This window comes from Acinetobacter sp. MD2(2019), assembly GCF_035615615.1.
GTDB lineage: Bacteria > Pseudomonadota > Gammaproteobacteria > Pseudomonadales > Moraxellaceae > Acinetobacter.
On the sequence record NZ_VTDU01000018.1, the window covers coordinates 1 to 49,852 of the forward strand.

Genomic DNA, 49,852 nt, shown 5'->3' on the forward strand with positions numbered 1-49,852 from the left:
TCAAGTGCAGCCTTCAGATTCATTGCACCCTTCATCTTTCAGGGTTCATGTGATCGCAGCACTTTTGCTGGATGGCTTGAATATTTACTCAAAGGTTTACCTAAAGATAAAAGTGGTCAGCACCCAAAATACCTATTAATTTTAGACAACGCTTCGATTCACAAAGGGAAAGAAATTGATGAATTGGCTACTCAATACAGTGCCAGACTCATGTATTTACCAACGTATAGCCCTGATTTTAATCCGATTGAAAAAGCATGGTCAGTTTTAAAAAGAAAAGTACGAAATATTGTCAGTCAAAAACAGAAAAATGTTATCGAAGCTTTAGATATAGCATTTAATGAAATGTAGTAAACTTTTTTAATCCAGCTATATTTACCCATTACATAATCTAACAATATTTTCTTTATCATTTCTTACATCCGATTTATTTAAAATTTGATCAACCTATTTATACTGTAGAGCATTTTTTACGCAATTTGATGTAGATTGAATTAATAGAACGGACTGAAATATTGGTGAGTTTAGCTGTATCGGATGCAGTAAAATCCATGGCAAAAAAGCGAATAATTTGCCTGATTTTTGCTTCTGCAATTCTTGAACAATAGTAGTATCTATTTTTTACTTTCATATAAGGAGGTTACCCTACTTTTTAATATGCTTAACGCTCTATACGCAAACCAAATATATTCTTTTGTATTTCTTGTGTTTTTTTTACTGTAATTCTGCATTCGTACCGCTTAAAACCACACAGATATTACCGTATACTCAGCAGATTAAAGTCTGCAACCTTTTCATGTCTATGATTTTTTAAATCATAAGGATCGCGTATTGTGCCCATCGATGATTTGACGTCTGAGAGTAATCTTCCCAACATCCAATGGTGGGGCGAATTTCATTTTGAACCAAATCAAACCCGTGCTTGGCGGTTTGGCTCATTGTTGTTTCGCTTAACGCGCGGATTACAAGAATGGCGCATGGAATATCATCGTCCTGACGTTCAATTTGATGGTGAACAAAGTTGGGAGGAAATTTTAGAACCTGATTTTGTATTTCCGCATCCAATTCATGTTGAACGGTATATGTTCCGTAAAATGGGCAATACCTTTCATTTAATGCCGCGTTTAGCCGATCGTTCGGTTGTAATTCGCCCTGTCGATCCGATGTATATTCCCGCAGGTCAACGTGGTCTGCTCTACATTAGCACGCCATTGTGGATTTCTGGTTTTGCCGAAGGTCAAAAAGACGCTTTATTCGATTTGCCCATTATTCGCCCAAAAGACACATGGTTTGGCCCAGATAAACGAACAGGCGAGCTATGTTATGCCACCGCTGTCGATGGTCGTACCGAACTTGAGCAATTACAACCTCGCGCATTTCGCGCAGTTACCCCAATTATTTTTCATAATAGCAGTAATGAACTATTACGCTTTGACCGCATGAATGTTCCGGTCACCGCACTGCCGCTATTTTATAGTGAAAGCACCAATCGTTTATGGACCTCGCACATTAAAGTCATTCATGAATCGTCGGATCGCACACCACGTATTCGTATTGAAAACCGAACGCCGCCTCGAGCAGGTGAGGTTGCATACATGCATGCACCTCGTTATCCTGAAAGCGCCTTATTCCACATGTTTGATTCTTTTTTCTAGGAATAGATATGGATAAATCACAAATTCCACAAGACATTATTTCTAGTCTAAAAAGTATTTTTACCAATTTTAACTTAGAACGAATTAGCGAAATATTGGTTGCCGCCTGTATTTGTTTTTTGGGTTTTGTGATTGCAAGACTTGTATCCAATACCTTTATTCGTACGCTTGGCATTCGCTTTAATGCACATCAACGCATGGTGTGGCGGCGTGGTATTTTTTATACTATCTTCATATTTTTTATTATTGCAGGCTTAAAAGAAGCTGGCTTTAAAGTCAGTGTCTTTTTAGGTGCAGCAGGTATTTTAACGGTTGCACTGGGTTTTGCCTCACAAACCTCTGCAACCAACTTAATTAGTGGTTTATTCCTGATTGGCGAAGGCTCGTTTGAAGTGGGCGATACTATTCAACTGACCCTCATTCGCGGACAAGTGATTGAAGGTGAAGTTACCTCTATCGACCTACTTTCGGTCAAATTATTAACTTTAGATAATCTATACGTTCGCTTACCAAATGAATTACTCATTAAAACTCCAGTGATGAATTTATCTAAATATCCAATACGACGCATTCCTATTGTTTTGGCGATTAGTTTTAATGAAAATCTATCCAAAGTGCGCAATGTACTGCTCGAAACAGCGCATACTCACCCATTGGTATTAGAAACGCCCAAACCTGAAATGTCTGTAACTGCATTTGGAGAATCCTCCATCGAGCTTTTATTTTCGGTGTGGTGTGAACAAGAGAATCATGGCGCGGTGAAAGACTCATTACAAGAACGTATTCGCAATGCCTTTGTGAATAATAGTATTGAAATTCCTGTACCTAAAATTGGTTTTATGAGCGTTCCACCGCAAGCTGAATAATGCGTTAAGCTTATTATTTTTATAAAAAACGATCGCTTTATAGGTCGTTTTTTATGCTATTGATTTAAATCTTGCTCAAACTTTTTTAACAAGCATCTTGCTGCATTTGTACTTCAAAAACTTCTTTTGGCATAGGCTTCCCCAATAAAAAACCTTGAAACTGTTTGCAACCTAAGTTTTTTAAAATTTCGAATTGCATTTCTGTTTCCACACCTTCAATGGTCACCATCAATCCCAGACTTTTCGCTAACTGAATTAAGCTTGCCAACACCAATTCATCTTTTGAGCCAACGGTTAAGGTCTGAATAAAGGCACGATCAATCTTCAGTTCATTCACCGGTAAATCTTTTAAATACACAAAACTTGAGTGTCCTGTGCCAAAATCATCAATTGATAATCGCACCCCAAGCCGTCTAATTTTCCTAAAAATTTCGATGCTAAATTCAATATTGTGCATCGCAGTACTTTCGGTAATTTCAATAATCAAGTGATTCGGATTAACCTGATATTGCTGTAATAAACTTTCTAAACGGGCAATTAAGCCTTTATGTTCAATTTGTACCGCAGATAAATTAATAGAAATGGGTGCATAATGATATTGTTTTAACTCCCACTCCTGAATTTGTTTACATGCTTGCTCCATCACCCAATAACCCAACGGAATAATTGAACCAGTCGCTTCGGCCAGTGGAATAAACATATTTGGAGAAAGCAATCCGAGCTTTGGATGTTGCCAGCGAATCAATGCTTCGACACCACAAATTACCGTTTGATCGGTAAACTTCGGCTGATAAAACAAAACAAATTGATTTTCTTCAATCGCCTTAAACAAATCATTAATTAATTTGGACTGGTGTCGTTGTTGATATTGGCCCAAATTAAAATTAAATACGTGGAAGGTATTTCGCCCTTCAGATTTTGCTTCCAACATAGCAATATCGGTATGCATCAGCAATTCTTGTAAGCTTTTTCCATGTTCGGGGTACATGGAAATACCTAAACTTGCAGTAATATTAATCTGGTTTTGATCAATACTAAAAACAGCATTAATACATTCTAAGATTGTTTCTGCCAAGGCTTCAGCTTGCTCAATGCTACAGTGCTCTGCAACACATAAAAATTCATCGCCACCGATTTTAAATAAGGTTTGATCTGCATTAAGCACTTGACTTAAACGACGGGAAAACTCTTGTAACAGCTCATCGCCAACATGATGTCCAAACGCATCGTTAATGGCTTTAAAACGATCTAAATCGATACCAATAAAGGCAATCCCCTGTTGATGCAGTCGATACTGAGAAAATATTTTTTTGATATGTTGATTTAACGAATTTCTATTTGGTAATTGGGTTAAAGAATCATGTTGGATTAAATTAGACAGTTCATCATTGGCATAAGAAATTTTCTGATCCCGATCATTTAAACACCATTCTAACCAATGCAAAAACACAATAATTAATGTGCTAAATACAGTAACTATCAGCATCTCAGAAATAAGCAGTCGCTCTTGAATAAAATTCAATAGCTCAGGCTCAGAGATATTTCTTACATACGGGATATAAATTGACTGTAACGCAATTAAACTGCCACCGAGCAGAAATGAAATAATAATGCGAAAAGGTGTGACTTTGGCAAGTGATGACGCTTTACGGGCAAGCCAAAAAATCAACAGCAACGCGACACTCATCAGAGCAACGATTGCAATTCGTGAAGATAACGAAGGCACTTGAAGAATATAGGCTGGTAAAAAGGCTCGCGCAGCCAGCTCGTAACTGAACCAACTTGCAATGGCCAATCCAATGGCTGCTAAAAATAAGGTAAGCTTGGTTAAATACTTTTTTTTGATCACGCTAATTGCAATAATTGGAATGCAAAGCGCAATTACATAAGAAGCTAAACTGAAGACAAAATTAAAAGAATGCAGCACTGCCATATTAATCAGCAGCATCACTCGAATGAGAATGATCCACATGACGGTGCCTAAAAGCACAGCGACACCAAACATACGTGTTAGTTTGTATTGGGGTTTTAATGTTCTAAATAACAGTTGTTGAGCTGCTATTACCGCATAACACATCCATGTTGCAGTAATAAATGAACCAACGACAAAGCTCATGTCATATTCCAATACAGGCATTTTGTCTTTCCAAAACTGATGCTACTTATTCTATTCACCAGACTCGAGCAATGCTGGTACGACCCATTATTTCAGAACAAATCTAGGCTAACATTATCATTATATGACATAAGATCAAGTGCTATTTTTGATGAATAATAAGAATTGATCTTGCTTTATGCTGAAACCAAAACCCAAACAATTTAAACTATCATAAACTGAATAAAAAGAAACCAAGATTTTGATTTTATTGTACAATTTTAATACTTTTACGCTTTTCAAAACGATTCTCCTCTTTAGGAAAAAACATTTTATGCCAACCAATGAGTCATTCTTTGGTGACTGACATTGCAAAGCGACTACAGAAATTGCTGAACCAAAGAAACAGCCAAAAGCCTCGCAACACAAACTAGACTATAAATCATTTTATTAAATTTATGTGATTTATTTCGCAAAATTTTCAATTTATTATATAAGTGTATGAAAATAAATTTCCAAAAATTAAATTTATATATATTTATCATAATGTTAAGTAAATTTAATTCAGAAAAATAAATGCTTTTATTTAACCGATTCGGATTGGTTTTTTTAAATGGGTTAAGTACTATAATGCTTCACAACGTGACTCGAATTGAGATCAATAAAAAAATCTGCTCATTGCTGAACAGATTTTTTAAATCAAAACACAATCAACAGGTTAATGCTGTGATTGTAAATGTGCATAATCTAACAGCACATTCCCCGCTTCTTGTACAAAGGCTTCATCTTCAGGTAAGGCTGGGCGTTGAGTGGCTTTCATTTTGGCACGAGACTCACTCAAACCATCCAAATAGGCTTGATAACTCTCCCAATTCTGAAAGGCTTTTAAGCCCGTTGCAGCACGGCGTTGATTTTCTGCATCTAAGGTTTGCTGTTCTAAACGCAAAATTTCCGCTTTACGCTGATCGATATCTAACACCACACGTTTTTCGTCATCGGCTTTTTTCGCCAATTGACTGCGCTTTTGCAAATACACAAACTGTGGATCTTTGGCGACACGTTGCTCAGAAAGTTGATCTAAAGCAGTTACATATGGCGCAACTGAACCTTCGCGTTTGAATGGTGCAGTTGGAATGGTATCCCATTTCAAGGCATTTTTAGCCTTACGCTCACCAAACTGATCATTCCAAATATCAACCAGCTTAACATCTGGAATAACACCTTTGTTTTGAGTGCTGCCGCCAGTAATCCGATAGAATTTCCGCTGTGTTAAGGTCGCCTGACCATACGCTAAAGTATCGAGCTGAATTTGCGCGGTTCCTTTACCAGTTGTGGTGCTTCCAATAACAATACCGCGATTATAATCTTGAATCGCTGCAGAATAAATTTCGCTGGCCGATGCAGATGCCAAGTTGACCAACACCGCCAATGGTCCAGTATACGTTTGATGACCGCCATCGGTATCTTCAAACACACTGACATTGCCGTTGCCATCACGAATTTGTACCACAGGACCCGATTTAATCACCTGCCCAATCATCTTCGAGACTTCTTCTAAGGAGCCACCAGGATTGTTGCGCAAATCAATCACAATGCCTTCAACATGTTTTGCAGATAATTCTTTTAACGCATTGTTGGTGTCATCTGCCACAGAGCGGTATTCCGCGCCTTCACGGCGTGCACGATAATTTAAGTAAAATGATGGAATTTCAATCACACCAAAAGTGTGTTGTTTGCCATCGCGTGTGATGTTTACTGTACGCGATCTGACACCTTGGTCATCTTCTTTAATCACATCGCGAACTAAGGTCACAATACGCGCTTGACTCATTGGTGCACCGGCGCCCAAGAGTTTAAGCGTAATTTTGGTGCCGCGTTTACCACGAATTAAACCCACAATTTCTTGGCTTGACCAACCAATTACATCCACCATTTTTTCGCCATTTTGGGCAACGCCAATAATGCGATCTCCGGCTTTGACTTGACCTGACTTACTTGCAGGCCCGCCCTCTACAATGGTTTCAATTTTAGTATAGTCTTCATTGCGGCGTTCAGGACGAATGGAAACCCCAATGCCTTCAAGCTGCAAGGTGGTTTGACGATTCAATTCCATCGCATCGACTGGTGGGAAATAGTTACTGTGCGGATCATAACTGAGCGTCATCGCATTTAAAATTTTGTCGAGCACGTCATCGCTTTTAATGCGTTTAATCCGCTCGAGCTGACGTGTATAACGCTTGGTTAAGGTTTGTTCAGGCGTTAAATCTTCCGGACTGGTTAGATCTTGCCCATCCGCCAACGATGGATCTTTTTTCAAGGCAGCTTGTTTGGCTAAATCTTCTTGCTTGGTAATGGTTAAATTAATCAGTTGTGAAACCAACATTTTGCGCCAGTACGCTTGCTGCTCGGCAGGCGTATCGAAATAGGCGGCTTTTTCACGGTCGGTTTCGATATAAACATCTTTTTGATGCAGATTTTGTGGCTTTTTCAGCTCGGCCAACATAAAACGATAAAATTCGCTTAAATGCTCACGATATTGTGCATGAATGGTATACGCAGGAGTTAAGTCGCCCATCTTTAAGGCAGCGCCTAAATTTGCCCCATATTTATTTTTATAGCTATTAATCTCGGATGCCAAGAACATGGTATGGTCTGGGTCTAAGCTGTCTAAATACATGCCTAAAATGCGGTTTGAGGTTTGTGCATCCAAGCGCATATTTAAATAATGTTGACGATCAATTAAGGTGGCCAATTGGCGTGTCACCAATTGCTGCGCCTGTGTTGGCTGAATATTGTTTAAAACAGCGCCTGATTCTGTAGTTGGTGCAGCAATGGCCTCGTTGACCGCATGGGTGAAAAACAAACCACCAGTTGCTAAGGCAACGGCACATGCAATTGTTTGAAGTTTCATATATTAGTCACACTTCCTTTGAGTTCACCAAAATTTAGTTCTCTGCTGTTTTTACAGCAGACAAACATCTTCATCGTCTTTTTTCATGTATAAAATTTCACGAACAGATTTGATAAGTTTCAATATCTTAATCAAACTATTGATGTTCTGTCGTGTAGTTTTATCATATTCTGTGCTGACAAAATGTAGCAATTCATTGCAAAATCTAAATTATTTTTTCAAATTCACCCAATGGAACCTCTTATGATTGGCGCTTTAATGTTAGACATTGCAGGGACAACGCTGACCCAACAAGACATTGAATTGTTACAAGCCCCTCAAGTCGGTGGTCTGATTTTATTCGCTCGCAATATTGAATCACCACAACAGGTTCGTGCACTGACGGATCATATTCGTCAAATTCGCCCAGAACTTTTAATCGCAGTCGATCAAGAAGGTGGTCGTGTTCAACGTCTAAAAAATGGCTTCACGCTGCTACCCGCCATGGGCCGCTTTGGTGAATACTATCAACAACATCCAGAAAAAGCGCTCGTACTGGCCGAACAATGTGGCTGGTTAATGGCAACGGAAGTATTAGCGGTCGGTATCGATTTTAGCTTTGCACCCGTTTTAGATCTTGACGATGTTAGCGATGTAATTGGCGACCGTGGTTTTGCTAAAAATATAGAAGATATTCCGAACTTAGCCCACGCATTTATGCAAGGCATGCACCGTGCCGGCATGGCAACCACAGGCAAACATTTTCCGGGACACGGTTCAGTTAAAGCCGACTCACATGTCGCCGCTGCAGTCGATGTTCGTAGTTATCAAGACATTTACGACAAAGACATGCAAAGCTTTATCCAGCTTATGCCAGAGCTCGATGCTGTGATGCCAGCGCATGTCATTTACCCGCAAGTGGACCCAAATCCTGCCGGTTTTTCAAGCTACTGGATTCAAGAAATTCTACGCAAGCAACTCAACTTTGACGGGGTGTTATTTTCAGATGATTTAACCATGCAAGCTGCGTGCGTTGCCGGTGATGCAGATGCGCGTATTCTTGCCGCGTTAGAAGCCGGTTGCGATATGGGCTTAGTGTGTAATAATCGTGCTGCGGCCTGTCTTGCACTCGATGCAATTCAACATTTACCACAACCGAATCAACAGCGGTTAGAGCGAATGCGCGGTCGAATTCCAAATATTCAAATAGGTGAACAGCTTGGATTAGGCGAAGAATGGCAAACCGCAAAACGCACCATTGAAGACTTTAAACAAAGTTTTGTTTAACAAGCAATGCAAAGATCAGCGCCCGCTTGCGCTGATCTTTATTTTAAACACAGCAGAGCAAAATGGTTCAATTTCCAAGATGAGACTGTTACTATCAACAGGGATCCCATAAGTAATTGAATCAAGATGCAACAGTCGATCGAACAATACATGCAGACCGTTGGACAACAGGCACGCGAAGCATCGCAAGTGCTGTCTAGTGCGTCCACCAAAGTCAAAAACGATGCGCTTCAAGCCATTTATAATAGCTTAGAGGCTGAACAAGCGGCTATTTTAGCGGCCAACCAAATTGACATGCAAAAAGGCCGCGACAATCAACTCGACAGCGCCCTTCTCGATCGACTTGAGCTGAACCCCACACGCTTTGCTGGAATGCTGCAAGGCTTAAAAGATGTGATTGGCTTGATTGACCCGATTGGTGAAATTACAGATTTGGCTTACCGCCCTTCGGGCATTCAATTGGGTAAAATGCGCGTGCCTTTAGGCGTTGTCGGCATGATTTATGAATCGCGCCCAAATGTGACCTTAGAAGCGGCATCTTTGGCGCTTAAATCAGGCAATGCCATTATTTTACGGGGTGGTTCAGAAGCACTTGAATCGAACAAAGCCATTTCAGCAGCCATTCAACGCGGTTTACAGCAATCGAGTTTACCTGAAGCATCGGTACAAGTGGTCGCCACCGCAGACCGTGCGGCTGTCGGGCAATTAATTACCCTGACTGAATTTGTCGATGTAATTGTACCTCGTGGCGGCAAAGGTTTAATTGAACGCATTAGCCAAGAAGCGCGCATTCCAGTCATTAAGCATTTAGATGGTAATTGCCATGTTTATGTCGACTCACAAGCCGACTTAACAAAAGCGCTGAACATTGCCTTTAATGCCAAAACACATCGTTATGGCGTCTGCAATGCCATGGAAAGTTTATTGGTCCATCAAGATGTTGCTGCCACGTTTTTACCTGAAATTGCCAAACGCTATGCCGAAAAACAGGTTGAGCTGCGTGGCTGTGAAAAAGTACAACATATTTTAGGCCAGCACGTGATCGCCGCCACAGAAGACGACTGGTATACCGAATATTTAGGGCCTATTCTTGCGGTGAAAATTGTTGCAGATATGGATGAAGCGATTCGTCATATCAACAAATATGGTTCACACCACACCGATGCCATTGTGACTGAAAACTACACTTTAGCGCGCCAATTTTTAGCCCGCGTAGACTCAAGCTCGGTCATGATTAACGCATCGACCCGTTTTGCCGATGGCTTTGAATATGGCTTAGGTGCTGAAATTGGCATTTCAACCGATAAAATCCATGCACGAGGACCTGTTGGCTTAGAAGGTCTAACCTCGCAAAAATGGATTGTGTTTGGTGATGGTCAAATTCGCCAATAAAAACAACCATCTAATGCTTTAAGTTTTTTCTGTCTGCGTGGCATTTTTTGCACCAGACAGAAGAATGCTTAAATTTTGTTCTAAAATTGTGATTATTTATTTTCAAAATAAAACCGACATCTAAGTATAAAATTATTTTTTAACAATAACTTGCACATATTCCCCCAAAGTCGTATCTGCTAAAGTATAGCTTGGTCAAAAAAATAACCCATGTTAATAATAAGGGAATAAAATGACTTAAGCTGTTTAGGTATCACTCAAAACAGCACGACAAATAGGAAATAATAACGTGTCAAAAACGATTTTAGTGATTAATTGTGGCTCATCTTCGATTAAATATGCCTTAGTGTCAGAACGCCGTGAAGATCGTATTTATGGCCTTGCCGAAAATTTAGGCTCAGAACATGCACGGATTAAAGGAATTACCGTTGGTGGTGAAGCCTTGGAATTGAATATTCCACATGCCGACCATCAACAAGCCTTAGAGGTGTTACTGGGACGCTTAGCCAATTATCATCCCGAAGCGATTGGACATCGAGTGGTTCATGGCGGCACGCTCACCAAAGCCGAATTACTTACACCAGAGATTATTCAACAAATCAAAGCCGCAACACCGCTTGCGCCACTGCATAATCCTGCACATTTGGTCGGCATTGAAGCCACCATGCGTTTGTTTCCAGACTTGCCTCAAGTTGCGGTGTTTGATACCGCGTTTCATCAAACCATGCCGGCACATGCTTACCGCTATGCTGTACCAAAATTTTTATATACTGAACACAATGTGCGCCGCTATGGTTTTCATGGCACAAGCCACGCCTATGTGTCGGAACGCGGCTCTGAGCTTGCGGGCAGCTTTAAACAAGGCGGCTGGCTCACCGCGCATTTAGGCAACGGCAGTTCGACCTGTGCCATTTGGAATGGCCACAGTGTCGATACGTCTATGGGCATGACGCCGCTTGAAGGCGTGGTGATGGGCACGCGCAGTGGCGATGTCGACCCAAGCTTACATAGTTTTATTGCCAATAATTTAGGTTGGGATATTTATAAAATTGACCGCATGCTAAATAGCCAAAGTGGTCTACTGGGTTTATCCGAACTTTCCAATGATATGCGCACGCTAATTGAAGCATCAGAAGCTGGTAACGAAGATGCAACTTTAGCCATTGAAGTGTTCTGTTATCGTTTAGCTAAATCACTGGCAGGATTAAGCTGTGGCTTAGCCAGTATTAACGGATTAATTTTTACCGGTGGAATTGGTGAAAATTCGGCATATATCCGAGAAAAAACGGTTTCTTATTTACCACACTTTGGCTTTAATTTAGACAAAAATGGCAATAACACATTAAAACGAGGCACAGAAGGTCGAATTGATGCGAGCACAGGCCCACAAATTTGGGTCATTCCAACCGATGAAGAAGGTCGTATTGCCCAAGAAACTGCCTCTGTCGTTGAACAAGCACAACAAGTACAGCACACAAAAATGGCTTAAATCGCCCAACAATTTCGTATTAGGTGGCTTTATGAATACCCTACTTTTAATTCCAACAGCAGAAAGTGTCGGTTTAACCTCTGCATGTTTAGGAATGATTTACGCACTCGACAGCCACGGCATTCAAGCCGGTTTTATTAAACCTTTTAGCCAAAGTCAAGATGATACCGACCACGGCACAGCATCGTTATATCACGAGCTATTTAAACACCCAACTGCAGATGCAATTACACATGCCGATGTATTACGTGCCATCGCCACCGATGAAATTGATGAATTGCTCGAAGATGCCGTGCGTTTGCACCGAGAAACAGCCAAGCAACACCAAATCGTGATTGTAGAAGGGTTAGTCGCCACCGCAGAAGATTATTTTGCCAACGAATTAAATGCACAATTGGCCAAAGCACTCGATGCAAAAGTGATTTTAGTAAGCAAAGCCGATTTAGGCTTGCCGCAGCAAAGTGCAAAAAAAATTGAAGCCAGCTTACGTTATTTTGGCGGGACAGAAAGCCGGCGCGTTGCGGGTATTTTATTTATGCGCACTAAAGGGCTATCGGTTGCATCGGCGCAAATTCCGGTTGAAATCGACCCAAGCTTACGTTTAAGCAATGATCTTCAAGTCTTTACCGCCACATTGCAGCAGTACAATCGTCATATTGGAAGCGATGCACTACCAATTATTGGTGTGGTTCCTTTTAGCGATACTTTAAGTGTGCCACGTACGCTCGATATCGCCAAAACCATTCAAGCCGAATGGGTGCACCAAGGTGAAGCCGAACAGCGCCGAATTCAGCACAGTAGTTTAATTGCGTCAAGCATAGAACACGAACTGAGTAAATTTGTGGCAGGTGAACTGATTATTAGTGCATCAGAACGAGTCGATGTCATCTTAGCCAGTAGTTTGGCCACTCAAAAAGGCATCCCTCTGGCCGGTTTGGTCCTTACAGAACGTAATGTCCCGAATGCAGAAATTTTCGATTTTTGTCAGCAAGCCATCGAGCTTGGCTTACCGATTTTACATACGCCACTCGACAGCTTAGAAACCGCACAGCGACTCGCACATTTAAATAATGAAGTGCCTGCAACCGACTTAGAACGTGCCAAACAAGTGTGCCGTTTTGTGGCAAGTCATATCGATCCTGCATGGCTAAGCCAGCAAAATGTAAATATTAAAAAACCGCGCTTATCACCTGCGGCATTTCGTTATGAATTGGTGCAAAAATCAATTGCAGTGAAAAAACGAATTGTGCTTCCCGAAGGCGATGAACCACGTACCGTTGAAGCAGCCGTGATTTGTCAATTACGTGGTTTAGCCGATTGTATTTTATTGGCCAAACCTGAATCTGTGCAGGCTGTAGCGCAAGCACGCGGCATTCAATTACCCGACAACTTAGAAATTATTGATCCAGATCGCATTCGAGCTCAGTACATCGCACCCATGCTTGAATTACGGAAGGGAAAATTAAACGAAGCACAAGCCGAACAACAATTGCAAGACACCGTGGTGTTAGGCACAATGATGCTTGCGTTAAACCAAGTCGATGGATTAGTTTCAGGTGCGGTGCATACCACGGCCAATACCGTCCGTCCGGCATTTCAACTGATTAAAACAGCGCCAGATTATTCTTTGGTGTCTTCGATTTTCTTTATGTTGCTGCCGGATGAAGTCTATGTTTATGGCGATTGCGCGATTAATCCAGACCCAAATGCAGAACAACTGGCTGAAATTGCCATTCAATCTGCCGATTCAGCCATTGCCTTTGGTATAGAACCACGTATTGCCATGATTAGTTACTCGACCGGTACATCGGGTGCGGGTGCTGACGTAGAAAAAGTGGCTCAAGCCACCGAAATTGCCAAACAACGCCGCCCCGATTTACTCATTGATGGGCCGTTGCAATATGATGCAGCCTCGGTTGAAAGTGTCGGTTTATCTAAAGCACCAAATTCGGCTGTAGCCGGTCATGCCAATGTGTTTATTTTCCCCGACTTAAACACGGGCAATACCACCTATAAAGCAGTGCAGCGCTCTGCCAATGTGATTAGTGTTGGGCCAATGTTGCAAGGTTTGAATAAGCCAGTTAACGACTTGTCACGCGGGGCATTGGTCGATGATATTGTGTTTACCATTGCCTTAACTGCCATTCAGGCACAGCAACAACAGGACAATTTGTCAAAATAAAGCATTCAACTCTAAAAAAGACCAAACCCATGTTTGGTCTTTTTAAAATTAGCCGTTTAAATACAGATGATAATTGTCGTGATCAATTTCAAAGCCCAATTGTTGATACAGCCGCTGCGCCACAAAATTTTCTTTGCCTGTTTCTAAGCCGACATAAACCGCAGCGTGCTGTTTGGCAAAAGCAATCGCTTGATTCATCAACGCCTTACCTACACCAAATTGACGAAAATCTTGCTGTACAAATAAATCATTCACAATCCAAATTTTCCCCATAGACAAAGACGACCACGAAGGATACAACTGCACAAAACCAGCCAATTGGTTTTCTATTTCTGCCACATAAATTTGTGACGTGGCATTGTTTAAATGTGCCTGTAAAAATTGCGGTGCCGCAGTATGATCTTCAGATTTTCCATAAAATGCCCGATATTGATTAAACAAATCTGCCAAAACTTCAAGATCACTTAACTGTGCAGCTCGAATCGTCAAATTAAAATTGCTCATTGAAACCTCTAGTGAATCACGCCTATTGCGCTCTGCAGCAAAGTATGGCCAAATCAGCTTATATCTAAAAATACTTATTTTTAGTCACTTCATTCATTTTTGATATGGTTTGCTATGTTCGATTATCGTCAGATTGAGATTTTTCAAGCGGTGATGAAAACGGGCAGCATTACCGCAGCAGCACAGTTATTATTTACCTCTCAACCAACCATTAGCCGTGAAATTGCACGGCTTGAACATGTATGCGGTTTTCAATTATTTGAACGCAAACATGCTAAAATTTATCCGACCGAAGCGGCATTCATTTTATATGAAGAAGTCTTGCAAGCGCATATTGGCTTAGAACGGATGATTCATACCGCACAACAGATCCAGCAACATCAATTCAGTACATTAAAACTCTGTTGCCTGCCCTTTTTAGCGACCACATTGCTACCCAAAACCATTGCTAACTTTAAGGCTCAGGCCGCACAAACCGCCCTTTCAATAACCCCGCTTGAGTCGCCTTTTATTGAAAGTCAGCTTTCTTCACAGCAGTTTCATTTGGGTTTAATCGAGAACCAAACTATTCCTACCGGAACTTCGCTACAAGTTACATTTACCAGCCAAGAAGTGTGTATTTTGCCCGAAGGTCATGCTTTGCTTGCCAAAGCATGTTTAAGCCTTGAAGATTTTAATGATGTCGAATTTATTTCTTTTAGCGCGCAGGATCCCTATCGTCAGCAAATCGATGCCATTTTTGCGCAAGCCAATATTCAGCGTAAAATTTCCATTGAAACCCAAAGTGCCCATGCAATTTGTAAGTTAGTTCAACAAGGGCTTGGCGTATCGATTGTGAATCCATTGGTGATGCTCGATTATGTCAATCAAGGTTTAGCATGGCGACCTTTAAGCGTTTCTATTCCCTTTACCTTAAACCTTGTCCGCGCCAATCATCGCCCCAAATCCGCTTTGGTTGAAATTTTTAACCACGCGCTAATGGGGCAACTGCAAAACATACAACACACACTGCAACAGCATCACCTTCCCACACAGCTAGAGCGTTTTGACCTTGTCAATTAATGCAAAATTTACAGCAGCTTGAGCATGTATTGTCGTGGTATCAAAGGTTGGCACTGAAAAATTGACATCTCCAATCAGCATACAAATTTCGGTACAACCTAAAATGATACCTTGAGCGCCTTTGCTAATTAAGTCTTCAACAATTTCAATATATTGCTGTTTCGATGCCGCATTGACCTGCCCTAAACAGAGTTCGTTATAAATCACATCATGTACCACTTTTCGTTGCACCGCATTGGGAATCAAAACTTGAATGCCTTGCTCCTCTAAACGTGCACGATAAAAATCCTGCTCCATGGTAAATGCTGTACCCAACAAACCCACGGTGTTGCACCCAGTGTGTAGAATATTCAGCGCTGTCGCATCGGCAATATGTAAAAAAGGAATTGAAATAGCGGCTTCAATGGTTGCTGCAACTTTGTGCATGGTATTGGTACATAGCACAATACAATCGGCCCCAGCCAGCACTAACTTTTGCGCTTGTTCCGCCAAATAATGCCCTGCTTGTTCCCACAAGGCTTGTTTTTGTAATTCCTCGATATAAGCAAAGTCGACACTGAGTAAAATAAGCTTTGCAGAATGCAACCCACCCAATTGAGCATGGATGTGCTGATTAATTTTTTGATAATACAACGCAGAAGATTCCCAACTCATGCCACCCAGCAGACCAATCGTTTTCATCGCACATTCCTTCAATTACACTGTTTAAGTTTATTTAACCATTTCATTATTTCATTCATTTCAGCGCCCAAGCTTCACTGCTGAAAATCTCTGCAAAAGCACCCACAGCAATGCCATTTTGTCATATAATTTATCCCGCTAGCTAACAGCCCGCTCAAGAGAAATTTGTTATGACAACAATCATCAAACAAGACGACTTGATCACATCAGTCAAGGATGCACTTCAATTCATTTCATACTATCATCCGCAAGATTTTATTCAGGCGATGAGCCGTGCGTATGACCGTGAAGAAAATAAAGCAGCAAAAGATGCGATTGCCCAAATTCTGATTAACTCACGCATGTGTGCAGAAGGACATCGCCCGATTTGCCAAGATACAGGAATCGTGAACGTTTTCCTTGAAGTGGGTTTAGATGTTAAATTTGACCTCACCATGAGCTTAGATGATGCCATTAACGAAGGTGTACGCCAAGGTTACTTAGAAAACAGTAACGTACTTCGTGCATCGGTTTTGGCAGATCCCGCGTTTGGTCGTAAAAATACCAAAGACAACACCCCTGCGGTGATTCACTACAAGCTCGTTCCGGGCAATAAAGTGGATATTACTGTAGCTGCCAAAGGCGGCGGTTCAGAAAATAAATCTAAACTTGCGATGCTAAATCCATCTGACTCGATTGTCGATTGGGTACTTAAAACAGTACCAACCATGGGTGCAGGTTGGTGTCCTCCAGGAATGCTTGGAATTGGCATTGGCGGCACTGCCGAAAAAGCCATGATGCTTGCCAAAGAAGCACTCATGGAAGAAATTAACATGGACGAATTACTCCGTCGTGGCCCACAAAGCAAAATGGAAGAACTTCGGATTGAAATCTTCGAAAAAGTCAATGCGTTAGGCATTGGCGCTCAAGGCTTGGGCGGCTTAACCACTGTTTTAGATATTAAAATCAAAGATTATCCATGTCACGCCGCAGGTAAACCTGTTGGCATGATTCCAAACTGTGCAGCAACACGTCACGCTCATTTCCAACTTGATGGTTCAGGCGTTGCACACATTCAAGCCCCTAAATTGGAAGATTATCCTTCGGTGACTTGGGATTCTTCACAATCTAAACGCGTGAATTTAGACACCATTACCCAAGAAGAAATGAATTCTTGGAAACCGGGCGATACTTTATTGTTAAACGGTACGATTTATACAGGTCGTGACGCTGCGCATAAACGTATGGTGGATATGCTCAATAATGGAGAAGAACTCCCTGTCGATTTAAAAGGTAAATTCATTTACTACGTTGGCCCTGTCGACCCAGTAGGTGACGAAGTGGTTGGCCCTGCTGGCCCAACTACTGCAACACGTATGGACAAATTTACTCGCCAAGTATTAGAAGCAACTGGCTTGTTTGGCATGATTGGTAAAGCCGACCGCGGTCCTGCTGCGGTAGAAGCGATTAAAGACAATCAAGCAACTTACCTTATGGCGGTGGGCGGTGCAGCCTATCTTGTTTCTAAAGCGGTCCGTGAAGCCGAAGTGGTGGCTTTTGCCGACTTAGGTATGGAAGCAATCTACAAATTTGTGGTTGAAGATATGCCTGTTTCGGTTGCAGTCGATGTTAACGGCACCTCTATTCATGCCATTGCACCAAAAATTTGGCAAGAAAAAATTGGCAAAATTCCGGTAATTGACGCAACTGCATAAATACAGTAACTCAAATACAGCAAAAAACACGCCACTTGGCGTGTTTTTTTATTTACATTAATGACCATCTTCTTTTTGGAACATGAGCATGCAATTAAAAAGTATAAGCCAAATTATTGCATTATTGGGTGGTTTGTTCTGGTTTAACTTCAGTCATGCCACTCCCGCCTCCCCAACTTCAATTGATAAACTGTTCGATGTTTTACAAATTAAGCAAAATACTCAGTCGATGGTTAAACCACAGCAACTCAAAATGCTCGGGCTAGACAAAGAACAATTTTGGACATCGGTTGAACCACAGCTGAAACAGCTTTATCAACAAAATTTAACCGAAGAAGAAATCCAAGCATTGAATCGTTTTTATGCCACACCAGAAGGTCAGACACTGTCGCAAAAAATGCCCTATTTAAGCCAACAAACCTACGAAGTGGTGATTAAAAATATGATGAGCAATAGCACCATCAGCAATGGCTTATTTAAAATGCTAGGGGTTGATGGCAACTAGCCTGCGAAAAAATAAGCGCACTGTAAAATTGGCTCAAGTGCGCTTTTGGCGGTTCTTTAAAATACTTCATAAAGCATGATTGTTCGATAAAGTCATTCCATTCAGCTTAAAATCTATCTATTATTTTATTTAAATAAAAACAGCAATATTTTGTAAGGAAAATCCCCATGTTAAAATTAAAACATCTATCTCTTGGCTTAGTTCTTGCATTCAGTGCTTATAGCAGTACCAGTTTTGCAAGCCCTGCAAAGCCCGCATCCGTTGAACAACTGATGCAATTGGTACAAGTTCAAAAACTACTCAAAGAAACTTCGCAATCTATGAGCCCTGTGTTTGAGCAGCAAGCGCGCACTAGCATTCAAAATTATACAGGACATCAAACATTAACCGCGCAAGATTTGGAGGCGGTTAAAAAGCTGACCAATTTGTATTTGGACACCATGAGCGATATTTTTAAAAATTTAAATACTGAACAAATGATTCGCAATATTTATCAACAAAGCTTCACGGAAGAAGAAGTTCAAGCGTATATTCGCTTTTTAAAAACCCCTGAAGGCCAGTCAATTACGGCTAAAACACCTGTAATTATGCAACAGACCATGCAGGAAATGACTCAAGCAATGCAAAAAAACATCCTTACAGACGCACAAAAAGCACAATTACAACAACAAATTGAAGCGATTTTTAAAACCTTACCCAAGCAAGCTAAAACCAGTACGACCGCCAAATAATGGCAGAATAACAAGCCATAAAAAAAACGCGCATCGAAATGCGCGTTTTTTTATTTTCAGACTAGGTTTAAGCAGATTTAGAATCGACCACTTTTAAGTCTTTTTTCTCATCTAGATCAACCACTTTACTACGCTCAGCTTTAAATTCTGGCATGGCTTTATCGTTAATCACCGCAGAGGTCACCACTACTGTGCCCACATCGGTACGACTTGGTAAGTCATACATGGTTTCAAGCAGCGCATTTTCTAAAATTGAACGCAAACCACGCGCACCCGTATTACGCTCTAGGGCTTTTTTCGCCACTGCACGTAATGCATCATCTTCAAACACTAAATCGACATTTTCCATATCAAACAAGTGTTCATATTGACGGGTTAACGCATTTTTTGGTTCAGTCAAAATTTGCATGAGTGCCGCTTCATCCAACTCTTCTAACGTTGCAATCACGGGTAAACGGCCAATAAATTCAGGAATTAAGCCGAATTTCACCAAATCGGTTGCTTCAACTTGGCTAAAGAGTTCCGACAGTTTTTTGCTGTCATCTTTCTTTTTCACCTCAGCATTAAAGCCCATTCCACCCTTTTCTTGACGTTGTTGGACAATTTTTTCTAAGCCTGAGAATGCACCGCCACAAATAAATAAAATATTTGAGGTGTCAATTTGAATGAATTCTTGCTGTGGATGCTTACGTCCGCCTTGTGGTGGAATAGATGCAACCGTGCCTTCAATCATTTTTAACAAGGCTTGCTGTACGCCTTCGCCTGAAACATCACGAGTAATCGATGGATTTTCAGATTTACGAGTAATCTTATCAATCTCATCAATATAGATAATGCCTTTTTGGGCTTTTTCTACATCGTAATCGGCTTTTTGCAATAGTTTTTGCACGATGTTTTCAACATCTTCACCCACGTAACCGGCTTCGGTTAAGGTGGTGGCATCGGCCATTGCAAAAGGCACATCCAGTAAACGTGCAAGTGTTTGCGCCAATAATGTTTTACCTGAACCCGTTGGGCCGACAAGTAAAATATTACTTTTAGCAATTTCTACATCATTATGCTTACGCTCAGTCTGACTGGTTTTCAAACGCTTATAGTGGTTATACACCGCAACTGAGAGCGTTTTCTTTGCCGTATCCTGACCAATCACATATTGATCTAGCGCAGCACGAATTTCATGAGGTTTTGGCAAAGGACGGTTCGCCCAATCGCCAGCATTTACTTCTTGACTGGTTTGAACCAAGTCTAAGCATACATCCACACATTCATTACAAATGTAGGCGTCCTCACCTGCAATCAGTTTCCCGACTTCAGACTGCGTTTTACCGCAAAATGAACAATGTTTTTGTCCTTGAGGATGTTCGGACATATTGTCTCCAATTTAATCTTTTGAATTTATGGACGTTTCGTTAATACAGCATCAACCAAACCATATTCTTTTGCAGCATCGGCTGTCATAAAGTTGTCACGGTCGGTGTCGCGCGCCAGTGTTTCATAATCACGGCCACTATGCTCTGCCATTAAACGGTTTAAACGTTCTTTAATGAATAAAATTTCACGGGCATGAATTTCAATGTCAGAGGCTTGTCCACGGAAGCCACCTAAAGGTTGGTGAATCATTACACGTGCATTTTCCAAGCAATAACGCTTGCCCTTTGCGCCCGCATTCAATAAGAATGCGCCCATAGAAGCCGCTTGCCCCATACAAATGGTCGATACATCGGGTTTAATAAACTGCATCGTATCGTAAATGGCCATACCTGCTGTTACTGAACCACCCGGTGAATTAATATATAAGTGAATATCTTTATCAGGATTTTCAGCTTCTAAAAATAACATTTGCGCGACAATTAAGTTCGCCATGTTATCTTCAACTTCACCAGTTAAGAAAATGACGCGCTCTCTGAGTAGACGCGAAAAAATATCAAATGAACGTTCACCACGAGACGATTGCTCAACAACCATAGGAACTAAAGCATTTTCAATATTTGGAACATACATACGTTTATTTATTCCTAAATTTTTATGACCTAAACCATGACAACAATATGAGGGATAAACGTCAAAATTGCAAAAATATTCCGAATTAAATTCCGTAATCGAAAGGAAAAACTCAAATATTTATTTTTCATCATGACGCAATTCTTAAAACTAATCCGTTCTATCTAGTGCATCGAACTTTTAAGCCGACTTTGCATAGAATACATGCAGCATCGGCTACACTAATTCACCCTTCTGACCACCGAGTTTTATTAGCTTTAACTACAATTTATCGCTTTTTAGTTGTCAAAATTGACAGCGTATTGTAAAAAATATTGATGACACAACAACGTATCTATACAAAAAGTATCATTTTTTTCTAAAAAACAGATGCTATCTTTAAAAACATAAGCTGTTATTAAAATGAATGCATAACTAAAAGGATGCCCTATGAGCCTAGAATTTACCCATAAACCGAATTACTTCATGTTTGCACAATTGCTTATGCGCTATGTACAACAACAAACATCCAGCGCAGCCAGCACCTTAGAAGTTTCAATGCACGATCTGTCCGAACTGTTTCATCACGACACAGCATCTATTACCACCAATTTAGACAGTATTTTAAATATTGCAGATGAATATAAAGTCGAAACCGTGCAAGGCGATCAAAAAATCATTGAAAGTTACAGCAAAGACAGCACCCAACAAGTCCTTATTTTAAAACTGAATGCCGAAGCCATGAAGTCATTAAGCGATGGAAAGCGTTTAATCGAACCCAATGCGACAGATTATAATTAAAAAACTCAGATATAAAAAAGGCGCATTAAATGCGCCTTTTTTATTACAGCATCGAATTAACCTTGTTGTTGACGAGCTTGTTGCTCTTTTAACAAGTCTTCATAAGATACCGCTGTTTCTGTTACTTTTGCAGAAGCCAAGATGTGATCAACCACTTGATCTTCTAACACAACTGCTTCAATTTGAGCGCGTTGTTGTTTGTCATTTTTGAAGTATTCAACCACTTCAGTTGGATCTTCGTAAGAAGATGCCATGTCATCAATATAAGCTTCAACGCGTGCTTGATCAACTTCAAGTTTCGCATCAGCCAATACTTTGCTTACCAACACGCCAAGTTTAACTGATTTTTCAGCTTGTTCTTTGAACAAATCATCTGGCAACATGCTTGAGTCAAATGCTTTCGCGCCTTGAGCACCAAACTGTTGTGTAAATTGTTGGATCATTTGTTGACGTTGACGGTCAATTTCTTGAGCAACCATTGCGCTTGGAACTTCAATTTCGTTAGCAGCAACAAGTGCATCGAAAGCCGCCGATTTAACTTGGTTACGAAGACCGTTTTTCACTTCACGTTCCATATTTTTACGAACGTCAGCTTTTAACTTCTCAACACCGTCTTCTTCTGTTAAACCGAAGATTGCAAGGAATTCAGCATCAATTTCTGGTAATTTCGCTTTTTCAACTTGTTTTACAACAATTTTGAATTGTGCTTGTTTGCCAGCAAGATTTTCTGCTTGGTAATCTTCAGGGAAAGTAACATCAATCACTTTTTCTTCGCCTGCTTTCATACCCACGATTCCATCTTCAAAACCAGGAATCATACGGCCAGCGCCTAAAACTAATTTAAAGTCTTCTGCAGAACCGCCTTCGAATTTTTCGCCATCAATAGAACCTTCGAAATCGAAAGTCACTTGCATGTCTTTTTTCGCCATACCTTTGGTCACAGCCCAAGTTTGACGTTGTTTTTGCAAGTTCTCAATCATCACATCAACATCAGCATCGTTGATTTGAGTTGATTTACGTTCAACTTCTAAAGCATCAAATGCATTGACTTGAACTTCTGGATAAACTTCTACAGTCGCTTCAAAAACCAATGCATCTTCTTTGTTTTCAACTTTTTCAATGTTTGGCATGCCTACAGCATTGATTTTTTCTTGTTGAATCGCTTCAAATACGCTGTCACGAATAATGTCGTTAACAACTTCTTGGTAAATGCCCGCACCATATTCACGGCGTACAACATTTACAGGTACTTTACCCGCACGGAAGCCGTTGATTTTCACAGTTTTGGCAGTGCGCTTTAAGCGAGCTTCAAATTGCTCGTTAACACGGCTCGTCGGTACAGATACGTTTAAACGACGGGCAACGCCCGAAACCGCTTCAGTCGTTACTTGCATGGCTTCCTCAATCTAGTTAATAGTAGCAAATTTTTAAAGTCGTCTATTATAAGCGATCATTACAAGATATACAAAATTTTGCGTCGAGATATTTAAATTACGCGAAGAACTAAACCTTTTCGTAATCTCACGCCAAGACCAAATTAAAATTCACCAATTAGAAATAAATACCGCAACAGCAGCTTGCCTTTATGCAATGGTGTCAGTTGAGTCAAAGATTAAAGAGAAGTAATGTATACATTTGTTGTTTACTTGCACTATTTTGATTGAAAATTAATCTAAAATTTAACACAAACAAAAATCATTATTATTTACACTAAAATAGATAATTTTAATCTATTTTACCAATCGCTATATATTTCAAATTGTTAAAAAGAATTGTTAACGCTATTTTTATAAAAAATTACAATTTATCCATTATTGATCGTTTTTTCCTATCAGCAAAAGGTTTTATTAATAACAATTATCACTAATATTTAACAAATTCTTAACACCCCATGTGCTAGAGCCACAACTATGTCACTGATTAAAACTCGAAAGAAGATCGTTTCTTCTGCAATTGCTTCATCTTTATCTATCTTTGCAACCACAACGTTTGCAGATGAAGTTGCACAATTACCAACTATTCATGCACAAGCAACGAAAGATAATAGCTATAAAGCGGATCAAGTTTCTAATACTAAATTTACTCAGCCACTGGTTAATACAACACAAACCATTTCTGTGGTAAAAAAAGAAGTCTTGGCAGATCAAAATGCCACTACGCTTACCGAAGCGCTTAAGAATATTCCAGGTGTTGGTGCATTTGCAATTGGTGAAAATGGTGCAATGAACACTGGCGATGCGGTGAGCATCCGTGGTTTAGACGTTCAAAATAGTATTTTTGTTGATGGTCTGCGTGATATTAATACCGCAACACGCGATGTATTTAACACCGAACAAGTTGAAGTCTACAAAGGAGCATCAGGTACAGACAATGGCCGTACTGCTGCAACAGGCTCAATCAACATGGTCTCTAAAAAAGCAAATCTAAATAATGCTACAAGTGGGACTTTAGGTTTCGGTTCAGATAGCTTTTACCGTGCAACGGCTGATGTAAACCAAAAAATTAATGACACTACTGCAATTCGCTTAAACGCTATGGGTGAAAACTCTGATGGTATTGGCCGTGATGTGGTTGAAAATAAAAAATGGGGCGTTGCAGGCTCTTTAGGTCTAGGCTTAGGTACAGATACTCGTGCTTATATTAACTATATGCATGTTGAGCAAAACAATATTCCAGATGGTGGCGTTTCAACAGTTGGTCTACCAGGGTTCAATGCGTCTAACTCTGCAAACTATGCTGCTGCTCAAAGTGCTTATTTAAACAACAACAAAGTTAATCCTTCGAATTTTTATGGTTCTTCAAGTGACTTTGATGATGCACAATCAGATTTAGCCACAATTATGATTGAACATGATTTAAGTGATAAAACCACACTATCAAGCAGTACACGTTGGGGAAGAAACTCGCATAAATATTTAGCGACAATTCCTTTTTCGATTGTACCAAATACTGCAATGACATCAGACAATGCGCAAATGAATCGTCTTGCGAACTCTGGAGATAGCAGTAATACACTTTTATCAAACCAAACCAATTTACAAACTAAATTTAATACCGGCTCAATTGAACACGATTTAAGTACTGGTTTTGAAGTTACTCAAGAAAAATCAAATGTAAATGGTCTAACAGCAGGGACTATACCAACAGTATCACTTTACCAACCTAACCATTCAGACCCTGTTTCACTCACTAGAAATCCAGACTCATGGTCTGTTGGACAAGTAGATACTTATTCAGCTTATATTTTTGATACAGTAAAACTACTGCCAAACTTACACATTAATGGCGGGATTCGTGCAGATAACTATCATTTAAAATCTGATGGTTCTGCAAATATTGCAGGTCGTGGTCAACCTGCTACATATCAAGCATTCCACTATAAAGATTCTGGCACGCTGTTAAACTGGAAAGCTGGTATTTTATTTAAGCCAACTGAACAAGGTAGCTTATACGCCAACTACTCAATTCAGCAACAAGCACCAGGTACTCTTGCCGGTGGTGATGGACTTGAATCAGGCAACCCTTTTGCCCCTTCGACTCAAGGCAATAATGCGAATAACTTAGATCTAAAGCCTCAAAAAGCCAAAAATGCTGAAGTCGGTGTGAAATGGGAATTCTTTGATGAGCGCTTATTATTAACAGGTGCTTACTTCTATACAGAACTCACCAACCAACTTGAAAATATTGGCTCTACAAGCACGCCACTCTATGTACAAAGTGGTAAAAAAACCATTCAAGGTGTTGAATTGGGTGCAGTGGGTAACTTAACTGAACACTGGCAAATTACCACTGGCTATACACATCAAGACACGAAGCTTAAAAATGTAACACAAGCGACAGGTACTGCAAGTACATCTGCAGATGGTTCTGACGTTATGCCATTTACACCGGGCGATGCATTCACTTTCTGGTCAACGTACAAAACTGACAAATGGAGCATTGGTGCAGGCACGCGTTATACTGGCGAAATGAAAAAAGCTACTGATGGTAACAAAGTTGGCCCTGCTGTAATTGATGATTACTGGGTTGCTGACGCAATGGCAAGCTACCAATTAACCAAAAACATTGGCTTACAGTTCAACATTAACAACATTTTTGACAAAGATTATGTTGCAAGCATGAACCGTGGCGGATGGCGCTACTTCCCTGGCGCAGAGCGTAACTACCGCGCAACGATTAACTTTAAATTCTAATGGTTAGATGATTAGAGTCGCATAGAAGCACAAAAAGCCTTAATTCGTTAAGGCTTTTTTTAATTATACTATTTAGCTAAAAATTTGATTCCTTTTACTTGAGGTGGACTTATGCTCCTTCATGTCCCAAATGTCCTGAACAAAGACCAAGTCCAAATCATCCGACAAAAGTTACAACAAGAGCAACTCTGGATTTCTGGAAAAAAAACCGCCGGCACACAAGCACAAAACGTTAAAGATAATTTACAACTGAATGCAAATTCAGAGGTTTTTAAAGAACTGAGTCCATTTATCGCCGACACTTTACGTAAAAATCCCTTTATTCATTCCTTTGCACTTCCCAATGAAGTTTTGCTGCCGCTGTTTAATCTTTATCAAAATGGTGGGCACTATGGCAATCATGTCGACAGCGCCATTCATTATTCAGCTGAAAAAAATAAACAAATCCGTACCGATGTGTCGATCACCTTGTTTTTAAGCGAACCCAATGAATACGAAGGCGGTGAACTGATTATTGAAGATACCTACGGCGAACATGAAGTCAAACTTGATGCGGGTGATGCCGTCATCTACCCTGCAACCAGTTTGCATCGGGTTGAACCAGTAACGCAAGGTATGCGTATCTGTGCCTGCACATGGATACAAAGCATGATTAAAGATGACTGGCAGCGCAGCATGCTGTTTAATTTAGACAAAACCATTATGAGTTTACGTCAACAATTTGGCGACACGGCTGAAACAGCGCAACTGACCCATCATTACCACAACTTACTGCGCCAGTGGGGAGATGTATAATGGCAATCTCCCACTCACCTTTAGCTGCACTCACTCAAATTCCTGCACATCTACAAACCGTTTTCGATTATGAACAGCAAGCACAACAGCATTTAACTGCAGAGGTTTGGGGATATTTGTCTGGCGGTGCAATGCAAGAGATAAGCGTTGAAAATAATCCGCGACAATTTGAACAACTACAACTCATTCCCCGCCCTTTAAATAATTTAACGCAAGGACATACTGCCGTTGAATTGTTTGGACAGCGCTATCCACACCCGATTTTTTTAGCGCCGATTGGTCATCAACAATTGTTTCATCCACAAGGCGAAGCAGCTACGGCTCTTGCGGCCGAAGTCATGCAAAGTAACTATATTTTAAGTAACTTTACCAATACCGCGATGGAGCAATTGAATACCGATAATCCCTACAAATGGTTTCAATTGTATTGGCAAGGTTCTCGTGACAAATCGTATCCGCTGATTCAACAAGCAGAACAACACGGCTTTAAAGCAATTGTGGTGACGGTTGACGCACCGCATGTTGGCATTCGCGACCGCGAGCGAAAGCTCGGTTTTCAACTACCTAAAGAGATGCTGCATCCGTATACGCCAACGCATATCGATTTTCCTCAAGTTTCTCCGACTGAACATCCGTTATTTAATGGGCTAATGAAAATTGCGCCGCAGTGGGACGATATTGCATGGCTGGTCAAAAATACCCAATTGCCCGTTATCTTAAAAGGTATTTTGCATCCGGCAGATGCCAAACGTGCCATTGAACTTGGCGTGCAAGGCATTATTGTGTCGAATCATGGCGGGCGGATATTAGACACCACCATTGCACCACTCACCGCATTAGAAATGATTAAAAGTCACATTCCAAGCCATATTCCGGTACTTTACGATGGCGGCATTCGCCGTGGCAGCGATGTGTTTAAAGCGATTGCCTTAGGTGCTTCGGCGGTATTAATCGGTCGCCCTTATATTTATGGATTGGCAACCGCTGGTGCTTTAGGGGTAGCACACGTCATTCGCTGCATATTGGAAGAATTTGAGGTAACCATGGCTTTAATGGGAACATCAACCTTAAAAGAGATCAATAGCGAGTATATTTATCGAAAATAAATCAATTTATGCAAAATATTTTCTAAAGCTTTGCCTTTAAGATTAAATTCGGTAAATATTTCCCAAGCCACTGCTTTATTATAATAAAAGCAAATGTACTGCGATGTATTGCACTTAACTTGTTGTGATGGCATTGCTCGTACTTAAACGTGTTGTGCATAATTGCTTATGATTCAAGTTCGTAAAGCTTGCTAGATTGACCCGATCTCTTTGTTTCATCTCTAATACCCTTAGAGCGCTGATAACAATGGCTTTAGTGTCTTATTTTGACTCAGCAATCCGTTAAGCAATTGAAATCTAGATTTAACACACCATATTTAAAAGTAGCTATTGCCATTACCCCAGCGCAAAACTACAAGCAAGGAGCAATCCCATGATGTTGGCAGACCCAAGCAAAAAATACCGCCGTATGTACCAACGTGTTGATTTACCCGATCGCCAATGGCCAAATAAAGAAATTAACCAAGCACCGATTTGGATGAGTACCGACTTACGTGACGGCAACCAAGCCATTTTTGAACCTATGGATCTTGAACAAAAATTCAAAATGTTCCAAATGCTGGTTAAAATTGGGTTTAAACATATCGAGATTGGCTTCCCTTCTGCCTCACAAATTGACTTCGATTTCACACGTAAGTTAATTGAAGAAAATCACATCCCTGACGATGTTTACATTGAAGTTTTAGTCCAAGCACGTGACCATTTAATTGCCCGCACCTTTGAAGCACTTGAAGGGGCAAAACGTGCGATCGTGCATATTTACAATTCAAATTCGCCAACATTCCGCCAAAAAGTATTAAATGTGGATGTGGCAGGCGCGAAAGCATTAGCCACCAATGCCGCGCAAAAAGTCAAAGAATATGCAGCCAAACAACCTGCAACCGAATGGATTTTTCAATACAGTCCAGAATGCTTTACTGCAACTGAACTTGAAGTCGCTAAAGATGTTTGCGATGCCGTGACTGAAATTTGGGAAGCATCACCAGAAAATAAAGTAATTTTAAACTTACCTGCAACCGTTGAAGTGTCGACACCAAATGTTTATGCCGACCAAATTGAATGGATGCACCGCAACCTTGCCCGCCGTGACGGCGTGATTATTTCGGTACATTGCCATAACGACCGCGGCTGTGGTATTGCAGCGTCTGAACTTGCCATTATGGCAGGTGCTGACCGCGTTGAAGGCTGTGTGTTTGGGAATGGCGAACGTACAGGTAATGTCGATGTCGCAGCGATTGCTTTAAATATGTATAGCCAAGGCGTTGCGCCAAACTTAGATTTCTCGAACATTAACGAAATTATTGCAACTGTTGAAGAATGTACCGGTTTGCCTGTGCATCCACGTCATCCGTACGCGGGCGATTTGGTCTTTACTGCATTCTCAGGTTCGCACCAAGATGCCATTAAAAAAGGCTTTGAATTCCAAAAAAATCAAGACATTTGGGATATGCCGTATTTACCGATCGACCCGAAAGATTTGGGCCGTGACTACGATGCAGTCATTCGAGTGAATAGCCAATCGGGCAAAGGTGGTATCGCGTACTTACTTGAGTCGAACTATAACGTGGTGTTGCCACGCCGTTTGCAAATCGAATTTAGCCAAGTGGTCCAAGAGCATACCGACACCACCGCCAAAGAAATTTCAGCAACCGAAATTTGGGGCTTGTTCCAAAGCACATATGTGTCGATTAAAGATAAAAATTATGTTGCGCGCAACTATAAATTATCGGACGAAAATGGCAGCCAAATTATTGATGTCGAGATTGAAATTGATGGTGAAATTCAGCACTTACGTGGTGAAGGCAACGGCCCAATTTCAGCCATTGTCAACGCGCTTCAATTGCCGATTGATGTATTAAATTATGAAGAACGTAGTATTAGTTCGGGTGCGCATGCCAAAGCCTTAACCTTAGTTGAACTACAAGTCAAAGGTTCAGGTAAAAGTGCCTTCGGTGCCGGCATTCATGACAACACCGTCACCTCATCGATTGAAGCGATTTTTGCCTGCGCCAATCGTTTAATCGAACAAGGTTTACTTCGCACAGAAGACATGGTTTCTGAAACCGTCTAATCTTTAAAAATGATTTAAAAAGGATACCTAAACTGGTATCCTTTTTCTGCTTAGCTGCTTGTTAAAACTTAAAACTAAATTAAGGCGACAGATACTCGTGTCTTTTTCTTCCGCTGACTCGGTGGGTTTAGTCACCCCGCAAAAATACGCTTTTGAAGAACCGCTTGAACTTGAATGTGGCCGTGTTTTACCACGTTTTGAGCTAATGGTTGAAACCTATGGTCAGCTTAATGCAGATAAATCCAATGCTATTTTAATTTGTCATGCCCTTTCTGGACATCACCATGCCGCAGGTTATCATCATGAAGATGATAAAAAAGCCGGTTGGTGGGATGCCTGTATCGGCCCTAATAAAGCCATCGACACCAATCGGTTTTTTGTGGTTGCACTCAATAATATTGGTGGATGTAGTGGTTCAACTGGCCCTGTATCGCCAAATCCAGAAAATGACAATTTGCCTTATGGCCCCGATTTTCCTTTAGTAACGGTACGTGACTGGGTCAAAACCCAAGCCATGTTGTCAGACCGTTTAGGGATTGATGTCTGGTATGCGGTGATTGGTGGTTCGCTCGGTGGCATGCAAGCACTGCAATGGTCGGTGGATTATCCAAATCGTTTGCAAAAGTGCGTCATTATTGCCAGCGCACCGAAATTATCTGCACAAAATATTGCCTTTAATGAAGTGGCACGGCAATCTATTTTGTCCGACCCAGATTTTCATCATGGGCGTTATTTAGAACACGATAGCTACCCTAAACGCGGTTTAATTTTAGCGCGCATGGTTGGACACATCACCTATTTATCTGAAGAAGCCATGAAACAAAAATTTGGCCGTGACTTAAAGTCGGGCAAATTTATGTATGGTTTCGATGTCGAGTTTCAGGTCGAAAGTTATTTGCGTTATCAAGGTGAGCAATTTAGCCGAAATTTCGATGCCAATACCTATTTAATTATGACCAAAGCTTTGGACTATTTCGATCCTTCGCGTGAATACGAGCAGTCATTACAAAAAGCCATGGCCAATACCCAATGCCGTTTCTTGGTGGTTTCATTTACCACCGACTGGCGCTTTACCCCACAACGTTCACAAGAAATTGTCGATGCTTTAATTAGTAATCATAAACCCGTCAGTTATGTCGATATTGAAGCGGAACAAGGCCACGACTCGTTCTTATTCCCAATTCCGCTGTATGTTAAATCATTACGTGCATTTTTAGGTGGCGAACAACATCTTGCTGCAACTGCGAAGGAGATCGTGTAATGCGTTTAGATCAGCAATTGGCAGAAAAATGGATTCGTCCGGGCGCAAGTATTCTCGATTTAGGCTGTGGCGATGGCGAATTACTGGCCCATTTAAGCAAAAAACACGATATTCGTGCCTATGGACTAGAAATTGATCAAGAAAAGATTGCAATTGCCGTCAGTCGAGGGTTAAATATTATTCAACAGGATCTTAACTTAGGCTTACACCGCTTTGCTGACCAGTCTTTCGACTACGTGGTCATGGCACAGGCGTTGCAGGCAGTTGAGGCACCTGATGTTTTATTACGCGATATGGTCCGTGTAGGTAAACAAGCCATTATTACTTTTCCTAATTTTGCGCATTGGAAGACCCGTTCTTTTCTTGCCTTAAAAGGTATGATGCCTGTTTCTGAAACGCTGCCCTATATGTGGTATAACACCCCAAATATTCATTTATGTACTTTTCGTGATTTTGAAGCACTTTGTGCCGAAAATCAGATTAAAATTATTAATCGACTCGCCGTGAATGGGAATCAGAAAGATAGTTTACTCAGTAAACATATCCCAAATTTATTTGGTGAAGTCGCTATTTATCGAGTAAGCGCCCTATGAAAAAAATTGTTCTGAGTACATTCCTTTTCGGTTTGATCAGTATGCAATCTCATGCAGACTACCTTCCAACACAGCAGTCGACTGCGGCTTTAGCTGCACGCTATTCAACCATGAGTTTTAATCAACTATTAGAAGAAGCCAAAGCAGGACAAGCCGCAGCGCAATTTTATGTGGCGACGCGCTACCAATTTGGTAAAGAAGTTTCAAAAGATTTAAACCAAGCGTTTGTTTGGTATAAAAAAGCTGCCGATCAAGGCGTGGCTGCTGCGCAGTTAAACGTTGGACGTATGCTTGCCGATGGTATTGGTACCTCGAAAAGCGAATCCCAAGCACGTACTTACCTTGAAAAAGCAGCCAGCCACGGCGACAACCGCGCCAGTTTTAATTTGGCTTTAATGGACGAGCACAAAAAGAACTACATGGGTGCTTACCAATGGTATGAGCTCTCAACCCGTGATGGCATGCTCGACAACAAAGTTATTGATATGTCGCAAACGAAAAAAACCGCTTTAGCGGCGAACTTAACCCCTGAACAAATTCGTCAGGCAGTTGACCGTGCCGATAAATGGATTCAAGCGCAGTAAGCGTTTAAAATCTTAAAGCACCTTCAGGTGCTTTTTTTAAATAAAAAACTGTCATAGAGATAAATCGTGCTCAAATTTGATAAACAACTTCTAGTAAGAACTGCTATTTTCATTTGTATAATTTCGTTTTGTTTTCAAATTTATCATCTTTATATCAAACCTAAATATGAGTCTAATTTCGAATATATTCAGAACATCGCAAAACGCATTAATCAAGATACCCCGCTTCAAGTCAAACCAGGAGTTATTTTAGATTCTGCTTCTGTGAGTATGAATGTCGACCCTGTAAAACTCGTTTTAACATTGTCATATACGTTACAAAATCAGGCCTCTACTGAAATTGATCGGCAAAAATTCAATAAACTGCTTACGACGCAACTAATGAAACCCGCCTGTGAAAAGTTTAAGCAAGACCCGCGACTTCAGGATGCAATGATTGCATTGGCATACCATGGGAATGATCACCAACCTATTGCTAGCGTTAAAATTCAATATTCTCAATGCTTAGAGCGTTAAATCAGCTAAAATAAGTGAGATGTATTCAACAGAGAAACTTGATGTCTGCAAAAAATTGGTTATCCCGAGGAACTCTAGTTCTTGCAAGTAACAACAAAGGTAAAATTACCGAGTTTGAAAACTTGTTTTCTGAGTTACAACTGCCTGTCAATGTCATTCCGCAAGGACAACTTAATATTGAAGATGCAATTGAAGATGGTTTGAGTTTCGTTGAAAATGCCATTATTAAAGCGCGCCATGCGGCCAAAATTTCAGGCCAACCAGCAATTGCTGATGACTCGGGTATTTGTGTGCCAATTTTAGGTGGTGCGCCCGGCATCTATTCAGCACGTTATGCTGGCGAACATGGCAACGATGCCGCCAATAACCAAAAATTACTGGCCGATTTATTACCGTTTCGCCAACAAAACACGCCCATTCAAGCGATGTTTGTTTGTGTTTTAGCTTTGGTTGAGCATGCAGAAGACCCTTTACCTAAAATTTTCCAAGGTTTTTGGCACGGCGAAATTTTAGAGCATGTTCGTGGTGAACAAGGTTTTGGTTATGATCCGTTATTTTGGTTACCAGAACTTGGCATCAGTAGTGCAGAAATGAGCAAAGCCGAAAAAAATAAAATCAGCCATCGCGGTCAAGCGATGCAACACTTCCGCCAAAGCTTAGGCTAAATTTTGCGTTAAGCACCAATGACAGCGCTTAACTAATGATGAAATGCCAAACCACGGCAAAAATTGCGATCATAAAAATACTCACCACCGTACCTGCTGCAATATAACGTGCAGATGTTCCAGTGCCCTGATAATGGGTTTCTAGCGCCACAATATTTGCAGCGGGTGGCAAAATGAATAAAAAGAACATTAAACCGATATAATGATTCATCGCAGCATTGTTAATGCCATAATAGGTCACGCTGCAAATGACCGCGCCTAACAAGACTTTAGGAATCATGACTTTTACACTGTGAATTAAATCTTGCTGAGAAACGTGGGTGTGTTTTAGCCACATTCCAAGCACGCTCATGCCAGTAAAAATCATCCCCATTTTAGTGACTTGATACACCTGTATCAGCCATTGCGGTTGTTCAAAACTCTGTAAATTCAATAACCGCACAAATGCTGCCAAAATTAAGGCAAGAATTGGTGGCGACTTCAGTACTTTCTTTAAAATAAATAACTTAGATTGTTTTTCTGTACTGACTGCCGTTACCGCCCACACATTACCAAAGACCGAACCGCCAACATACAATGCAATCATAGCGGCACTAATTTCGTGGCCAAAAACAGCCAATGCAAACGGAAAACCTAGCCATGCTAAATTGACGTAACTTGCACACAGCGCCAGTAACCGATCTTTAAACACCCGCACAAAATAGCCATAAACCAAAAGTGCCGAACAAAAACTAAAGGCCATTAAGGCAAGGCTTCCGGCTTGGTAGTAGACCATATTATAAATAATGACAAAGGGAATAAAAAAACGCGCTAAAACACTGGAAAACAAAAGGCGTAAACGGTCAAGATATTGAGTTGATGCCAATAGCCAGCCTGAAATAAATGCCATAAATGGCAACAATAGCGTCACAACCACATTCCCTATATGCTGTTTGAGCTTATGCTAACACGAAGTATTTATTGAAAAATTAAATTGCTGCATTTAATTGAATCTGTAATCTCGTCCGTGAACTTCGATTGGCATGCTGTTTTTCAATCCAGTCTGCGCGCTCACGATAGAGCCGTAAAAAGTTCGAACAGCGCGTGCCATATTCCGCACTTTGGATAAATGTCGATGACAATAATTGTTCTAATTCCTTCGCAATACCCGTATTTGGCAACTGATCAGGGCTGAGCTGTCGTGCATCTTGTAAAATATCCCAAACCACTTGTTCTAATTGCATATCACTGACGTGCGGCTGACCCAACAAAGGCAATAATTCTTGCGTGAATCGCATTCGAAATTTCTGGTTTTTATGCCAAAATTGTCCCATGGTGGTGTTGGAAAGCACATAAACCCCATACGCTAAAACTTGCGGCGCATCGCCCAAATTACTCATATATACCGCTTGCTCGCGCGTGCCAAAAATGACATTAAAGCCTGCATAATGTTGCTGCTTCGCTTCAAGCTGCCGCGCAAAACGAATTGGAGCTAAATCGCTATTTAAAAAATCAGTAATTATTTTACCGCGAGATGTCGTCAAACTTTGCATGGCCTGTCCATCGCGATAATTTGTAATCACCGCCCAACGACCCGTTTTCGTCATGCCAAGCCATGTCCCCCCCGACACCAAATCTTGTCCTGCAATAATTGGAGAATCTGTCCAATAATTCAACGCGGTGCTTGGTCGTGCATAAAATTCATCGCGGTTAGAAATGAGGCACAATGGCATATCTTCAACGACTTGCCATGCAATAGCGACAATACACATGCAACCTCCTATCTTTACACATTGAATGTACAACATTTTTCTACAGATTCGGATAAAATCATGCCAAATCTGATTAGAAGGAAGCGTCATGCTGACCTATCCCAATATCAATCCGATTGCCATAAGCCTTGGACCACTCAAGGTACATTGGTATGGATTAATGTATCTCCTTGCTTTTTTATGTGCGTGGGGACTTGCAAATTATAGAGCAAAACAGCGTACAGACTGGACATCAGACATGGTGTCTGACCTGATTTTTTACGGTGCATTAGGTGTCGTCATTGGCGGGCGTGTCGGCTATGTTTTATTTTACGAATTCGATCAATTCTTAGCCCATCCGATTTGGCTATTCCAAGTCTGGACAGGCGGAATGAGTTTCCATGGCGGTTTCCTTGGCGTGATGACCGCAATGATTTTATGGTGCAAGAAATATCAAAAAACTTGGTTCCAAACCATGGATTTTATTGCGCCGTGTGTTCCCACCGGTTTGATGTTTGGACGCATTGGTAACTTCATTGGTGGTGAGTTGTACGGCCGCCCTGTGACCGACCCGAACTATCCCTTTGGCATGATTTTCCCAACCGATCCGCTGCATTTGGTTCGCCATCCTTCACAAATTTATCAGGCACTGTGCGAAGGTTTATTGCTTTTTATTGTGCTGTGGTGGTTTAGTAGCAAACCTCGCCCACGCATGGCAGTTTCCGCATTATTTTTAATTGGTTACGGCATGGCGCGCTTCTTTATGGAGTTCTTCCGCGAACCCGACGCAGACCAAGGCTTTATTTTATTGGGCTGGGTCACCAAAGGACAAATGCTGTCTTTCCCAATGATTTTAATTGGTTTTTTACTGTTGATTATTGCCTACCAACGTAAAGTGTACGATTGGGTCTTAAGCAAAAACGCTTAACGATTAATCAAAAAATATCAGCATAAATAAAAAAGCCTCGCTTTCAACAGTAAAGTGAGGCTTTTTTATTGAAACAAGATTTGAAAAACTGATCTTAGATTTTACAGCGGATTTTTAACACGAAAAACCTGCGCATCTTCTAAGCGATACGCCACCAATTCACCGCCCCAAACACAGCCACCATCCACATTTCGGATTTGGTCTTTAACGCTCTGCCCTTTTAAGGCCGCCCAATGACCAAATAAAATTTGGTGTGTTGTAGATGTTGGACTTTCAAATTCAAACCACGGCTGAAAACCCGCAGGCATTGGCGCTTCGAGTTCGTCTTTAAAACTAAACTCTAATCGGCCTGTGGCATCGGTTAAGCGCATCCGCGTTAAGTAGTTCACAATGCAGCGCAGTCGAGCATGGCCAGTTAAATCATCTTGCCAAAGGTCAGGCTGCGAGCCGTACATTTCAGCCAAGAAGGCATCGAGTACTGAAAAATCGTCATGCGCTAAGATCGCTTCTACTTCAGCAGCCAATTGTTGAGTCTTTTCTGCCGACCACACACAAGGCACGCCAGCATGCGTCAAAATAGTTTGGTCATTCGGAAACAAACATAACGGCTGACGGCGCAACCAATCAATCAGCTCATCACTGTCGATTGCATCAATCACGTCTTGAGTATTGTCTTTAGGTTTAATCGCTTTTAAGTTACGCGCGCAAGCAAGCAAGGTTAAATCGTGATTTCCCAAAACCGTTGCCGCAGCACCACGCTCCACCAATTTTTTGACAAAACGTAATGCGCCTAAGGAATTTTCACCCCGTGCAACCAAGTCGCCTGCAAACCAAATAAAGTCTTGCTCTGGGTCAAATTGAATGTGCTTAAGTAATTGTTTTAAAGCTTCAAAACAGCCTTGTATATCGCCAATTACATAGTTGTAACGTTTGCTCATACCCCAACCATTTGGTTTGAAAGTGCCACAAATTCTGCCAAGGTTAAGGTTTCAGGGCGCGCCATCGGGTCAATACCAGCTTTCTCAAAACCATCTTCCACCAACATGCCTTTTAAGCTATTACGCAATGTTTTACGGCGTTGGGTAAACACATGTCCCACCAAACGCGCCAAAGCTTTTTCATTTTTAGCCACAATTGGTTTTTCAGCATACGGTACCAAACGAAATACCGCACTGGTCACTTTAGGTGGTGGATTAAATGAACCCGGTGGCACTTCAAATAAAAAGGTCGGTTTGCAGTAATATTGAATCATGACCGACAAACGACCATATTCTTTGGTGTTTGGCTCAGCTGTAATACGATCCACCACTTCTTTTTGCAGCATAAAGTGCATATCTTTGACTTTAGCGCCAAATTCTAAGAGATGAAATAACAGTGGAGTTGAAATATTGTAGGGTAAGTTACCCACCACACGCAGCGGACGATCTTGCTCAAACAATTGATTAAAATCAAATTTTAACGCATCTGCTTCGACAATTTTTAAACGCTCAGGATGTGGCACACGATTCGGCAAACCCGCAGCCAAGTCACGATCTAGCTCGACCACGGTTAAGGCATCACACTCACCAATTAACGGCGAAGTTAAAGCAGCCAAACCCGGCCCAATTTCAACAATGTTTTCGCCCGCACGCGGATTCACTGCACGTACAATTTTGGCAATTACGCGCTGGTCGTGTAAAAAGTTTTGCCCAAAGCGTTTACGTGCCTGATGCCCTTCATCTTTTGGGTTTAGGGCATTAATTTGATACATAGAATCTTCCAATAATTTAGGTTGAACGGGCAAGGCTTAAGGCAAGATCGACTGCAACATGCAGACTCGAACTTTTTGCCTGCCCTGTTCCTGCCAAAGACAATGCAGTGCCATGGTCAACCGAAGTACGAATAAAAGGCAAGCCTAAAGTAATATTGATTGCTTCGCCGAATCCTTGTGATTTTAACACAGGTAAACCCTGATCATGGTACATTGCCAAAACTGCATCGGCATTTTGTAGATGTTCGGGGGTAAATAAGGTATCGGCAGGTAAACTCAAACTCATGTTCACCCCATTTTGACGATAGCTTTCTAGGACAGGATTAATCACCTCAATTTCTTCACGGCCCAAATAACCATCTTCCCCCGCATGGGGATTCAACCCACAGACTAAAATACGCGGTTCGCTAATTTTAAATTTGGTTTTTAAGTCGTGAATTAAAATATCAATCACTTGATGTAAGCGTTCAGATGTAATCGCATCAGCAACAGCCCGTAACGGCAAATGTGTGGTTGCCAATGCCACACGTAAGGTTTTGGTGGCAAGCATCATCACCACACGTTTAACCCCGGCACATTCTTGATAAAATTCAGTATGCCCGCTAAAGGCAATGCCTGCATCGTTAATTATCGACTTTTGCACAGGTGCAGTGGCAACGCCTACACTTTTTCCAGACATGGCATAGTTGGCAGATCGGCGCAGTTGCTCAATCACATAAGCAGCATTGTTGGGATTTAAAACGCCATCGGTTACAGCGGCATTTAAGGCAATATGCTCGACATAAAGCTGCCCTGTAAGTGACGGTTCTGATTGTCCAACATATTCAATCAAACTTAGGTTCAAGCCGAGTTGCTGCGCACGTTTTGCAAGTAAAGTTTTATCTGCAAGCACCACCACTGGGCGCTCGTCTGTACGTGTCGCAAGGCTTAAACAAATATCCGGACCAATGCCTGCGGGTTCGCCAGAGGTGACATATAAAGGCTGCACATTGACCTCATCTGAATACAAACCCCATCAACAATAATGAAGTTTAAAGGTGAAACTAAAAGAATGTTCGCTGTAACCGATTATACGGCAAAATCCCTGCGGCAAAACTCCAAATGCTCAACAAGTACAACACAACTAAACCGATATACAGCCATGAAGTAAGTCGACCTTTCATTTTTAGGTCAAGCTTGGTCAGCCCGATACTTAGCAAAAACAACCCTAAAAAACTCAGCAAAGCACATATTGCCAGTGTGACATCGAATACGCATGCCACGACAATCATCACCAAAACAGTGATTGCACCAAAAAAACCATGCAAGGTGATTAAATCAAGCATACTAAAAAAAATCAGATAAAGTAAAAGTGCAAAAAATAGTTTCCAGTTGATGTGCATACTTAATTTTCACATATAAAAACACAATTCAGAGCAAATTATAGCTTTAAAGATTGAATCGTAAAAAATCTAATGTAAAGACGATGATTTGGGCAGTAATAACTGCAAAATTTGTTGTGATTCGCTCGCGTTTCAACTATAATTCGCTCTCCTTTTGTTTGGACAGATTCCATAGTCCAAACCAACTATAATAGGTAGTGGTAATGAAAACTCTCAGCGCTAAGCCTGCTGAAGTACAACACGACTGGTACGTTGTTGATGCTTCTGGCAAAACTTTAGGTCGCCTTGCGACTGAAATCGCTCGTCGTTTACGCGGTAAGCACAAAACTTCTTATACTCCTCACGTTGACACTGGCGATTATATCGTTGTAATCAATGCTGAAAACGTTCAAGTGACTGGTAAAAAAGCGCTTGATAAGAAATACTATCGCCACACTGAATTCCCAGGCGGTTTGAAAGAGACTAACTTTGAAAAGTTAATCGCGCACAAACCTACTGCAGTTCTTGAAAAAGCAGTGAAAGGCATGTTGCCAAAAGGTCCTCTTGGTTATGCAATGATCAAGAAGATGAAAGTGTACGCTGGTAGCGAGCATCCACATGCTGCTCAACAGCCACAAGTTTTGGACATCTAAGGGATAAAGCACATGGCTACTAATTATGGTACAGGTCGCCGTAAGACCGCAACTGCACGTGTTTTCTTGTCAGCTGGTACTGGTAAACTCGTTATCAACAACCGTACTTTAGAACAGTACTTCGGTCGTGAAACTGCTCGTATGGTTGTTCGTCAACCTTTAGAGCTTTTAGACGTAACTGAAAAATTCGATTTATACATCACTGTTGCTGGTGGTGGTATCGGTGGTCAAGCTGGTGCGATCCGTCACGGTATCACACGCGCTTTAATCGCTGCTGATGAAACTTTAAAACCTGCTCTTCGTCAAGCTGGTTTCGTTACTCGTGATGCTCGTGAAGTTGAACGTAAGAAACTTGGTTTACGTAAAGCTCGTAAACGTCCTCAATTCTCTAAACGTTAATTCGTTTACCGAATCGGACAAAAAACCTCGGCATTTGCCGAGGTTTTTTTATCTCTCAATCTTGCTTATTTTCTTTTACTTTTTTTTCGAGCAATCTTTAACTGCATCATTTTCATATTCAGTTACGCGACATCCATTTTCCATATAGGTTTTAGTCACCTTTGAAAAGACATGATTTTTAGGCAATGGCGCATTACACGGCCGATCCGTTTTAACATTCACCATTTTTACTGGCCCATCTTTATACACTGTCACCTGACAGCCCTTTACCACATATTGTTGGGCAATTCCACCATACAGTTCATCCTCAGAAACAGCAGTGGCAACATCACAAGCCTCATCTGCCTGACACACATCTCCTGCTTCAGAGACTTCTGCTCCAGCAACATCAATTGCTTCATTAGCAGCCTCTTGCACTTGAGCATCCATCGCTGGCTGCGCTGCATAGCTATTTGAAATACACAGCATCAAAACAACTGAACCGAATACGCGCATACAACCCATTAATTTTTTCATCCAATATTCATACCTTTTTTGTTTTTAAAGCCCACCCATCAAATAACAAGCTGATGGCTTTGAATTGAATTTGCATTGTTTTTTTAACATTCTCTCACGATACAAGCAATGACATTCAAAGGCGAAAAAAGGTATAGTGTAATAATTGTAAAAATGAACGAGTTAGATCCATGTCTGAACAAGAAATTGCCCTAAGCCCCACCCGCCCTTATTTAGCGCGCGCAATTTATGAATGGATTTGTGACAATCAACTCACCCCTTATTTATTGGTCGATGCAACGCAAGCCAATACACATGTGCCAGTACAATATGTCAAAGATGGACAAATTGTATTAAACATTGCGCCACATGCGGTGCATCAATTCCAAATGAGCAACGATGCGATTACCTTTTCGGCACGTTTTGGCGGAGTATCACAAAATATATACGTTCCTTTGGCTGCGGCAATGGGTGTATATGCCAAAGAAAATGGCGAAGGTTTATTCTTCGATCCAACTGAATATGATGGTATTGACACTGCAACCCACGAAACCATAGCTACGCCTGAGGCCAAAGCAGAACCAGAAAAAAAACGCCCAAGCTTAAGAATATTAGATTAAATAAAAAAGGAAGATGTTGATGGTTTTTGATTTATTCCAATATTTTAACGATCAGGTAAAGCTTAAGAAGAATCAACTTCTTCCCCACCACAATACCCAACAAGCAGAACAATTGATTAGCGATACCAACGCGCTCGTGCTGGGTAAACTAATCTATGACTGGCAAACAAATGCGACACAAACCCAGCACAACATTGAGCAACAGAATCCATCTTATATTGAGTCTATTCACCAGCAATTAAGTCCATCTATACACCATCAACCCGCGCTTAATCCAACTGAATTTAATACGCTATTGCAACACACCATTCAGTTGCAGCTTGAAGAGATTAAACAGTTAGGTGATATTGGGCATTTTGGCAAATATGGTTTAAGCCATGTACTCACCAGCCAAATTGATTATTTATTTGGGCAAGCCGATGATTGGGTTTGGCAAAGCAACCAACTAAGCACTTTAATTGGCTCAAAAAAAGCCATTGAAGAACAAGAAAATACCCTTAACGAAACCGATCAGGACACGGAAACTATGTCACACGCTCATCACGATCAAGACCAACACCTTGCAGAACCCACACTAGCTAAAACCCCAACATGGGCAAAAATTGTTGAGCCTGTGGTTGCCCTCGCGGTGCTTGCATATTTATATTGCGTTTATACGCAACTCACCGCACTACACTAAGATGTAATTTATTTTTAGTTTAGCCAATGCTTGCGTGGAATTCTATATACACGCAGGCTGCGTTTGAAAGACCGTAAAAACAACAATGAAAAACGATTTAAAAGACAATAAAAAAAGCCCTTAAGTCTGATAATGCTTAAGGGCTTTTAGGAATTTGGTCCCGAGGGTCGGACTCGAACCGACACGTTCTCTCGAACAGTGGATTTTGAGTCCACCGCGTCTACCAATTTCACCACCTCGGGATTTAAGATGCTTGGCTTACGCTGTGTATAATAGCCACTTTAAAAAACTTGTCAACGCCAGATGTTCGATGTTTGCTGCTTTTTAAAACAAAAACACTTTCTTTGCCGAAAAAACCATCAAAAAGACGTTTTCAATAGAAAAATGACTATAATGGGCGCAGTTCTTTACACGTTTTAGCTTATGCAACTTACCGATTTTAATTTTGACTTACCTGAACACCTGATTGCACGTTACCCGCTTTCTTCTCGCACTGCTTCACGTTTATTACACTTAGATGCCCATGGCCAATATCATGACCGCATGTTCACCGACATTGTCGACATCTTTAATGAAGGCGATTTATTGGTCTTGAATGATACCAAGGTGATGAAAGCCAGACTAAAAGGAAAACGTGCCAGTGGCGGTGCTGTTGAAGTCTTGGTTGAACGCATGCTGAATCCAACCGTTGCACATTGTCATATTAAAGCCAGTAACTCACCTAAAGCCGGCACAACATTGTTTATTGGCGTAGACCAAGTTCCTGTCACCGTGCAAGGTCGCCACGAAAACTTATATGTGGTTGAATTTTCTCAACCTATTTTAGATGTGTTGGATCGTTATGGTCAACTTCCGATTCCGCCTTATTTTAACCGTGAAGCGGAAGAGATTGACACCGAGCGTTATCAAACCGTTTTCCACGACCCAGAAAAAATTGCCAGTGTTGCCGCGCCAACCGCAAGCCTGCATTTTGATGAGTTAATGTTGCAAAAACTGGCACAAAAAGGCGTACAAAAAGCATTCGTGACCTTGCATGTGGGCGCAGGCACTTTTATGCCAGTACGTACCGATGATATTACCAACCATGTCATGCACAGCGAATGGTGTAATGTCCCTGAAGAAACCGCCGAGTTGATTCGCCAAACCAAAGCACGCGGCAACAAAGTCATTGCGGTAGGAACGACCGCCACGCGTGCGTTAGAAAGTGCGGCGCAAGCACATAATGGCACCTTGGCGGCATGGACGGGCGATACGCAAATTTTTATCTATCCAGGCTATCAATTTTGTGTGGTAGATCGCTTAATCACTAACTTCCACTTACCTGAGTCAACCTTATTAATGTTGGTTTCTGCGCTGTCGAAACAATCTTTTATTCTAAATGCCTATCATCATGCTGTGCAGGAAGAATACCGTTTCTTTAGTTATGGCGATGCCATGCTAATTGACCAATCAAGTGCTTAAACACTGCAAGCCAGTGTAACGAAGATGTGACACTGGCTTTTAAATTTACTGAAAATAATCATAAACTAAAGCACAAATCTGATGGTCGGCTTATAATTAAAGCATCTGCAATACACATCTTACCCTTCACACACTTAAATTTAGAAAAATGCAACTAAGGACATTCTTATGGCTGAACGAATTCAACCCGTAACAAATCCCCCAGGTGAAAATGCATTATTTATGACGCTCTCCATTCATCACAATGCAGAGGCGCTTGCCGAGGTTCTCGATTTTTGTTCGGGCTTTACCCCAATGATTCGAAGTTTAAGTAATCGCTTTCCCGACAGTCATTTTAATGCAGTGATGGGATTTGGCTCTGATGCCTGGGATCGACTGTTTCCGAATCAACCGAAACCAAAAGAACTCAAACCTTTTGTTGAAATTCGTGGCGAAAAACATCTTGCGGTTGCAACCGAAGGCGATTTATTTTTCCACATTCGTGCCGATCGTCAAGATATCTGCTTTGAATTGGCCAGCATGATTCATCAGCAACTCAACAATGCCACGCGTGCAGTCGATGAAACACATGGTTTCCGATACTTAGATGGTCGCGCGATTATTGGCTTTGTGGATGGAACAGAAAATCCAGAATTTTTAGAAGCCAGCGAATGGGCACTTGTGGGCGATGAAGATCCTGAATTTAAAAATGGCAGTTATGCCTTCGCGCAAAAATATTTGCATAACATGCAAATGTGGCGTGCGCTGTCGACCGAAGAACAAGAAAAAGTGATTGGTCGACGTAAGTTTGATGACATCGAACTCAGCGATGACGAAAAGCCAATCACCGCGCATAACAATGTGAGTAAAGCACACGATGCCGATGGCAATGAGCTGAAAATCTTACGTGCCAATGTGGCGTTTGCGCAGCCTTCTAAAAATGAATATGGTACCTATTTTATTGGCTATGCCAGAACCTTTAGCACCACCCACACCATGTTAAGCAACATGTTTAAAGGCAATAGCGAAGGTGCGGTCGACCGCCTGCTCGACTTTAGTACGCCAATTACAGGGTGTTTATTCTTTGTACCGACCTACGATTTTTTAGATAATATCGATAGCGAATAAACTCATTTTAGTGTTTGACTGTACACAACCGATCGCTTTGGCGGTCGGTTGTTCATCTATAGATTATATTTTCACGCTGTCTTAAAAAGCACTCGCTTTAGGTGGGTGTTTTAAACATCGCTTTTTGGATATGCTAAACTCAATTTTTTATACAAGATCCGCCGCATATGCTTGAATTTTGGTTTAATCCAGCACTTTCCTTTGCAAGTAAAATATGGATTTTTATCATTGCTACCGCCTTAAGTATTGGACTGTATTTAACTGCGCCCATGCCGATTGGGCTAATTCTGCTTTTTGCAGCAACGGGACTCATTTTTGTTATTTGTCGTTTCTGTAAATTACATTTAACCGATAACGATCCACGAAAACTGCTTTATCGGGTGTTCACTTGGATTCCTTTGGCTCTGCTGTGTGCCTTGTTATTTTTAAAAACCATCAACCATTTACTCGAATGGGGCATTCAAGGAATTGCCATTATGGTGATGAGTATTTGCCTGCTTTCCCCTCAAGCACTCTTTAAAAAGTCCACCCATGTTTAATTGGCTCAATTTTTTCTATTCGGCGAAGTTTAATCGTCAATACAAATTTATTTTCACTATTGCGGTTTGCATCGCAATTCTTCTACTTGCAAAAATAGATGAACCGCCGAAATGGACGTCATTGGTCAGCTTAGGCTTGGGCATTCTCCTACATGGGTTAAACGAATTTCATCAACGTGTTTTAGAAAAAACCTTGGGGAAATTAAGCAACCTACTGTTCTTTCTGCCGTTTGTAGGATTATTCATTTTAAGCTATTTCAATACTCCGCCATTATCCTTGATCTATATTGCGCAGTTTTTTGGCTTTGCCTTGTTAGGATTCATACTGGCCTTAACCTTGCAATACCGTAGCAAACGGCACTAATTCCACATAGTGCAAGATCGCTCATTCTGCTATGATGATGAGCCGTCTCGACTCTACCATTTATAGATAAGAAACGACCATTTTTGTTCCAAATTTAGAGAGTTTTATGCGCACTTATTTAGACCTTCTACAACATATCTTAGATCAAGGCGGCGACAAAGGCGACCGCACAGGTACAGGTACACGTTCGGTATTCGGTCATCAAATGCGCTTCGACCTAAACCAAGGTTTTCCACTTTTAACCACCAAAAAAGTTCATTTTCGTTCTATTGTGATTGAGCTGTTGTGGTTTTTAAAAGGGGACACCCATGTTCAATACTTAAAAGACAACAAAGTGAGTATTTGGGATGAATGGGCAACCGCAGAACAAACCGCACGGTTTGGTCGTCCAGAAGGTGAGCTTGGACCCGTCTATGGTCATCAATGGCGTAATTTTGGCGCAAGCCAAAATGCCGATGGCAGCTATAAAAAAGATGGTTTTGATCAAATTGCGTGGTTGGTCAATGAAATTAAAACCAATCCCAATTCACGTCGCCTTATTGTTTCAGGCTGGAATCCAAATGAAGCAGGGCAAGTGGCTTTACCGCCTTGCCATACCTTGTTCCAATTTTTTGTCCAAGATAACAAACTGTCTTGCCAATTGTACCAACGCAGTGCCGATGTATTTTTAGGCGTGCCGTTCAATATTGCCAGTTATGCCCTCCTCACCCATATGATTGCACAAGTCTGTGGCCTAGGCGTTGGCGATTTTGTTTGGACCGGTGGCGACACCCATTTATATGCCAACCATTTTGAGCAAGCCCAATTACAACTTACGCGTGAACCATTACCGTTGTGTCGACTTGAATTAAATCCAAATATTCAAAACCTTTTCGACTTCCGCTTTGAAGATATCAATATTGTCGATTATCAATCACATGCGGCAATTAAAGCACCGGTGGCAGTATGAGTTTTCAAGGTTTAGAAATTGTGCATGTGGTTGCCATGGACCAACAAGGTTGTATTGGTCAAGGCAATGCTTTGCCTTGGCATATTCCTGCCGACTTACAACATTTTAAGGCCATTACCCAAGGTGGTGTGGTGGTTATGGGTCGCAAAACCTTAGAGTCGATGGGGCGCACTTTACCTAAACGGGTCAATTGGGTGATTACCCGCGACACAACATGGCATTTTGGCAGCGCCAAAGTGGCACATACCATTGAAGATGCACTCACCCAAGCGGCAATCGACGCCAAGAATAGTGAAAAACCAAGCAGTATTTTTATTATTGGTGGTGGTGAAATTTTTAAACAAACACTCGATATTGCTGACCGTTTAGAGCTGACACATGTCATGCTTGATGTGCAAGGCGATGCGTTTTATCCCAATATTCCAGCAGAATTTAATAAAACTGCTAGCGAACAACATTGCGATGAAAATAGCCAAATTCAATTTGAATTTGCGCGTTATGAAAAAAGCTAAACCCAGCAAATGCAAAAAAAGGATATTGACCACCATGCAGTATCCTTTTTTATCGCTGTGTTTTCACTGTATTAAACACAGATTTAAAAATATTCAGCATAAAATTTTCCAAACTGAACCAAACCAAAAATTCACAATCAAAAAATTTTATCTATTTAAGCATGCAATAGAACTCGCGCGTTTAAATCGAAAATTCAACATCCAAGCTCATTGAACCATCTAAAAATGAATTTAGTTTTACATGAAAAATAACTATGTTTTACAATTATTTGACTAAAAACCACAGATTGTGATTGAATTTTATTTTCATTGACACCAATTATATTAAATCAACTCATGTCTTCACATAAATTGTATAAATTCTTCGCTTATACTTGAACAATGTTTTAAACCACAAGGATTTTTACCATGCAACAAGCCCTTTTTGGCGGTGGCTGCTTTTGGTGTGTCGAAGCGGTATTTTTAGAGCTTCGCGGTGTCAGTCAAGTGACCAGTGGCTATGCCGGTGGCACAACCCCCAACCCAACCTATGAAGCGGTCTGTACCGGCGAAACGCAACATGCCGAAGTGATCTTAATTGACTACGATGAAAACCAAATTAGTTACAACGATTTATTGGGCGTGTTCTTTGCCACACACGATCCAACCACGCTAAATCGTCAAGGCAATGACATTGGTACGCAATATCGCTCGGTTATTTATTATGACAATGCAAGCCAACAGCAAGAAGCACAAGCGTTTATTGATGAACTCAAAGCCGATGGTTTAAATATTGTGACTGAATTAAGCCCACGTCCAACGTTCTTCCGTGCCGAGGAATATCATCAAAATTACTATGCGAAAAATCCAACGCAAGGCTTTTGTAATTTTGCCATTCCACCAAAACTAATTAAGCTGCGCAGTAAATTCCAAGATTTAATGAAATAAGCATCGCAAATCATCTCCCTTCAATCAGCCATTTCGATGGCTGATTTTTATTGGGCTCATATTCTGTATTTAGGATTTCGGGCGAATTTTGTTATAGTGAATTATCCTCAAAATTAGTCCATTTATATGATCTTAAATGCACGTTACCCACAACTGAATCCGAAGTTGTACCATCAACAAGCACCAATGCCGCTACAAGGTGCCAAAGCCGGTCATTTTAATGGCGCTTTAGCCGATTCGTTGCAATGGAGTGAGGCAGAAAAAGACAATTGGGTCGCGTTGTGCAGTGGACAACAAACCGTTGAAGGATTTGAACCGTTAGCAATGGTTTATGCCGGTCATCAATTTGGGCAATGGGCCGGACAATTGGGCGATGGACGTGGACTCTTAATTGCTCAAGTCAAAAGCAAAACGGGCGCGACCATCGATTTACACTTAAAAGGTGCAGGTAAAACGCCTTATTCGCGCATGGGCGATGGCCGCGCGGTGCTGCGTTCAGTCATTCGTGAATATTTAGCCGGTCATGCCTTAAATGGATTAGGCATTGCTTCAAGTAATGCGGTCGGCTTTACCAGTTCCACCCAAACCGTACAGCGTGAACGGGCTGAATTTGGCGCAATGTTGCTTCGTACCGCAGATAGCCACATTCGCTTAGGGCATTTTGAATGGATCAATCAATATGCGCCCGAACAACTGACCGACTTTACCCAAAAATGTATCGAGTGGCATTTCCCTGAATGCTTAAACGCAGAACAACCCGTCTTAGCCTTTGCCCAACAGGTGATTAGCCGAACAGCCATCATGATTGCCGATTGGCAATTGGTCGGTTTTGCACATGGCGTGATGAATACCGACAACTTAAATATTACTGGTTCTACCCTCGACTTTGGCCCATTTGGCTTTATGGAACGCTTTCGTCCCAATTGGATTAATAACCACTCAGACGCACAAGGGCGTTATAGCTTTCAAAATCAACCGAGCATTGGCCATTGGAATTTATGGATTTGGCTCAATAATTTAATTCCATTGGCCAAAGCGGAAGGCAAAGAACAATTTAAGCAAGATTTAGCCGCAGCGTTAGAACAATATGAGCCAACCTTCTTAACGCATTATCAGCAAGGTTTAAATCAAAAAATGGGCTTACCGCAAGACCATGCCGAAAGTTTTGATTGTGCCATGCAATTTTTACGCATTTTACAAAGCGAACAGCTCGACTACACGCAAAGTTTCTTACGCTTACAGCAACAACAGTATCAACAATTACGTGATGATTGTTTGGACACCCATCAGTTCGATCAATTCTTGACACAATATGAACTGATTCGAGCGCATCAAGACACAAACGCGTTACAGCAAATTATGCAACAGCATAATCCACGTTATATTTTACGCAACCACATGGCACAGCGTGCCATTGAAGCGGCCGAGCAGGATGATTTCTCGGAAGTTGATCGTTTATTTCAACTGCTTGCCACGCCGTTTAGCCAGCATCCACTCGAACGCGCTGAAGACTTAGCGCCACTGGCGAGCGATCAAGCAGAAGTTGCCGTGAGTTGTTCTTCTTAATTGATAAAAGTGAAGGGTAATGCTCCCGCAAATTAAGCGAGTTTAAAAGTAGAAAATCGATTAACCTTTGTCCAAGGAGATTTTCTATGAAAACATCAAAATATTCAGACAGTTTAATCATGAGTATTTTAAAACAAGCTGAATCTGGCACGCCTGTACCGAATCTTTGTCGTGAACACGGTATGAGTACGGCAACGTTCTACAAATGGAAGTC

49 protein-coding genes, 1 tRNA gene and 1 pseudogene are annotated in these 49,852 nt (G+C 41.2%); 35 read left to right on the top strand and 16 right to left on the bottom strand.

Going from position 1 to position 49,852, the window contains the following annotated elements:
* Positions 1 to 351: transposase (locus tag I2F62_RS09790; RefSeq protein ID WP_324626831.1), on the top strand; the 351-nt coding region annotated here is incomplete at its 5' end.
* Between the two features lie 115 nt (positions 352 to 466).
* Here I2F62_RS09790 and I2F62_RS09795 read toward each other — a convergent pair.
* A pseudogene (locus I2F62_RS09795) lies at positions 467 to 631 on the bottom strand (IS1595 family transposase); the annotation flags it as partial.
* A 202-nt stretch (positions 632 to 833) separates the two neighbouring features.
* Between I2F62_RS09795 and I2F62_RS09800 the strand changes: the two are divergent.
* A complete protein-coding gene (locus tag I2F62_RS09800; RefSeq protein WP_420713754.1) occupies positions 834 to 1,655 on the top strand; it encodes a hypothetical protein in 822 nt (273 codons plus the stop codon).
* A gap of 8 nt (positions 1,656 to 1,663) precedes the next feature.
* Positions 1,664 to 2,521: a mechanosensitive ion channel family protein gene (locus tag I2F62_RS09805; protein WP_324626832.1), complete on the top strand. Its 858-nt coding sequence runs from the start codon at positions 1,664 to 1,666 to the stop codon at positions 2,519 to 2,521.
* Between the two features lie 85 nt (positions 2,522 to 2,606).
* Here I2F62_RS09805 and I2F62_RS09810 read toward each other — a convergent pair whose 3' ends face one another.
* Positions 2,607 to 4,637, bottom strand: a complete 2,031-nt coding sequence (locus tag I2F62_RS09810; protein WP_324626833.1) for a putative bifunctional diguanylate cyclase/phosphodiesterase — start codon at positions 4,635 to 4,637, stop codon at positions 2,607 to 2,609.
* Between the two features lie 697 nt (positions 4,638 to 5,334).
* Positions 5,335 to 7,527 carry a carboxy terminal-processing peptidase gene (locus I2F62_RS09815; RefSeq protein WP_324626834.1) on the bottom strand — a complete coding sequence of 731 codons (2,193 nt, stop codon included), beginning with the start codon at positions 7,525 to 7,527 and terminating at the stop codon, positions 5,335 to 5,337.
* A 243-nt stretch (positions 7,528 to 7,770) separates the two neighbouring features.
* On the opposite strand from I2F62_RS09815, the gene nagZ reads away from it, so the two are divergent.
* The 4 genes from nagZ to pta all read left to right on the top strand — a co-directional run bounded on the left by nagZ (position 7,771) and on the right by pta (position 13,856).
* Positions 7,771 to 8,793 (top strand): beta-N-acetylhexosaminidase, encoded by a 1,023-nt coding sequence (gene nagZ / locus I2F62_RS09820; RefSeq protein ID WP_324626835.1) that lies wholly within the window; start codon positions 7,771 to 7,773, stop codon positions 8,791 to 8,793.
* Between the two features lie 126 nt (positions 8,794 to 8,919).
* Positions 8,920 to 10,185 (top strand): glutamate-5-semialdehyde dehydrogenase, encoded by a 1,266-nt coding sequence (locus tag I2F62_RS09825; protein ID WP_324626836.1) that lies wholly within the window; start codon positions 8,920 to 8,922, stop codon positions 10,183 to 10,185.
* Between the two features lie 289 nt (positions 10,186 to 10,474).
* The gene (locus I2F62_RS09830) at positions 10,475 to 11,674 is read left to right on the top strand and encodes an acetate kinase (protein WP_324626837.1); all 1,200 of its coding nucleotides are present in this window, start codon (positions 10,475 to 10,477) and stop codon (positions 11,672 to 11,674) included.
* A 31-nt stretch (positions 11,675 to 11,705) separates the two neighbouring features.
* Positions 11,706 to 13,856: a phosphate acetyltransferase gene (gene pta, locus I2F62_RS09835; RefSeq protein WP_324626838.1), complete on the top strand. Its 2,151-nt coding sequence runs from the start codon at positions 11,706 to 11,708 to the stop codon at positions 13,854 to 13,856.
* Between the two features lie 48 nt (positions 13,857 to 13,904).
* Here the strand turns inward: pta and I2F62_RS09840 are convergent, their stop codons facing one another.
* Positions 13,905 to 14,360, bottom strand: coding sequence for a GNAT family N-acetyltransferase (locus tag I2F62_RS09840; protein WP_324626839.1), 456 nt, complete (start codon positions 14,358 to 14,360; stop codon positions 13,905 to 13,907).
* Positions 14,361 to 14,474: 114 nt separating this feature from the next.
* On the opposite strand from I2F62_RS09840, the gene I2F62_RS09845 reads away from it, so the two are divergent.
* Complete coding sequence (locus tag I2F62_RS09845; protein ID WP_324626840.1) at positions 14,475 to 15,422, top strand: LysR family transcriptional regulator; 948 nt, start codon at positions 14,475 to 14,477, stop codon at positions 15,420 to 15,422.
* Here the strand turns inward: I2F62_RS09845 and I2F62_RS09850 are convergent.
* Entirely contained in the window at positions 15,396 to 16,103 is a 708-nt protein-coding gene (locus tag I2F62_RS09850; protein WP_324626841.1) for an aspartate/glutamate racemase family protein, read from the bottom strand. The two genes, I2F62_RS09845 and I2F62_RS09850, sit on opposite strands and share 27 nt — an antisense overlap.
* Positions 16,104 to 16,273: 170 nt before the next feature.
* Here I2F62_RS09850 and I2F62_RS09855 point away from each other — a divergent pair, with 170 nt between their 5' ends.
* The 3 genes from I2F62_RS09855 to I2F62_RS09865 all read left to right on the top strand — a co-directional run bounded on the left by I2F62_RS09855 (position 16,274) and on the right by I2F62_RS09865 (position 19,033).
* Positions 16,274 to 17,797, top strand: a complete 1,524-nt coding sequence (locus I2F62_RS09855; protein WP_324626842.1) for a fumarate hydratase — start codon at positions 16,274 to 16,276, stop codon at positions 17,795 to 17,797.
* Between the two features lie 88 nt (positions 17,798 to 17,885).
* Positions 17,886 to 18,302: a DUF2059 domain-containing protein gene (locus I2F62_RS09860; protein ID WP_324626843.1), complete on the top strand. Its 417-nt coding sequence runs from the start codon at positions 17,886 to 17,888 to the stop codon at positions 18,300 to 18,302.
* Between the two features lie 167 nt (positions 18,303 to 18,469).
* On the top strand, positions 18,470 to 19,033 hold the full coding sequence (locus tag I2F62_RS09865) for a DUF2059 domain-containing protein (RefSeq protein WP_324626844.1): 564 nt from the start codon (positions 18,470 to 18,472) through the stop codon (positions 19,031 to 19,033).
* 67 nt (positions 19,034 to 19,100) lie between these two features.
* Here I2F62_RS09865 and clpX read toward each other — a convergent pair whose 3' ends face one another.
* Together clpX and clpP are read right to left on the bottom strand one after the other, a co-directional pair.
* A complete protein-coding gene (clpX, locus tag I2F62_RS09870; RefSeq protein ID WP_324626845.1) occupies positions 19,101 to 20,402 on the bottom strand; it encodes an ATP-dependent protease ATP-binding subunit ClpX in 1,302 nt (433 codons plus the stop codon).
* A 26-nt stretch (positions 20,403 to 20,428) separates the two neighbouring features.
* On the bottom strand, positions 20,429 to 21,034 hold the full coding sequence (clpP, locus tag I2F62_RS09875; RefSeq protein WP_324626846.1) for an ATP-dependent Clp endopeptidase proteolytic subunit ClpP: 606 nt from the start codon (positions 21,032 to 21,034) through the stop codon (positions 20,429 to 20,431).
* A 429-nt stretch (positions 21,035 to 21,463) separates the two neighbouring features.
* Here clpP and I2F62_RS09880 point away from each other — a divergent pair, with 429 nt between their 5' ends.
* The gene (locus I2F62_RS09880; RefSeq protein WP_324626847.1) at positions 21,464 to 21,814 is read left to right on the top strand and encodes a hypothetical protein; all 351 of its coding nucleotides are present in this window, start codon (positions 21,464 to 21,466) and stop codon (positions 21,812 to 21,814) included.
* Between the two features lie 56 nt (positions 21,815 to 21,870).
* On the opposite strand, the gene tig is transcribed toward I2F62_RS09880, so the two are convergent.
* The gene (tig, locus tag I2F62_RS09885; RefSeq protein ID WP_324626848.1) at positions 21,871 to 23,208 is read right to left on the bottom strand and encodes a trigger factor; all 1,338 of its coding nucleotides are present in this window, start codon (positions 23,206 to 23,208) and stop codon (positions 21,871 to 21,873) included.
* A 516-nt stretch (positions 23,209 to 23,724) separates the two neighbouring features.
* On the opposite strand from tig, the gene I2F62_RS09890 reads away from it, so the two are divergent.
* The 9 genes from I2F62_RS09890 (at position 23,725) to rdgB (ending at position 33,598) form a co-directional block, all read left to right on the top strand.
* Positions 23,725 to 26,007 carry a catecholate siderophore receptor Fiu gene (locus I2F62_RS09890; protein ID WP_324626849.1) on the top strand — a complete coding sequence of 761 codons (2,283 nt, stop codon included), beginning with the start codon at positions 23,725 to 23,727 and terminating at the stop codon, positions 26,005 to 26,007.
* 111 nt (positions 26,008 to 26,118) lie between these two features.
* Positions 26,119 to 26,802, top strand: coding sequence for a Fe2+-dependent dioxygenase (locus I2F62_RS09895; RefSeq protein WP_324626850.1), 684 nt, complete (start codon positions 26,119 to 26,121; stop codon positions 26,800 to 26,802).
* Positions 26,802 to 27,908: an alpha-hydroxy acid oxidase gene (locus I2F62_RS09900; RefSeq protein ID WP_324626851.1), complete on the top strand. Its 1,107-nt coding sequence runs from the start codon at positions 26,802 to 26,804 to the stop codon at positions 27,906 to 27,908. The genes I2F62_RS09895 and I2F62_RS09900 overlap by 1 nt, the downstream gene beginning before the upstream one ends.
* Positions 27,909 to 28,281: 373 nt before the next feature.
* Entirely contained in the window at positions 28,282 to 29,979 is a 1,698-nt protein-coding gene (gene leuA, locus I2F62_RS09905) for a 2-isopropylmalate synthase (protein WP_324626852.1), read from the top strand.
* 97 nt (positions 29,980 to 30,076) lie between these two features.
* Positions 30,077 to 31,240 (top strand): homoserine O-succinyltransferase MetX, encoded by a 1,164-nt coding sequence (gene metX, locus I2F62_RS09910; protein WP_324626853.1) that lies wholly within the window; start codon positions 30,077 to 30,079, stop codon positions 31,238 to 31,240.
* The gene (gene metW / locus I2F62_RS09915) at positions 31,240 to 31,833 is read left to right on the top strand and encodes a methionine biosynthesis protein MetW (protein WP_324626854.1); all 594 of its coding nucleotides are present in this window, start codon (positions 31,240 to 31,242) and stop codon (positions 31,831 to 31,833) included. The genes metX and metW overlap by 1 nt, the downstream gene beginning before the upstream one ends.
* The gene (locus I2F62_RS09920) at positions 31,830 to 32,417 is read left to right on the top strand and encodes a tetratricopeptide repeat protein (protein ID WP_324626855.1); all 588 of its coding nucleotides are present in this window, start codon (positions 31,830 to 31,832) and stop codon (positions 32,415 to 32,417) included. The genes metW and I2F62_RS09920 overlap by 4 nt, the downstream gene beginning before the upstream one ends.
* Positions 32,418 to 32,483: 66 nt before the next feature.
* The gene (locus I2F62_RS09925; protein ID WP_324626856.1) at positions 32,484 to 32,933 is read left to right on the top strand and encodes a hypothetical protein; all 450 of its coding nucleotides are present in this window, start codon (positions 32,484 to 32,486) and stop codon (positions 32,931 to 32,933) included.
* Positions 32,934 to 32,974: 41 nt separating this feature from the next.
* On the top strand, positions 32,975 to 33,598 hold the full coding sequence (gene rdgB / locus I2F62_RS09930; protein WP_324626857.1) for an RdgB/HAM1 family non-canonical purine NTP pyrophosphatase: 624 nt from the start codon (positions 32,975 to 32,977) through the stop codon (positions 33,596 to 33,598).
* A 28-nt stretch (positions 33,599 to 33,626) separates the two neighbouring features.
* Here rdgB and I2F62_RS09935 read toward each other — a convergent pair whose 3' ends face one another.
* Both I2F62_RS09935 and I2F62_RS09940 read right to left on the bottom strand, forming a co-directional pair.
* The gene (locus tag I2F62_RS09935; protein ID WP_324626858.1) at positions 33,627 to 34,508 is read right to left on the bottom strand and encodes a permease; all 882 of its coding nucleotides are present in this window, start codon (positions 34,506 to 34,508) and stop codon (positions 33,627 to 33,629) included.
* 58 nt (positions 34,509 to 34,566) lie between these two features.
* Positions 34,567 to 35,349, bottom strand: a complete 783-nt coding sequence (locus I2F62_RS09940) for an NRDE family protein (RefSeq protein WP_324626859.1) — start codon at positions 35,347 to 35,349, stop codon at positions 34,567 to 34,569.
* Between the two features lie 88 nt (positions 35,350 to 35,437).
* Here I2F62_RS09940 and lgt point away from each other — a divergent pair, with 88 nt between their 5' ends.
* The gene (gene lgt / locus I2F62_RS09945; RefSeq protein WP_324626860.1) at positions 35,438 to 36,256 is read left to right on the top strand and encodes a prolipoprotein diacylglyceryl transferase; all 819 of its coding nucleotides are present in this window, start codon (positions 35,438 to 35,440) and stop codon (positions 36,254 to 36,256) included.
* Between the two features lie 101 nt (positions 36,257 to 36,357).
* Here the strand turns inward: lgt and I2F62_RS09950 are convergent, their stop codons facing one another.
* From I2F62_RS09950 to I2F62_RS09965, 4 genes are read right to left on the bottom strand one after another with little or no spacing between them, the layout of a single operon-like run.
* Positions 36,358 to 37,194 (bottom strand): symmetrical bis(5'-nucleosyl)-tetraphosphatase, encoded by an 837-nt coding sequence (locus I2F62_RS09950; protein ID WP_324626861.1) that lies wholly within the window; start codon positions 37,192 to 37,194, stop codon positions 36,358 to 36,360.
* Positions 37,191 to 38,006: a 16S rRNA (adenine(1518)-N(6)/adenine(1519)-N(6))-dimethyltransferase RsmA gene (rsmA, locus tag I2F62_RS09955; RefSeq protein WP_324626862.1), complete on the bottom strand. Its 816-nt coding sequence runs from the start codon at positions 38,004 to 38,006 to the stop codon at positions 37,191 to 37,193. Before rsmA ends, I2F62_RS09950 begins: the two co-directional genes overlap by 4 nt.
* Positions 38,007 to 38,022: 16 nt before the next feature.
* A complete protein-coding gene (gene pdxA / locus I2F62_RS09960) occupies positions 38,023 to 39,015 on the bottom strand; it encodes a 4-hydroxythreonine-4-phosphate dehydrogenase PdxA (protein WP_324626863.1) in 993 nt (330 codons plus the stop codon).
* A 34-nt stretch (positions 39,016 to 39,049) separates the two neighbouring features.
* A complete protein-coding gene (locus tag I2F62_RS09965; RefSeq protein ID WP_324626864.1) occupies positions 39,050 to 39,331 on the bottom strand; it encodes a hypothetical protein in 282 nt (93 codons plus the stop codon).
* Between the two features lie 260 nt (positions 39,332 to 39,591).
* On the opposite strand from I2F62_RS09965, the gene rplM reads away from it, so the two are divergent.
* On the top strand, positions 39,592 to 40,020 hold the full coding sequence (gene rplM / locus I2F62_RS09970) for a 50S ribosomal protein L13 (protein ID WP_324626865.1): 429 nt from the start codon (positions 39,592 to 39,594) through the stop codon (positions 40,018 to 40,020).
* A gap of 12 nt (positions 40,021 to 40,032) precedes the next feature.
* Positions 40,033 to 40,419 (top strand): 30S ribosomal protein S9, encoded by a 387-nt coding sequence (gene rpsI, locus I2F62_RS09975; RefSeq protein ID WP_324626866.1) that lies wholly within the window; start codon positions 40,033 to 40,035, stop codon positions 40,417 to 40,419.
* A 75-nt stretch (positions 40,420 to 40,494) separates the two neighbouring features.
* Here rpsI and I2F62_RS09980 read toward each other — a convergent pair whose 3' ends face one another.
* Positions 40,495 to 40,935, bottom strand: a complete 441-nt coding sequence (locus I2F62_RS09980) for a hypothetical protein (protein WP_324626867.1) — start codon at positions 40,933 to 40,935, stop codon at positions 40,495 to 40,497.
* Positions 40,936 to 41,105: 170 nt separating this feature from the next.
* Between I2F62_RS09980 and I2F62_RS09985 the strand changes: the two genes are divergently transcribed.
* Both I2F62_RS09985 and I2F62_RS09990 read left to right on the top strand, forming a co-directional pair.
* Positions 41,106 to 41,534, top strand: a complete 429-nt coding sequence (locus I2F62_RS09985; RefSeq protein ID WP_324626868.1) for a ClpXP protease specificity-enhancing factor — start codon at positions 41,106 to 41,108, stop codon at positions 41,532 to 41,534.
* A gap of 19 nt (positions 41,535 to 41,553) precedes the next feature.
* Entirely contained in the window at positions 41,554 to 42,213 is a 660-nt protein-coding gene (locus tag I2F62_RS09990) for a hypothetical protein (protein ID WP_324626869.1), read from the top strand.
* A 155-nt stretch (positions 42,214 to 42,368) separates the two neighbouring features.
* On the opposite strand, the gene I2F62_RS09995 is transcribed toward I2F62_RS09990, so the two are convergent.
* Positions 42,369 to 42,455: transfer RNA gene (locus I2F62_RS09995), tRNA-Leu, on the bottom strand.
* 181 nt (positions 42,456 to 42,636) lie between these two features.
* Here I2F62_RS09995 and queA point away from each other — a divergent pair.
* From queA to I2F62_RS10040, 9 genes are all read left to right on the top strand, one after another.
* Positions 42,637 to 43,674, top strand: a complete 1,038-nt coding sequence (gene queA / locus I2F62_RS10000) for a tRNA preQ1(34) S-adenosylmethionine ribosyltransferase-isomerase QueA (RefSeq protein ID WP_324626870.1) — start codon at positions 42,637 to 42,639, stop codon at positions 43,672 to 43,674.
* Between the two features lie 168 nt (positions 43,675 to 43,842).
* Positions 43,843 to 44,781: a Dyp-type peroxidase gene (locus I2F62_RS10005; RefSeq protein ID WP_324626871.1), complete on the top strand. Its 939-nt coding sequence runs from the start codon at positions 43,843 to 43,845 to the stop codon at positions 44,779 to 44,781.
* Positions 44,782 to 44,948: 167 nt separating this feature from the next.
* Entirely contained in the window at positions 44,949 to 45,320 is a 372-nt protein-coding gene (locus tag I2F62_RS10010; RefSeq protein ID WP_324626872.1) for a hypothetical protein, read from the top strand.
* Positions 45,313 to 45,684 carry a hypothetical protein gene (locus tag I2F62_RS10015; RefSeq protein ID WP_324626873.1) on the top strand — a complete coding sequence of 124 codons (372 nt, stop codon included), beginning with the start codon at positions 45,313 to 45,315 and terminating at the stop codon, positions 45,682 to 45,684. The genes I2F62_RS10010 and I2F62_RS10015 overlap by 8 nt, the downstream gene beginning before the upstream one ends.
* Positions 45,685 to 45,790: 106 nt before the next feature.
* Positions 45,791 to 46,633 (top strand): thymidylate synthase, encoded by an 843-nt coding sequence (thyA, locus tag I2F62_RS10020; RefSeq protein ID WP_324626874.1) that lies wholly within the window; start codon positions 45,791 to 45,793, stop codon positions 46,631 to 46,633.
* The gene (locus I2F62_RS10025) at positions 46,630 to 47,145 is read left to right on the top strand and encodes a dihydrofolate reductase (protein ID WP_324626875.1); all 516 of its coding nucleotides are present in this window, start codon (positions 46,630 to 46,632) and stop codon (positions 47,143 to 47,145) included. The genes thyA and I2F62_RS10025 overlap by 4 nt, the downstream gene beginning before the upstream one ends.
* A gap of 408 nt (positions 47,146 to 47,553) precedes the next feature.
* On the top strand, positions 47,554 to 48,072 hold the full coding sequence (msrA, locus tag I2F62_RS10030; protein ID WP_324626876.1) for a peptide-methionine (S)-S-oxide reductase MsrA: 519 nt from the start codon (positions 47,554 to 47,556) through the stop codon (positions 48,070 to 48,072).
* Between the two features lie 126 nt (positions 48,073 to 48,198).
* Positions 48,199 to 49,638, top strand: coding sequence for a protein adenylyltransferase SelO (locus tag I2F62_RS10035; protein ID WP_324626877.1), 1,440 nt, complete (start codon positions 48,199 to 48,201; stop codon positions 49,636 to 49,638).
* 86 nt (positions 49,639 to 49,724) lie between these two features.
* A partial coding sequence (locus I2F62_RS10040; RefSeq protein ID WP_324626096.1) for a transposase occupies positions 49,725 to 49,852 on the top strand: 128 nt, incomplete at its 3' end.

Coding starts and splice junctions, on each gene's coding strand:
- I2F62_RS10015 (WP_324626873.1), top strand. CDS start 45,313: ATGTTTAATTGGCTCAATTTTTTCTATTCGGCGAAGTTTAATCGTCAA.
- rdgB (WP_324626857.1), top strand. CDS start 32,975: ATGTCTGCAAAAAATTGGTTATCCCGAGGAACTCTAGTTCTTGCAAGT.
- I2F62_RS09895 (WP_324626850.1), top strand. CDS start 26,119: ATGCTCCTTCATGTCCCAAATGTCCTGAACAAAGACCAAGTCCAAATC.
- I2F62_RS09965 (WP_324626864.1), bottom strand. CDS start 39,331: ATGCTTGATTTAATCACCTTGCATGGTTTTTTTGGTGCAATCACTGTT.
- I2F62_RS09805 (WP_324626832.1), top strand. CDS start 1,664: ATGGATAAATCACAAATTCCACAAGACATTATTTCTAGTCTAAAAAGT.
- I2F62_RS09950 (WP_324626861.1), bottom strand. CDS start 37,194: ATGAGCAAACGTTACAACTATGTAATTGGCGATATACAAGGCTGTTTT.
- I2F62_RS10035 (WP_324626877.1), top strand. CDS start 48,199: ATGATCTTAAATGCACGTTACCCACAACTGAATCCGAAGTTGTACCAT.
- rpsI (WP_324626866.1), top strand. CDS start 40,033: ATGGCTACTAATTATGGTACAGGTCGCCGTAAGACCGCAACTGCACGT.
- pta (WP_324626838.1), top strand. CDS start 11,706: ATGAATACCCTACTTTTAATTCCAACAGCAGAAAGTGTCGGTTTAACC.
- I2F62_RS09890 (WP_324626849.1), top strand. CDS start 23,725: ATGTCACTGATTAAAACTCGAAAGAAGATCGTTTCTTCTGCAATTGCT.
- thyA (WP_324626874.1), top strand. CDS start 45,791: ATGCGCACTTATTTAGACCTTCTACAACATATCTTAGATCAAGGCGGC.
- metW (WP_324626854.1), top strand. CDS start 31,240: ATGCGTTTAGATCAGCAATTGGCAGAAAAATGGATTCGTCCGGGCGCA.
- queA (WP_324626870.1), top strand. CDS start 42,637: ATGCAACTTACCGATTTTAATTTTGACTTACCTGAACACCTGATTGCA.
- I2F62_RS09840 (WP_324626839.1), bottom strand. CDS start 14,360: ATGAGCAATTTTAATTTGACGATTCGAGCTGCACAGTTAAGTGATCTT.
- leuA (WP_324626852.1), top strand. CDS start 28,282: ATGATGTTGGCAGACCCAAGCAAAAAATACCGCCGTATGTACCAACGT.
- msrA (WP_324626876.1), top strand. CDS start 47,554: ATGCAACAAGCCCTTTTTGGCGGTGGCTGCTTTTGGTGTGTCGAAGCG.
- I2F62_RS09860 (WP_324626843.1), top strand. CDS start 17,886: ATGCAATTAAAAAGTATAAGCCAAATTATTGCATTATTGGGTGGTTTG.
- I2F62_RS10025 (WP_324626875.1), top strand. CDS start 46,630: ATGAGTTTTCAAGGTTTAGAAATTGTGCATGTGGTTGCCATGGACCAA.
- tig (WP_324626848.1), bottom strand. CDS start 23,208: ATGCAAGTAACGACTGAAGCGGTTTCGGGCGTTGCCCGTCGTTTAAAC.
- I2F62_RS09850 (WP_324626841.1), bottom strand. CDS start 16,103: ATGAAAACGATTGGTCTGCTGGGTGGCATGAGTTGGGAATCTTCTGCG.
- rplM (WP_324626865.1), top strand. CDS start 39,592: ATGAAAACTCTCAGCGCTAAGCCTGCTGAAGTACAACACGACTGGTAC.
- I2F62_RS09855 (WP_324626842.1), top strand. CDS start 16,274: ATGACAACAATCATCAAACAAGACGACTTGATCACATCAGTCAAGGAT.
- I2F62_RS10010 (WP_324626872.1), top strand. CDS start 44,949: ATGCTTGAATTTTGGTTTAATCCAGCACTTTCCTTTGCAAGTAAAATA.
- I2F62_RS09900 (WP_324626851.1), top strand. CDS start 26,802: ATGGCAATCTCCCACTCACCTTTAGCTGCACTCACTCAAATTCCTGCA.
- I2F62_RS09880 (WP_324626847.1), top strand. CDS start 21,464: ATGAGCCTAGAATTTACCCATAAACCGAATTACTTCATGTTTGCACAA.
- rsmA (WP_324626862.1), bottom strand. CDS start 38,006: ATGTATCAAATTAATGCCCTAAACCCAAAAGATGAAGGGCATCAGGCA.
- lgt (WP_324626860.1), top strand. CDS start 35,438: ATGCTGACCTATCCCAATATCAATCCGATTGCCATAAGCCTTGGACCA.
- I2F62_RS09990 (WP_324626869.1), top strand. CDS start 41,554: ATGGTTTTTGATTTATTCCAATATTTTAACGATCAGGTAAAGCTTAAG.
- I2F62_RS09985 (WP_324626868.1), top strand. CDS start 41,106: ATGTCTGAACAAGAAATTGCCCTAAGCCCCACCCGCCCTTATTTAGCG.
- clpP (WP_324626846.1), bottom strand. CDS start 21,034: ATGTATGTTCCAAATATTGAAAATGCTTTAGTTCCTATGGTTGTTGAG.
- I2F62_RS09815 (WP_324626834.1), bottom strand. CDS start 7,527: ATGAAACTTCAAACAATTGCATGTGCCGTTGCCTTAGCAACTGGTGGT.
- nagZ (WP_324626835.1), top strand. CDS start 7,771: ATGATTGGCGCTTTAATGTTAGACATTGCAGGGACAACGCTGACCCAA.
- I2F62_RS10005 (WP_324626871.1), top strand. CDS start 43,843: ATGGCTGAACGAATTCAACCCGTAACAAATCCCCCAGGTGAAAATGCA.
- I2F62_RS09810 (WP_324626833.1), bottom strand. CDS start 4,637: ATGAGCTTTGTCGTTGGTTCATTTATTACTGCAACATGGATGTGTTAT.
- I2F62_RS09920 (WP_324626855.1), top strand. CDS start 31,830: ATGAAAAAAATTGTTCTGAGTACATTCCTTTTCGGTTTGATCAGTATG.
- I2F62_RS09940 (WP_324626859.1), bottom strand. CDS start 35,349: ATGTGTATTGTCGCTATTGCATGGCAAGTCGTTGAAGATATGCCATTG.
- clpX (WP_324626845.1), bottom strand. CDS start 20,402: ATGTCCGAACATCCTCAAGGACAAAAACATTGTTCATTTTGCGGTAAA.
- I2F62_RS09825 (WP_324626836.1), top strand. CDS start 8,920: ATGCAACAGTCGATCGAACAATACATGCAGACCGTTGGACAACAGGCA.
- I2F62_RS09980 (WP_324626867.1), bottom strand. CDS start 40,935: ATGAAAAAATTAATGGGTTGTATGCGCGTATTCGGTTCAGTTGTTTTG.
- I2F62_RS09865 (WP_324626844.1), top strand. CDS start 18,470: ATGTTAAAATTAAAACATCTATCTCTTGGCTTAGTTCTTGCATTCAGT.
- I2F62_RS09845 (WP_324626840.1), top strand. CDS start 14,475: ATGTTCGATTATCGTCAGATTGAGATTTTTCAAGCGGTGATGAAAACG.